This window comes from Bacillus sp. NPDC094064, assembly GCF_050279585.1.
Taxonomy (GTDB): Bacteria; Bacillota; Bacilli; order Bacillales; family Bacillaceae_G; genus Bacillus_A.
Genome location: NZ_JBNNUI010000007.1, coordinates 272,677 through 330,347 on the forward strand (window position 1 = coordinate 272,677; position 57,671 = coordinate 330,347).

General features: G+C 37.2%; 53 protein-coding genes and 3 pseudogenes (1 of these 56 running past the window's edge). 43 read left to right on the top strand and 13 right to left on the bottom strand.

The features are described 5' to 3' along the window. From ACQKNI_RS17910 to ACQKNI_RS17920, 3 genes and pseudogenes are all read right to left on the bottom strand, one after another. Positions 1-777: pseudogene (locus ACQKNI_RS17910) on the bottom strand (BclA C-terminal domain-containing protein); the annotation flags it as partial. Positions 778-1,443: 666 nt separating this feature from the next. Further along, entirely contained in the window at positions 1,444-2,304 is an 861-nt protein-coding gene (prsA, locus tag ACQKNI_RS17915) for a peptidylprolyl isomerase PrsA (protein WP_088232648.1), read from the bottom strand. A gap of 424 nt (positions 2,305-2,728) precedes the next feature. After that, positions 2,729-2,923 (bottom strand): hypothetical protein, encoded by a 195-nt coding sequence (locus ACQKNI_RS17920; RefSeq protein ID WP_048656387.1) that lies wholly within the window; start codon positions 2,921-2,923, stop codon positions 2,729-2,731. 113 nt (positions 2,924-3,036) lie between these two features. Here ACQKNI_RS17920 and ACQKNI_RS17925 point away from each other — a divergent pair, with 113 nt between their 5' ends. After that, complete coding sequence (locus tag ACQKNI_RS17925) at positions 3,037-3,372, top strand: DUF1878 family protein (RefSeq protein WP_088232647.1); 336 nt, start codon at positions 3,037-3,039, stop codon at positions 3,370-3,372. Positions 3,373-3,377: 5 nt separating this feature from the next. Here ACQKNI_RS17925 and ACQKNI_RS17930 read toward each other — a convergent pair whose 3' ends face one another. The 3 genes from ACQKNI_RS17930 to ACQKNI_RS17940 all read right to left on the bottom strand — a co-directional run bounded on the left by ACQKNI_RS17930 (position 3,378) and on the right by ACQKNI_RS17940 (position 5,212). Next, the gene (locus ACQKNI_RS17930) at positions 3,378-3,935 is read right to left on the bottom strand and encodes an HTH-type transcriptional regulator Hpr (RefSeq protein ID WP_088232646.1); all 558 of its coding nucleotides are present in this window, start codon (positions 3,933-3,935) and stop codon (positions 3,378-3,380) included. A gap of 298 nt (positions 3,936-4,233) precedes the next feature. Beyond that, positions 4,234-4,596, bottom strand: coding sequence for a YtxH domain-containing protein (locus ACQKNI_RS17935; protein ID WP_071711168.1), 363 nt, complete (start codon positions 4,594-4,596; stop codon positions 4,234-4,236). Between the two features lie 181 nt (positions 4,597-4,777). Further along, a complete protein-coding gene (locus ACQKNI_RS17940; RefSeq protein ID WP_088232645.1) occupies positions 4,778-5,212 on the bottom strand; it encodes an HIT family protein in 435 nt (144 codons plus the stop codon). A 558-nt stretch (positions 5,213-5,770) separates the two neighbouring features. Here ACQKNI_RS17940 and ecsA point away from each other — a divergent pair. The 17 genes from ecsA (at position 5,771) to ptsP (ending at position 29,297) form a co-directional block, all read left to right on the top strand. After that, a complete protein-coding gene (gene ecsA / locus ACQKNI_RS17945; protein WP_088232644.1) occupies positions 5,771-6,514 on the top strand; it encodes an ABC transporter ATP-binding protein EcsA in 744 nt (247 codons plus the stop codon). Continuing rightward, positions 6,507-7,718, top strand: coding sequence for an ABC transporter permease EcsB (gene ecsB, locus ACQKNI_RS17950; protein ID WP_088232643.1), 1,212 nt, complete (start codon positions 6,507-6,509; stop codon positions 7,716-7,718). Before ecsA ends, ecsB begins: the two co-directional genes overlap by 8 nt. A 13-nt stretch (positions 7,719-7,731) precedes the next feature. Continuing rightward, entirely contained in the window at positions 7,732-8,439 is a 708-nt protein-coding gene (gene ecsC / locus ACQKNI_RS17955; RefSeq protein ID WP_088232642.1) for an ecs operon protein EcsC, read from the top strand. Positions 8,440-8,830: 391 nt separating this feature from the next. Continuing rightward, positions 8,831-13,192 (top strand): discoidin domain-containing protein, encoded by a 4,362-nt coding sequence (locus ACQKNI_RS17960; protein ID WP_427282579.1) that lies wholly within the window; start codon positions 8,831-8,833, stop codon positions 13,190-13,192. A gap of 90 nt (positions 13,193-13,282) precedes the next feature. Further along, positions 13,283-17,620, top strand: a complete 4,338-nt coding sequence (locus tag ACQKNI_RS17965) for a discoidin domain-containing protein (RefSeq protein ID WP_427282568.1) — start codon at positions 13,283-13,285, stop codon at positions 17,618-17,620. 470 nt (positions 17,621-18,090) lie between these two features. Continuing rightward, a complete protein-coding gene (gene agaS, locus ACQKNI_RS17970) occupies positions 18,091-19,257 on the top strand; it encodes an SIS domain-containing protein (protein WP_427282569.1) in 1,167 nt (388 codons plus the stop codon). Continuing rightward, entirely contained in the window at positions 19,244-20,443 is a 1,200-nt protein-coding gene (gene nagA / locus ACQKNI_RS17975) for an N-acetylglucosamine-6-phosphate deacetylase (protein WP_427282570.1), read from the top strand. The genes agaS and nagA overlap by 14 nt, the downstream gene beginning before the upstream one ends. A gap of 201 nt (positions 20,444-20,644) precedes the next feature. Then, positions 20,645-21,118 (top strand): PTS N-acetylgalactosamine transporter subunit IIB, encoded by a 474-nt coding sequence (gene agaV, locus ACQKNI_RS17980; protein WP_088232639.1) that lies wholly within the window; start codon positions 20,645-20,647, stop codon positions 21,116-21,118. A 16-nt stretch (positions 21,119-21,134) separates the two neighbouring features. Further along, positions 21,135-21,908, top strand: a complete 774-nt coding sequence (agaW, locus tag ACQKNI_RS17985) for a PTS N-acetylgalactosamine transporter subunit IIC (protein WP_088232638.1) — start codon at positions 21,135-21,137, stop codon at positions 21,906-21,908. Beyond that, positions 21,898-22,764 carry a PTS system mannose/fructose/sorbose family transporter subunit IID gene (locus ACQKNI_RS17990; protein WP_427282571.1) on the top strand — a complete coding sequence of 289 codons (867 nt, stop codon included), beginning with the start codon at positions 21,898-21,900 and terminating at the stop codon, positions 22,762-22,764. Before agaW ends, ACQKNI_RS17990 begins: the two co-directional genes overlap by 11 nt. Before the next feature lie 28 nt (positions 22,765-22,792). Further along, positions 22,793-23,215: a PTS galactosamine/N-acetylgalactosamine transporter subunit IIA gene (agaF, locus tag ACQKNI_RS17995; protein ID WP_088232637.1), complete on the top strand. Its 423-nt coding sequence runs from the start codon at positions 22,793-22,795 to the stop codon at positions 23,213-23,215. Between the two features lie 319 nt (positions 23,216-23,534). Beyond that, positions 23,535-23,843 carry a hypothetical protein gene (locus ACQKNI_RS18000; protein WP_088232636.1) on the top strand — a complete coding sequence of 103 codons (309 nt, stop codon included), beginning with the start codon at positions 23,535-23,537 and terminating at the stop codon, positions 23,841-23,843. Then, positions 23,840-24,775 carry a tagatose-6-phosphate kinase gene (gene lacC / locus ACQKNI_RS18005; RefSeq protein ID WP_088232635.1) on the top strand — a complete coding sequence of 312 codons (936 nt, stop codon included), beginning with the start codon at positions 23,840-23,842 and terminating at the stop codon, positions 24,773-24,775. Before ACQKNI_RS18000 ends, lacC begins: the two co-directional genes overlap by 4 nt. 15 nt (positions 24,776-24,790) lie before the next feature. Beyond that, positions 24,791-25,780 carry a tagatose-bisphosphate aldolase gene (lacD, locus tag ACQKNI_RS18010; RefSeq protein WP_088232634.1) on the top strand — a complete coding sequence of 330 codons (990 nt, stop codon included), beginning with the start codon at positions 24,791-24,793 and terminating at the stop codon, positions 25,778-25,780. A 269-nt stretch (positions 25,781-26,049) separates the two neighbouring features. Further along, positions 26,050-26,781, top strand: coding sequence for a GntR family transcriptional regulator (locus ACQKNI_RS18015; protein ID WP_088232633.1), 732 nt, complete (start codon positions 26,050-26,052; stop codon positions 26,779-26,781). Between the two features lie 339 nt (positions 26,782-27,120). Then, the gene (locus ACQKNI_RS18020) at positions 27,121-27,387 is read left to right on the top strand and encodes a phosphocarrier protein HPr (RefSeq protein ID WP_088232632.1); all 267 of its coding nucleotides are present in this window, start codon (positions 27,121-27,123) and stop codon (positions 27,385-27,387) included. A 173-nt stretch (positions 27,388-27,560) separates the two neighbouring features. Further along, on the top strand, positions 27,561-29,297 hold the full coding sequence (ptsP, locus tag ACQKNI_RS18025; RefSeq protein ID WP_088232631.1) for a phosphoenolpyruvate--protein phosphotransferase: 1,737 nt from the start codon (positions 27,561-27,563) through the stop codon (positions 29,295-29,297). A gap of 125 nt (positions 29,298-29,422) precedes the next feature. On the opposite strand, the pseudogene ACQKNI_RS18030 reads toward ptsP, so the two are convergent. Then, positions 29,423-29,583 (bottom strand): annotated as a pseudogene (locus ACQKNI_RS18030) (hypothetical protein); the annotation flags it as partial. A gap of 225 nt (positions 29,584-29,808) precedes the next feature. Between ACQKNI_RS18030 and ACQKNI_RS18035 the strand changes: the two are divergent. From ACQKNI_RS18035 to ACQKNI_RS18045, 3 genes are read left to right on the top strand one after another with little or no spacing between them, the layout of a single operon-like run. Continuing rightward, positions 29,809-30,534, top strand: a complete 726-nt coding sequence (locus ACQKNI_RS18035) for a (Fe-S)-binding protein (RefSeq protein ID WP_088232630.1) — start codon at positions 29,809-29,811, stop codon at positions 30,532-30,534. 15 nt (positions 30,535-30,549) lie between these two features. Further along, positions 30,550-31,980 (top strand): LutB/LldF family L-lactate oxidation iron-sulfur protein, encoded by a 1,431-nt coding sequence (locus ACQKNI_RS18040; protein ID WP_098253345.1) that lies wholly within the window; start codon positions 30,550-30,552, stop codon positions 31,978-31,980. Then, positions 31,961-32,662: a LutC/YkgG family protein gene (locus ACQKNI_RS18045; protein ID WP_088232628.1), complete on the top strand. Its 702-nt coding sequence runs from the start codon at positions 31,961-31,963 to the stop codon at positions 32,660-32,662. Before ACQKNI_RS18040 ends, ACQKNI_RS18045 begins: the two co-directional genes overlap by 20 nt. Positions 32,663-32,755: 93 nt before the next feature. On the opposite strand, the gene ACQKNI_RS18050 is transcribed toward ACQKNI_RS18045, so the two are convergent. Next, positions 32,756-32,908, bottom strand: coding sequence for a sporulation protein YjcZ (locus ACQKNI_RS18050; RefSeq protein ID WP_088232627.1), 153 nt, complete (start codon positions 32,906-32,908; stop codon positions 32,756-32,758). A gap of 155 nt (positions 32,909-33,063) precedes the next feature. On the opposite strand from ACQKNI_RS18050, the gene ACQKNI_RS18055 reads away from it, so the two are divergent. From ACQKNI_RS18055 to ACQKNI_RS18080, 6 genes are all read left to right on the top strand, one after another. After that, positions 33,064-33,645, top strand: coding sequence for a TetR/AcrR family transcriptional regulator (locus ACQKNI_RS18055; protein WP_088232626.1), 582 nt, complete (start codon positions 33,064-33,066; stop codon positions 33,643-33,645). 304 nt (positions 33,646-33,949) lie between these two features. After that, on the top strand, positions 33,950-34,426 hold the full coding sequence (locus tag ACQKNI_RS18060) for a PH domain-containing protein (RefSeq protein WP_088232625.1): 477 nt from the start codon (positions 33,950-33,952) through the stop codon (positions 34,424-34,426). Next, complete coding sequence (locus ACQKNI_RS18065) at positions 34,419-35,861, top strand: PH domain-containing protein (protein ID WP_427282572.1); 1,443 nt, start codon at positions 34,419-34,421, stop codon at positions 35,859-35,861. Before ACQKNI_RS18060 ends, ACQKNI_RS18065 begins: the two co-directional genes overlap by 8 nt. Before the next feature lie 227 nt (positions 35,862-36,088). Further along, a complete protein-coding gene (locus tag ACQKNI_RS18070) occupies positions 36,089-36,742 on the top strand; it encodes a DUF975 family protein (RefSeq protein ID WP_088232623.1) in 654 nt (217 codons plus the stop codon). A gap of 166 nt (positions 36,743-36,908) precedes the next feature. Beyond that, entirely contained in the window at positions 36,909-37,346 is a 438-nt protein-coding gene (locus ACQKNI_RS18075) for a hypothetical protein (RefSeq protein ID WP_141552099.1), read from the top strand. Further along, the gene (locus tag ACQKNI_RS18080) at positions 37,343-37,606 is read left to right on the top strand and encodes a CPCC family cysteine-rich protein (RefSeq protein ID WP_088232621.1); all 264 of its coding nucleotides are present in this window, start codon (positions 37,343-37,345) and stop codon (positions 37,604-37,606) included. Before ACQKNI_RS18075 ends, ACQKNI_RS18080 begins: the two co-directional genes overlap by 4 nt. A gap of 61 nt (positions 37,607-37,667) precedes the next feature. On the opposite strand, the gene ACQKNI_RS18085 is transcribed toward ACQKNI_RS18080, so the two are convergent. After that, on the bottom strand, positions 37,668-38,051 hold the full coding sequence (locus ACQKNI_RS18085) for a hypothetical protein (RefSeq protein WP_088232620.1): 384 nt from the start codon (positions 38,049-38,051) through the stop codon (positions 37,668-37,670). Positions 38,052-38,761: 710 nt separating this feature from the next. On the opposite strand from ACQKNI_RS18085, the gene ACQKNI_RS18090 reads away from it, so the two are divergent. The 4 genes from ACQKNI_RS18090 (at position 38,762) to ACQKNI_RS18105 (ending at position 42,265) form a co-directional block, all read left to right on the top strand. Beyond that, complete coding sequence (locus tag ACQKNI_RS18090; RefSeq protein WP_427282574.1) at positions 38,762-39,757, top strand: hypothetical protein; 996 nt, start codon at positions 38,762-38,764, stop codon at positions 39,755-39,757. A 248-nt stretch (positions 39,758-40,005) separates the two neighbouring features. Continuing rightward, a complete protein-coding gene (locus tag ACQKNI_RS18095; RefSeq protein WP_088232617.1) occupies positions 40,006-40,302 on the top strand; it encodes a protoporphyrinogen oxidase in 297 nt (98 codons plus the stop codon). A gap of 75 nt (positions 40,303-40,377) precedes the next feature. Beyond that, a complete protein-coding gene (locus ACQKNI_RS18100; RefSeq protein WP_427282575.1) occupies positions 40,378-40,854 on the top strand; it encodes a PH domain-containing protein in 477 nt (158 codons plus the stop codon). Then, positions 40,847-42,265, top strand: a complete 1,419-nt coding sequence (locus tag ACQKNI_RS18105) for a PH domain-containing protein (protein ID WP_098253339.1) — start codon at positions 40,847-40,849, stop codon at positions 42,263-42,265. Before ACQKNI_RS18100 ends, ACQKNI_RS18105 begins: the two co-directional genes overlap by 8 nt. 158 nt (positions 42,266-42,423) lie before the next feature. Here ACQKNI_RS18105 and hmoB read toward each other — a convergent pair whose 3' ends face one another. Next, complete coding sequence (gene hmoB, locus ACQKNI_RS18110) at positions 42,424-42,921, bottom strand: heme-degrading monooxygenase HmoB (protein ID WP_098253338.1); 498 nt, start codon at positions 42,919-42,921, stop codon at positions 42,424-42,426. A gap of 127 nt (positions 42,922-43,048) precedes the next feature. Between hmoB and ACQKNI_RS18115 the strand changes: the two genes are divergently transcribed. The 4 genes from ACQKNI_RS18115 (at position 43,049) to hemY (ending at position 48,781) form a co-directional block, all read left to right on the top strand. Next, positions 43,049-45,166 carry a transglycosylase domain-containing protein gene (locus ACQKNI_RS18115; RefSeq protein WP_427282576.1) on the top strand — a complete coding sequence of 706 codons (2,118 nt, stop codon included), beginning with the start codon at positions 43,049-43,051 and terminating at the stop codon, positions 45,164-45,166. 177 nt (positions 45,167-45,343) lie between these two features. Next, a complete protein-coding gene (hemE, locus tag ACQKNI_RS18120; protein ID WP_098253336.1) occupies positions 45,344-46,390 on the top strand; it encodes a uroporphyrinogen decarboxylase in 1,047 nt (348 codons plus the stop codon). A gap of 14 nt (positions 46,391-46,404) precedes the next feature. Next, the gene (gene hemH / locus ACQKNI_RS18125) at positions 46,405-47,340 is read left to right on the top strand and encodes a ferrochelatase (RefSeq protein WP_098253335.1); all 936 of its coding nucleotides are present in this window, start codon (positions 46,405-46,407) and stop codon (positions 47,338-47,340) included. A gap of 19 nt (positions 47,341-47,359) precedes the next feature. Further along, positions 47,360-48,781, top strand: a complete 1,422-nt coding sequence (gene hemY / locus ACQKNI_RS18130; protein WP_427282577.1) for a protoporphyrinogen oxidase — start codon at positions 47,360-47,362, stop codon at positions 48,779-48,781. A 56-nt stretch (positions 48,782-48,837) separates the two neighbouring features. On the opposite strand, the gene ACQKNI_RS18135 is transcribed toward hemY, so the two are convergent. Further along, positions 48,838-50,190: a DUF4026 domain-containing protein gene (locus tag ACQKNI_RS18135; RefSeq protein ID WP_088232609.1), complete on the bottom strand. Its 1,353-nt coding sequence runs from the start codon at positions 50,188-50,190 to the stop codon at positions 48,838-48,840. Positions 50,191-50,432: 242 nt separating this feature from the next. Here ACQKNI_RS18135 and ACQKNI_RS18140 point away from each other — a divergent pair, with 242 nt between their 5' ends. The 3 genes from ACQKNI_RS18140 (at position 50,433) to ACQKNI_RS18150 (ending at position 54,085) form a co-directional block, all read left to right on the top strand. Beyond that, positions 50,433-52,799, top strand: a complete 2,367-nt coding sequence (locus ACQKNI_RS18140) for a DUF6359 domain-containing protein (RefSeq protein ID WP_427282578.1) — start codon at positions 50,433-50,435, stop codon at positions 52,797-52,799. A gap of 133 nt (positions 52,800-52,932) precedes the next feature. Then, positions 52,933-53,232 carry a hypothetical protein gene (locus ACQKNI_RS18145; RefSeq protein WP_098253331.1) on the top strand — a complete coding sequence of 100 codons (300 nt, stop codon included), beginning with the start codon at positions 52,933-52,935 and terminating at the stop codon, positions 53,230-53,232. Between the two features lie 16 nt (positions 53,233-53,248). Beyond that, positions 53,249-54,085 carry an alpha/beta fold hydrolase gene (locus tag ACQKNI_RS18150; protein ID WP_088232606.1) on the top strand — a complete coding sequence of 279 codons (837 nt, stop codon included), beginning with the start codon at positions 53,249-53,251 and terminating at the stop codon, positions 54,083-54,085. Between the two features lie 59 nt (positions 54,086-54,144). Here the strand turns inward: ACQKNI_RS18150 and ACQKNI_RS18155 are convergent, their stop codons facing one another. Then, a complete protein-coding gene (locus tag ACQKNI_RS18155) occupies positions 54,145-54,999 on the bottom strand; it encodes a hypothetical protein (protein WP_098253329.1) in 855 nt (284 codons plus the stop codon). 327 nt (positions 55,000-55,326) lie between these two features. Here ACQKNI_RS18155 and ACQKNI_RS18160 point away from each other — a divergent pair, with 327 nt between their 5' ends. From ACQKNI_RS18160 to ACQKNI_RS18180, 5 genes and pseudogenes are all read left to right on the top strand, one after another. Continuing rightward, on the top strand, positions 55,327-55,899 hold the full coding sequence (locus ACQKNI_RS18160; RefSeq protein ID WP_088232604.1) for a TetR/AcrR family transcriptional regulator: 573 nt from the start codon (positions 55,327-55,329) through the stop codon (positions 55,897-55,899). Between the two features lie 56 nt (positions 55,900-55,955). Then, positions 55,956-56,027 (top strand): annotated as a pseudogene (locus tag ACQKNI_RS18165) (YhgE/Pip family protein); the annotation flags it as partial. Positions 56,028-56,171: 144 nt separating this feature from the next. Continuing rightward, positions 56,172-56,405 carry a hypothetical protein gene (locus ACQKNI_RS18170; protein WP_098946003.1) on the top strand — a complete coding sequence of 78 codons (234 nt, stop codon included), beginning with the start codon at positions 56,172-56,174 and terminating at the stop codon, positions 56,403-56,405. A gap of 4 nt (positions 56,406-56,409) precedes the next feature. Continuing rightward, positions 56,410-56,715: a DUF2087 domain-containing protein gene (locus tag ACQKNI_RS18175; RefSeq protein ID WP_141555280.1), complete on the top strand. Its 306-nt coding sequence runs from the start codon at positions 56,410-56,412 to the stop codon at positions 56,713-56,715. A gap of 64 nt (positions 56,716-56,779) precedes the next feature. Beyond that, positions 56,780-57,289: a GNAT family N-acetyltransferase gene (locus ACQKNI_RS18180; RefSeq protein ID WP_088232601.1), complete on the top strand. Its 510-nt coding sequence runs from the start codon at positions 56,780-56,782 to the stop codon at positions 57,287-57,289. 135 nt (positions 57,290-57,424) lie between these two features. Here ACQKNI_RS18180 and ACQKNI_RS18185 read toward each other — a convergent pair whose 3' ends face one another. Continuing rightward, a protein-coding gene (locus ACQKNI_RS18185; protein ID WP_088232600.1) for a DinB family protein crosses the window boundary here: on the bottom strand, positions 57,425-57,671 show its end. 254 nt of this gene lie beyond the right edge of the window; only the last 247 of its 501 coding nucleotides appear in the window; the start codon falls outside the window, past its right edge; the stop codon is at positions 57,425-57,427.

The window sequence follows — 57,671 nt, forward strand, 5'->3', positions numbered from 1 at the left end:
ACCAGTAGCACCAGTAGGACCAGTAACTCCAGTAAGACCAGTAAGACCAGTAGCACCAGTAGCACCAGTAGGACCAGTAACTCCAGTAAGACCAGTAGGACCAGTAGGACCAGTAACTCCAGTAACTCCAGTAAGACCAGTAGCACCAGTAGCACCAGTAGGACCAGTAACTCCAGTAACTCCAGTAAGACCAGTAGCACCAGTAGGACCAGTAACTCCAGTAAGACCAGTAAGACCAGTAGCACCAGTAGCACCAGTAGGACCAGTAACTCCAGTAAGACCAGTAAGACCAGTAGGACCAGTAACTCCAGTAACTCCAGTAAGACCAGTAAGACCAGTAGGACCAGTAACTCCAGTAAGACCAGTAGCACCAGTAGGACCAGTAACTCCAGTAAGACCAGTAGCACCAGTAGGACCAGTAACTCCAGTAAGACCAGTAAGACCAGTAAGACCAGTAGGACCAGTAACTCCAGTAGGACTTGTAGCACCAGTAGGACCAGTAACTCCAGTAGCACCAGTAATTCCAGTAGGACCAGTAACTCCAGTAGCACCAGTAATTCCAGTAGGACCAGTAACTCCAGTAACTCCAGTAAGACCAGTAAGACCAGTAGGACCAGTAACTCCAGTAGCACCAGTAATTCCAGTAGGACCAGTAACTCCAGTATAACCAGTAACTCCAGTAGGACCAGTAACCCCAGCAGGACCTGGTTCTACTGGGGGAATAGGGAATGCACATGGAAGAGGAAAATGTTTAGAAAAAGAATTGAATTTATTCAAATTTTTCACCCGCTTTTCTTTTGAAAATATATATTTTTTATTCTGCAATTTATAAGGCACTTCATTATTTTATGAATTACAGAATAAACATGATTGTTATGGTGACCTATTTTATTGATATTCAAACAATTAGATAGGAGGAATGAATAATTAATTAACTATGTGGGGTACAGCCAACGTACTAACATATTTTGTACGCTAAGGGGCTTATAAATCTTGTATCCTTATAAACTCTATAAACCTTGATTTTATAAGGATACAAGTTATGTTCTTAAAGGTATGGATTTCAAGAAATCGTTGTTGAGTACCGTGAGTATTCTCAAGATACTGCAGAGTTCACAACAAAGTTCTCATTAGAAGGAACGGATCGTCGTTTCACAAATGTAAACACACCAAAGGTAACAATACCAGTAGAGTTAGGTTAAGTTTCTATAATGCTTTCAGAATGAAAACATTATGTTTTTTTATGGGAACCAAGTTTATTTTTATCGTTGTGGGGAGCATTATAATTTTTGGTTGATGGCCATGGGATACTAACCCTAATATAATTAGAGTTGCGGTTGATCTATTGGGAAATCAATCGTATAATTTCATTTGCTAAATCTGAACGTAATTTATCACGAGGAGAGGGTATACAAAAAGCTCGAGCTAAGCCCGAGCTTTTTATTATTTCTTTTCTTCTTTTTTATCGTCAGTTTTTTTCTCTTCGAAAAGATCTTTGAAATCTTTATCTTCAACTTTTACGTCAGCTTTTTTGATTTCTTTCATCATAAGATCGTTCATGAATTCGCCATCTTGCATTTTCTTTTGAACTAAATCTTTTTTGATGTCAGCTTTAGATTGATCGAATGATTTTTCTGGTTCTTTAATGTCTGTTACTTTAATGATGTGGTAACCGAATTGTGATTTTACAGGTTCGCTTACTTCATCTTTTTTCAGTTTGTAAGCAGCATCTTCGAATTCTTTAACCATTTTACCAGGTCCGAAGAATCCTAAGTCTCCACCTTTTTCTTTTGAACCAGTATCTTCAGAGTATTGTTTCGCTAACTCTTCGAAAGATTTACCTTGTCCAAGTTCTTCTTTAACCTTTTTCGCAGTTGCTTCATCTTTTACAAGAATGTGGCTTGCTTTAATTTCAGGCTTGTAGTTGTCTTTTAGTTCTTTATCAGTGATTGTTTTTTCAACTGCTTTTTCTTGAGCTAATTGAGCACGCACACCATCTTTTATAGTTTCTTCTTTAATACCTTGTTGTTTTAATAGTGTATCGAATTGATCACCGTATTGTTTTTTCATTTCATCGAACTTTTTGTCTACATCTTTGTCTTCAACTTTGTAGTTGTTAATAAGTACTTTTTCCATAACCATGTTATTTAGTACTTGTTTACCAGCTTGAGTTTTCATTTGATCGTAGAATTCTTCTTTTGTAATGTCACCAGCTTTAGAGGTAACGATTTTTTCTGATGATGTTCCACATGCTGATAAGGCAATCACACTTGTAGCGGCTAATGCAAGCATAGCTTTCTTCATTCGATAAACACTCCTACTATTATGTATTTTTAATTTATCCTACACCAATGAACTCAAGTTCATAAGAGCCCGATTAAGTCTCACTGATACTTTTGCTTTTTATACACTGGTAAAGCGCGCTTAACAGGGCTTACCGAGGCTGAGGATAAAGTTTTGATGGATGTTTTGTTCTATAGTATAAGCAATATGTACAGAATTTAATATATCATATTTCGACGTCTTTTCCTATTGATAAAGAAAAATTAACCATATCGTGTCAGATTTTGAAAGTGTTCCATAGTGGGCATATGCCGCATATACAGAAAAGAGGAGGGGATGGGGATGAATTCTCAACTTATTTTATTACTTGTACTGTTTATTTTATTGGTTATAGTAGGTATAATTTGCTTATAGAGGAAAAAAATGAGGAAGGGGCTTTCCTTCCTCACTTTCCATGAAATATAATTTCTATATAACTAGAAATTAATAAAATTGTTATACATACATTAATAACCCGAAAGACACCGGGTTGGCGGCTCGCAGTTATTTGTTTTCGTTCACACAGTGTATGTGTCATGAAATTCGTGTAAAATATAACAAGAAGTGCGAATGCGACAAAAACAACTGTTATAAGTGTCATGAGGCGAGACCTCCTTTTGGCTAAAATACATATATATATTGTATCACACGATATTTTGTTCGTGTTACAAAATTCAGAAATAGAAGACTTTGTGTTAGAAAGTGAGGGAGAAAATGGACGTTGTTAGAAGATTAGAACAAGCTGAATACTACGTAGACCTACTATTTAAAATGATTGATGAAGAAAAGTGTCCATTTTATTCTTTGATCATAAAGAAAAAAGCTCGTAAAAAAGATATTGAACGTATACTGCAACTTTGTGAAATGCTGAACGAACAATACGTAGTGGAGAAAGCAGAAGGGCTTTTATTGTTCGATGCGCTGTTAGATCAATTTGAAAAAGCGCTTCCACATCAGCTCGAAGTATACGAAACTGCGGAAGCGCTAGCAAAACAAGGTTTATTTAAACCACTTATGAATGAATTTTTAAGCATGATTGCGAAAAAATAAATAGATTACTTCTTAACTAACTTCTGGTCGGATTCCATAAAGTTCTCATCAATATCTTCTAATGATTTCTCAAAAATATCGATAAATTCTTGTCCGTAAATATTACGCAGGATGGCAATCAGTTCGATGTTTTCTGGGAACTTCCCATAAAAATTACGAAGTGCAAGAGCTCCATTAAACACGGAATTATTTTCGGGCTTATACTCCTCCATTAAACAAAGTAGTAATTCTTCCCCTTTGTCTGTAATTTCAATGTACGTATTTCGTTTATCATCTTCTTTTTTCGAGAATACAAGATAGCCGCGTTCTTCCAGCTTTTTCGAGAAGTTAAACGCCGTTGATACGTGCATAACTCCAAACTTAGCAATCTCAGAAATAGAAGCCCCTTTTAAATGATAAGCGATTGATAAAATGTGATGCTCATTAATGTTTAAATCGTAAGGTTTAATCCACTGTTGCCAATCTTTCTCTACGCATTTCCATAACGCTTTCGATAATTGAGCAATGCGTTGGCTGAAAATCATCGCTTCTTTTACCGAGTAATCTTTTTCTCCACTTTTCATATACTCACCCACTTTAACATTCTTTTTCATTACTATCTATTATGCCAGTAAAATAAAAATTAATAAAGTCTTTTTGTGAGAATTGTGAAAATTTTTTGGAAAAACGACATTCTATACAAATCATGCATAACTAGGGAAGCGGTTTATGAGTCGTGAATACATGTGTTGTCCATACATGTTAAGGGATAACATATATTGTAAATGCATAAAAACACGGCATATCTATGTGATATGCCGTGTTAAGGTCAATTTATCTAAAAAATATTTGTTATATGCAAAAAACTAAGCAGGAATCTGTTTACGCTTTTTCTGGAACAGCTTCTTGCAGTTTCTCAATTGACTTTTGGATATCTAAAATTTCTTTTTCGATATGGCGCTTGTTTTGAGAAATATCTTGTTTCCAGTTAGAAAGCGTGTCTTGCATATCGTCTTTTAATTCTTGAAACACTTCTTTACCTTCTGAAGCAGTTTCAACGATTTGACGCTTTAATAACTTTGTATCAGCTGTAATATCAGCTAAAGTCTTTTTAATATCAGTTCCTTTTTCTTTCAGTTTGCCGCGCATGTCTTTACCAGAAGAAGGAGTTGAGAAAAGAACGGCTAGTCCAGCAACTGCTCCGCCACAAATAACACCTGTAATAAAGGATTTAGCTTTTGACATAAAAGGAGACCTCCTTATTTTTTGTTCATATTCATGATGTGAAAAAGTATGCATATCTTTCTTATATGTGCTAGGCACAAACAATGATCCCCGCGCATGTTAAGTGAAGAAACAAGTCATGCGTATGTGTAATCATTTTTGGGAATCGAATTGTTATGTATTACGTCTTCTTATAGTGTCACTATTTCACACTATTTGCAATTGTGCTTGCGATGTTTTGTAAACTTTCCATAGTGTATTCATTTTGGTGTGATTTCCAAACAGCACCGAAACCATCGTTTTCACCGTAGCGTGGAATTAAATGAAGGTGGAAGTGGAACACAGTTTGTCCAGCTTTTTCACCGTTATTGTTAAGTAGGTTAAAGCCAACTGGATTAAACTCTGCTTTCATTGCATTTGCGATTTTCGGAACGACAGCAAAAATGTGTGATGCGATTTCTGGCGTTAACGCAAAAATGTCTTGTTTGTGAACTTTTGGAATAACAAGTGTATGTCCTTTTGTTACTTGACTAATATCTAAAAATGCAAGTACATGTTCATCTTCGTATACTTTTGAGCAAGGGATTTGCCCGTCAATAATTTTACAAAAAATACAATTATCCGCTGTATGATTCATCGATCTCATCCTTTCAAATAGCCTTAGCCGTATTTTACCATAATTACATAATAGAACAAACACGAAAAACAGGAAGCTGACTCAGCTTCCTGCTTTCTGAAGATGGATTGAAAAAGCATTATCGTAATTTACGTTTCGCAGACACCCCATTTATTTAAGAAATGCATGGTAAATCGGCTAAAGTTTCTGCCGTAGACACCCCATTTTCAAGTGAAATGAATTGCAATCTTTTTTTAAGGAAATTGTTTATTTATAAAACAGTATATGCTCTTTCGGAGACACCCCGTTTCTAAAATGAAACAAATAATCTGGTTATGTGTAAATTTCTTTGTCCAACATGGACACCCCATTTCATGATGACTTACTATGTTGTTGTACTCATCAATTGGTGGTTGCTTTTTCAATGTGTTCCTTCTTCCTTAATTATGATGTCCGCTTTCGTAAAAATATATGCGAAGAAATTTAAATTTTTTTTTGAGGACATCGAAACTATGTAGGATCGTGCAATTTTTGGTAAGATGAATGTAGAATGAATACTAATGAAGAAAGTGGTGTCGTATGAGCGAGTTATTGCGTGTAGAAAAGGTTACAGGAGGATATACGAAACGCCCTGTACTAAAAGATGTTTCGTTCTCTGTTAATAAAGGCGAACTTGTCGGCTTAATCGGTTTAAATGGAGCTGGTAAAAGTACGACGATTAAACATATTATCGGTTTAATGGAACCGAAAAAAGGAACTGTTACAATTAATGGGAAAACACTTCGTGATGATATGACAGCGTATCGTTCTAGTTTCTCCTTCATTCCGGAAACACCGGTATTATATGATGAGTTAACGTTAGAAGAGCATTTGAAGTTAACAGCGATGGCGTATGGCGTTGATGAAAAGCAATATGAAGAACGTGTAGGACAACTACTACAAGAGTTTCGCATGAAAAATCGTTTGAAATGGTTTCCGTCTCATTTCTCAAAAGGGATGAAGCAAAAAGTAATGATTATGAGTGCATTTTTAGTGGAGCCATCTCTTTACATCGTAGACGAACCGTTCGTTGGGCTCGATCCGTTAGCGATTCAATCACTGCTTCAAATGATGGATCAAATGAAAAAGAGCGGCGCAGGTATTTTAATGAGCACACACATTTTAGCGACGGCAGAGCGTTATTGTGATTCGTTCATTATTCTGCATCAAGGTGAAGTAAGAGCGAAGGGAACATTATCGGAACTGCAATCCGAATTTCATATGCCAGGTGCAACGTTAGATGATATTTACATTGCGTTAACGAAGGAAGAAGATTATGAATAGCACAGCATTATGGAAAGAACGATTTCGACACTTTTTAAAAGAAGTTCGTACATATAGTAAATACGTATTTAATGATCACTTGAAATTTATTTTCGTGTTCATCATCGGTGCGGGAGCGTATTATTACCAGCAATGGTTACAAACGTTAACACCTTCGTTTCAGGCTGCACTCGTGATGGCCATATTAATTGGACTCGTTTTAACAGCTGGATCCATTCAAACGTTATTAAAAGAAGCAGACCTCGTTTATTTACTGCCAGTTGAAGAAAAGTTAAAGCCTTACTTCACAAAGGCATTTCTCTTTACGTTTATGATTCAGTTATACATAATCGCAATTGTAGCGGCAGCGCTTGCCCCGTTATATTTCCAACAAATGAAACAAACAGGTGCAGCATACATATGGCTCGTACTTGCGTTTGTCATTGTAAAAGCGTGGAATTTATTCGTAGCGTGGGAAAAGTCATTTTTAACAGATCAAAATATACAGAGAGCCGATTGGTTCATTCGATTTCTTTTAAACGGATTATTTGTTTATTTCCTTGTAGAACGTACTTCCGTTATGTTTATTGGTGGAATCGTTCTGCTCATGGCGTTATACCTTGCGATCCTGCATCAAATGGTGAAGGGAAAGCCGCTGAACTGGGAATATTTAATTTCTGAAGAAGGTAAGAAGATGATGCTGCTGTACCGCATTGCGAATATGTTCGTTGATGTACCAGCATTAAAAGAAAGAGTATCCCGCCGCAAATGGCTTGATTTCATTCTTTCGATAATCGGAGAAAAGCGTACGTATTTATACTTATATACGAGAACGTTCTTACGATCGGGCAACTATTTTGGATTATATGTACGCTTGCTCGCTCTTGGAGGAATTATTCTTTACTTCATTCCGTTTTTATATGGACGATTTATCGTAAGCCTTATTTTTCTATACTTAATCGGTTATCAGCTATTAACTTTATGGAAACATCACCGCATGAAGGTTTGGCTTGATTTGTATCCAGTAGGGGGGGAAGAGAAGAAGAAAGATTTCCTTACTTTATTAAATGCAATCCTCATTACTGGTAGCATTATCTTTACAATTGTATTTCTACTAGCGACGAAAGATTTCATGATGACGGGAATTTTATTAGTCGTAAGCATAGTATTTAGTATCGGTTTCGTTTATCAATACGGTGCAAAACGCATTGAGCGCTTAAATTGAAAGGAATGAACCTATGATTACATATGAAGAAAAGGTTATAAAAGAATTGGAGCGGTGGAAAGCTACATTCATGAAAGATTCTTCTATGATGACACGGTTCTCTAAAAAAGTGCAGGTGAAAGTGCAACAACTAGTGCCCGCGAAAGTGCAAAAGGTACTAACAGAAACGATTCGGATGATGGTGCAAACAATTAGTGCTGGATCAAACTTCATAAAACCGAAGCTAAAAGAAACGAACTGGTCACTGCAAAGACGTGACGATGAAGTACGTAAAAAAATAGATGAGTACAAAAAAATAGCTGCAGCAGAAGGAGCAGGGACGGGCGCTGGTGGTATTCTTCTTGGCCTTGCTGACTTTCCGCTTCTACTTACAATTAAAATTAAATTTTTATTCGATGCAGCGACATTATATGGATTTGATACGAGTAACAAAGAAGAGAGGCTCTTTATCCTTCACGTATTCCAGCTTGCCTTTTCAAGTGATGATCACCGAAAAGAAATATGGAAAGCGATTGAAACGTGGGATACAGTAGAAGAAAATCATATGGACTGGGAAAAGTTCCAAACAGAGTACCGAGACTATATCGATTTAGCGAAGATGTTGCAGCTCGTCCCGGTAATCGGCGCCCCGGTCGGTGCGTATGCGAACTATCAATTACTGCAACGACTTGGAGAAGTGACGATGAATTGTTATCGTATGCGGTTATTGAGTAGGAATTGAGTTGCTTTACAAAAAGAAGGCATTCTAAATTACACATTTAGGATGCCTTTTTTTATTTCACTTTATTGTATTCATAGAAAATCAATAGGAACGTACCACCATAGCAACTTTTAAACATCTAAGCTTGCTAGTGATGTGACGTTATCCCTATCAGAATATTTTTGTTAAAGGGTTGACCCATCAACCCGATTTATTATATGTTATAAAAGTAAGAAAATTCAATCAATTATAAGTGGAAGAAAGGAGAGCATGGATATGCCAATTATCCATATGAAGGGTTAAAAACTATTGGAATTCATTTTTAGTAAACCATTATTACATGCGGAGGTAGAATATGTTAAGACGTCGAGCTGGGTTGAAAAAACTGGTAACCGTGTCCTTATCAGCGGGTATGCTGTTTTCTATGCTTCCAACAGCATCTGCTACTACAATTAAAAAGAATTACTCCATTAATAACGTTTCTGATAATCAAAGCTATAAGACTATAGGCAAAATTACTAAGGTTTCGAAAGAAGGAAATAACGTATACTTTGACTTGAACACAGGTGAAAAAATAAAAATTAACTTTCTAAAAAATAATGTTTTTCGATTAAATTTGGACCCAAAGGGTGTTTTTGAAGAATATCCAACTCCAAATAAATCTGAGCATGAGACGAAAATTATCGATAAGAATGTTAGCGATTACAAAAAGGAATATGGATCGATTGACATTAGGGTCGATGAAAGAGATAACAAGGTCTATAAAATATCTACTAATGCTTTGGAGTTAAGAATAGATAAAGATACCTCAAAGATGAGCCTGTACGATAAAAAAAGAGCGAAGATTCTTTGGAGTGAAAGTGAACCGCTAAAGCATTCGAACGGAAGTACAGTTCAAACCCTCGATACAAAAGAAAGTGAATATTTCTACGGTGGAGGTCAACAGAATGGGTTTTATGCCCATAAGAATAATTCTATAAATATTGCAGTCGGGGGAGGTTGGGATGCAGGAGCTGCATCAAGTCCAGTTCCTTTCTATTTAAGCACTGAGGGCTACGGAGTCATGCGAAATACTTTTAAGCCGGGCGTTTATGATTTTACCAAAACATCTACCTTTGCACACAATGAAGACAGATTTGATGCTTATTATTTTGTAGATGATTCCATTCCAAACATCATTAACGAATATACAGAATTAACTGGGAAACCAGCCCTTATGCCAAAATCTGGTTTCTATTTAGGGCATGCTGACTGTTTTAATGGAACTCATAATGGTCATAAGGATCAACGAACACTCCTAGATAATGGATTAAATACAGTAAATCAATATGCAGAGAATGATATGCCTTTAGGATGGATATTACCAAATGACGGCTATGGATGTGGGTATGGCGGATTAAATAATTTGGAACAATTTGTTGATAAAGCAAATGACCAGAAAGTAGAGGTAGGTTTATGGACACAAAGCAGTCTTTATCCAGATCCGAATTTACCTGGAGATAGTCCGTTACGCAGAGACCTGGATGGGGAAGTAAAAGCAGGTGTAAGAGCAATAAAGACAGATGTTGCATGGGTTTGGGAAGGATATTCCATGGCCTTAAATGCCACACGACAAGCAGCAGAAGGAATTCAAAAAGCAGAGAATTCGGGTGGCGCACGTCCATTTGTTATTTCGCTAGATGGATGGGCTGGTACTCAGCGTTATGCTACATTATGGTCAGGCGACCAATATGGCGGTAATTGGGAGTACATAAGAATGCACATCCCTACTTACATTGGCGCAGGTTTATCAGGAAATCCAAACGTTGGTTCAGATATGGATGGTATATTTGGCGGAGATCCAAAAGTACAGACACGTGATTTCCAATGGAAAGCATTCACTCCTATTCAAATTGATATGGACGGCTGGGCATCGGGAGGTAATGATTACAGTAAGTCTAAAAATCCATGGAATTATGGTGAACCTTATGCATCGATTAATCGGATGTATTTAAAATTAAAGTCACAAATGATGCCTTATATATACACGATTGCTGAGGAATCTACATCAAAATCCATGCCGATGGTTCGAGGGATGATGTTAGAAGCTCCGAATGATCCGTATGCGTACGGGACACAAACACAGTATCAATATATGTGGGGGCCAAATCTATTAGTAGCACCAATATATGATGGAAACTCTAACGATGCTGAAGTAAGGAACGATATTTATCTTCCAGATAAAAATCAAGTTTGGATCGATTATTTTACAGGTGAGCAATATCAGGGAGGTTCGGTCCTTCATAATTTTAAAGCTCCACTATGGAAGACCCCTGTATTTGTTAAGGCTGGTGCAATTATTCCAATGGCACCAGAAAATAATTCTATTAATGAATTAAATGGTTCGGAAAATAGAATATTTGATGTTTATCCATCGGGAGAATCAGAGTTTACCCTATATGAAGATGATGGTAAAACTGTTGAGTATAAGGAAAAGAAAAATACAACAACGAAGGTCACTTCAAAGGTAAGCAAGGAAAAAGCTGTTATCACTGTCGATACTGCAAAAGGAAAAGGCTATAAAGGGATGGTTAAAGACAGGGGCACAGAAGCGATTGTCAATACGCGTGTAAATCCAAAGAATGTAAAGGTTAAGGTTGGAAATAAAGATGTTAAATTAAGGCAAGTTACAAGTGAAGAGGAATATAACAAATCAGAAAACGTGTATTTCTATAATGAAAGTCCAAACCTGAACAAATATGCTACAAAAGGCTCAGCGTTTGAACAGACTGAAATTATTACATCACCAAAGCTTTATATTAAAGTAGGAAAAACAGATATCACGAAAAATAAAATAACTTTTACAGTAGATGGCTTTGATAATACTCAAAAGAAGGATGTAGTAGATAAAGAAGTACCGACTATTCCATCAGGGCTTAAAGCTGATGAGGCAAACATAACAGATAGAGAGATTAAATTAGATTGGAACAAGGTTGACGGTTCGAATCCAACATATGATTTAATGATTGATGGTGTGGTTCATACAAATGTGTTTAAGTCAAGTGACAGTGGGCAAGCGCCATTCTATCTCCATACAGGTCTAACATCTGATACAGAACATTCTTATAAAATAAGAGCAACAAATACAAAAGGATCATCAGGCTGGAGTGATGAAATCAAAATAAGAACAAAGCTTGACCGATACAGAAATGTCCCTAAGGATATGACTGCAAAAGCAGATAGTGAGCAGCCGGGAGAAGAAGCATCTCTAGCTGTAGATGGGAAGGATGAAACAAAGTGGCATACTGCATGGGGAGATTCGGGCAATAAACTGCCACATACATTTGAGATTGATATGAAATTAGCTTATGAATTAGATAAGCTTGAGTATATGCCAAGACCAGGTGCGGGGAATGGTACGATATTAAAATACAATTTAGACGTAAGTCTAGATGGAAAAACTTATAAAAACATCATTACTGATGGAACATTTGAGAGAAATGACGAAACGAAAGTCATTGATTTTCAAGGGAATACTACTGCAAGGTATATTAAGTTGACCATTACAAACTCTGTAGGCGGCTTTGGAAGTGCAATGGAATTTAGACCGTACAAAAAGGATAAAACCGTGGGAACGGTTGTTGGTGAAAATATACCAAATGGAAAAATTGATGAAGATGACCTTCTCTTCTTTGCAAGCTATATGGGTGTCGATCAAACTGAAGCTTGGGAACAGGTTTCAAAGGTGGATATTAATTTCAATGGTGTAATAGACGCATACGATTTAATGTATGTAGCATCACAATTGGGTCAAAAACCACTTCAAGCAACAGGCAAACCGATTGCCGGATTATTGGATATTAGACCTAGTAAGAAGGAGTTAAAAGCAGGAGAGGAATTTTCAGTAGAAATAATAGGTGCAGGATTAAAGGATATTAATGCATTCAACTTAGAACTAAAACTAGATCCTAACAAATATGAATTAGTGAAAGAGTGTAAGCCTGACGGGACTTGCGGTGCAAATATTGTTTCGGCTTCCAATGAAACTGCTAATATGTTGAACTATTCTTTACTTGCGGGGATCGGAAAGCCTGAACAACGAATTATGGCTGCATTTTCTAACAAGGGAACACAAAATACATTAGAAGGTACAAAGACATTAGCCACGATTAAGTTAAAGGCTAAGAAAGATATTAGTTTTGATATGCCGATAACAAGATCATTACTGATTAATACAGCCTTTGATACTATTGATAAAATAGGAGAGGTTTTAAATCCTGGCCAAGAACCTGGAGAGGTGGAACAACCACAAGAGCCTAAGGAACTACAATTATCAAATAAAGATATGACGGTTACTGGTGAAGGGGAAAAGATGCAGGACGGTGCACTAGCTTTTGCCAACCTTATTGACGGTGAGATAAGCGAAAGTTCATTGGCGGAATTGAAATGGAGTCTCACTGGAAATGAAGGGATTTCACTACCGTTACCCGTAGATTTCAACTTTACTAAACCACAAGAATTGACTAAATTTATTGTTTATAATCGTCCGCAATATACGAATGGCAAAATTAAAACATTAAGTGCCAAAGTATATACTGAATCTGGAAAAGAGTATGATCTAGGTGCAAAAAGTGTTACCTTCGACGATAAATCAGTAACTTTCGATTTAACAGCGGCTGCTATACCTGCTGGAACTAAAGTTACAAAGTTATCGATTAACTTTGAGGAATCGCACAGTGGGCCTCTTATGTTGTCTGTTGCAGAGGTAGAAGTCTTTGTAAAGAATCCTGCTTAGGTAGAGAAAATAAATATCTCTTATTATCTTAATGGTGTTAGGGTTAACCCTAACACCATAATCTTTATTATGATTGGGGAGAAAATTAAGATGTATATGAAAAAGATGCTGTCGCTGTTCGTATCTACTGTCATTGTGGTGAGCGTTATACTCCCGATTGGCAGCAACTCAAGTTCAACAAAAGTTTCAGCTGCCGGGTCAAGCTTTGTAAACATAGCAAAGGACAAAGTAGAAATTGGAAATGATGCAATCACAAGAGTTATTGATGTATCCGATTCCAAGTTGAAGACAAAAATAGTCTCTAACAAAAGAATTGGAAAGGACTTGGTTCCTGAAGGAGGTTCGGAGGATTTTGCCATCCATTTGGTCTCCGAGAAGCAAACATCTGAAGAGCCGCCAAAAGAGAAAAATGTACAAATTCCTGATGCGAACAAACCGAAAATACAGCTTGACAGAACAAATTGGACGGCAACAGTCTATGATTCTGTGGGAAAAGCCAAAGATGGTGCAACCATGCTGGATGGCGATAACAACACTTACGTAGATTTTTCGGATGGAAACAAGACATGGCCATATGAAGTTGTGATTGACTTAAAGGAAGACAAAACAATTGGATCGTTTGGCTATCAAAAAAGGCCAGGATTCCAAGGCCAGGCATATGGAATCAATGGAACAATAGGAAAATATGAAATCAAGGTTAGTAGCGACGGGGAAAATTGGGTAGATGCAGGAACGGGAGAATTTTCGTCAAAAGACTTTAACCTACACAAAGTAGATAATCTCTACAATGTGGGAGATATGGTCTATGGAAATTTAACAGGGGCGAAAACAGCAAGATACGTAAAGATTGTTCAATTAAGTGGTGCATTAACAAATGATATTTCATTTACTGGTGCTGAACTTTACCTGTTTGAAGATACCGTTCGACAAGATAACAACAATCCTGGAGACACTAATAAAGGAATGATTAAGTCAAGTGAATTAACGATTAAACAAGTAAATGAAGAAAAATACAAAACGGGGAAACGAATTCAATTCGTGTTTGAAGAGTATGAAAAGTATAACTCGGTATGGACCATTAAGTACAACGTATTTGTAGAGGACAATGCCCCTTATTTAAGAAGTAATCTTGAAATTGCATCTTCAAATAAAGATATCACCTTCGACTATATCGATGTGGATCAATTCGCACTGCCCAAAAATGTGGAAGGACTATTCCATCACCCGCCGCTAAAGGATATTTCCTCCATGTGGATTGGAAAATATGAATTAGTTTTGGGGCAGCCAATTTATGCAAATGGTATGTTCTTTGGATCAGAATTTCCTGCCTCAGACACAGATGTAGTAAATAACACGATGCAGGTTCGATATTACTCAGGCAAGAATTTTAAAAAGCTAGCAGAAGACAAGCAGCTCAATACGGATGGAAGCTTTACGACTTGGAATAGCGTCATGGGCGCTGCAGCTGGAGCGGATAAAGACGTTGTTCAAACTGACTTTTTTGCCTATATCAATGATATTGCTACAAAGACGGAATTCCGAAAGCAATATAATTCCTGGTATGACAATATGATGGATATTACAGATGAGAGTATCGCTAATTCATTCTATGGTACGGAAAAAGAGTTGAGCAAAAATGGCGTAGAGCCTTTGGATTCTTATGTTGTAGATGATGGCTGGAATGCCTATGAAACTGTTAATTCCACTGGACAGGAAACGAAAGCGCCATATGATAACCAAACTGGGTTCTGGGAATTCAACAACAAATTTCCTAATGAATTATATCCGGCAAGTGATATGGCAAAGAAATTTGGCTCAACGTTTGGACTGTGGCTTGGCCCTCAAGGCGGCTACAATTACTTTGGCGGGTTTGCCGAATTTCTTGAAAAGAATGGCACAGGACATGTGACCAATGATTATTGGAAAAGCGTAGACGTAGGCTCCAAAACATATGTAAACAATCTGACGAAGATCTTTTTAGATTATCAAAACAGATTTGATATTGAATATTGGAAGCTAGATGGATTTGCTGTGAGACCTTCAGCCGATAAAGACAATCAGCACATGGTTGGCGGCGACCACAATATGTATTATACATCAGATCTTTGGGAAACATGGATTGATACCTTTAAATCCATGAGACAAGAAAGGGAAGAAAAAGGCAGGGGTCTATTTTTAAACCTTACCTGCTATGTAAACCCAAGTCCGTGGTTGCTGCAGTGGGCAAATACGATTTGGATTCAAGACTCCGGTGACAATGGATTTTTGAGCACCTACGGTGGAACCCAGGCAGAACAAATGATGTCATACAGAGACAATGTTTACTTTAACATTTTTAAGAAAAATGATCTGCAGTTCCCGTTGAAAAATGTATATAATCATGACCCGATTTACGGAGTTTCTGCAGGGATAAACTTTACCGATGATGATTTTAGAAATTATTTGATGATCAATGCCACAAGAGGAACGGCATTCTGGGAATTATATTTTTCACCGAGTATGATGAATGATGCTAAATGGAGAATAACAGCTGATGTATTGGGGTGGGCCGAAAGTCATTCAAAGACGCTTGAAAAAGCAAAACTATTTGGGAAGCGGCCAGATCAAGGTGGAGTTTACGGCTATTCGGCTTGGAACAGTGGCGAAGGAATTGTTTCATTTAGAAATGCCAGCAATAAAGAACAAAGCTATACGTTGACATTAGATAATACTGTAGGTGTTCCAACGGATTTAGATAATGCAAAAATGGTACAGACTCTGCCAAGAGTTGATGAAACCAAAGTGGAGAAGATGAGCTATGGCGATACGTTAACAGTAACCCTAGCCCCTCATGAGTCAAGAATCTATCAAGTTACCAGCAAAGATCAGACACCTGCCAAGGTTATCTCTGTAAAGAATACAAAAGAGAATACTGTGCGAGTAAAATTTGATCAGAGGATTCAGAATCCAACTATCACTGTTAATGGGAAGCATGCAGATGCCACTATTTTGGAAGATTATCGATCCATTGAGGTTAGCAATGCTAAACAGATTGGTAAGGAAAACAAAGTAGACATTAACGTCGAAAACATCTGGGGTACTCCTACTGTTACCAAGAAGGATTTCCACGGGTACGAAAATGGCTATGCGGCAAAGCTGTTGGAGAAAACGGATGTTGAGAATGGAGAAAGCTTGGAGACTTTCCATTTTGAAAAAGCAAATATTGATTTGTACAGCATCAATCATAAAGAATATAAATTTAAGAAACAAATTCCATTGGTAGGAACAGACGACTTTTCTATCTCATTTAAGTTTAGATCTTCAGGTAATAACCAAGTCATTTTAAACCAGGAAGGTGCCTATTCTATTGCGGTTGACGAAAACGGATATCTCAACTTTACTGTAGGAGACGATGTTGTCAATTCAAAGACGAATGTAACGACTGTTGCTGAAAAGGCGAATGGAACTTTTGGAACGACAGAATACAAACCAACGACAACAAATGAAACGGTTAAGGGGAAAGTTAACGATGGAACCCTGCATGATGTAAAGGCAGTTAGAGAAGCAAATGGGATGATTAAGCTTTATTTAGATGGAGAACTCTTGTCATCAAAATACGTTAAAGAAAGATTCTCATTGCCAAAAGGAAAAATCACCCTCGGCAGTAAAAAAACAAATCTGCAGATTGCAGATGTAGAAATTAGAAATGAAGCGGTAGCGTATGATGAGGCAAAAAAATCTTATGAAGATCTTAATTTAACGCCTGGACGTAAGGAATTGGACAGAACTGGATTTAAGGCATCTGCCGATTCAGAGGAGCAAAAAGCCGGGGGAAATGAAGGAGCGGCAACTAATGTATTAGACGGGAAAACCTCTACATGGTGGCACACGCAGTACAATGGAGCAAGCCCTATAGCACCTCATTGGTTAACCATTGAAATGCCGGAAGTTAAACCTGTTGACGCTTATGAGTATGTAAGCAGAGACGGAAACGGTAACGTGAAAAAGTATGAATTGCAAGTTTCGGATACGAATGACGATGGCAGCTGGAAAACTGTGAAATCTGGAGAAATGCAGGATGGCGGAAGTACTTTAATTAAGTTCGATCAACCAGTTGAAGCCAAATTCTACAGATTATACATCACGGAAACATATGGAAGTCCGGCTAATACATTTGCATCGGCTGCCGAAATAAAGTTGTATAAGTACAATGAAGGAGCTGCGGATTTTTCAAAATTAGCCGCTGCTTACAAAGAAATGATTCTTTTCGATGATAAGCCTTATTCAAAGAAAAGTTTAGATAGCTCAGGATTTAATGCTTTAAAGGATAGAGTTGTAAATGTATATAAAAATCCTAATTCAGCACAACCGGAAATAGATGCAGCGTCTTCTGATTTCACACAAAACTTTGCGGCTATTTTATCCAGGTTGAAGCAAAAAGGCCAATAAAAACTTTAGCAGCTCTAGTAGCGAAAGGTTCATTGAGAGAAGAGAAATCTATAAGATGATGATTTCTTTTCTCCTTTTAAAATGTAAGCTTTATTCATCAATCCGTTTATTGTGCATTTGAATTATATTAATGATTTGTATTTTGTGAAAAAACAGAAGAATTAAATGGATTGATAAGGGGGAGGCTGTCGAATTCTTTTCCTTGAAAATTAAAAGTTTTTTAACTTGTTGGGTTGACCCTACATTGTGGCGTGATATAATGAAATTACTTACAATATTCAGACTATTCTCGCAACCTAATTGTTATGAGTTTTTCTTCCGTTTAACTTATACCATCAACCCGATGTTGCAAAGAGCGTGGAATGGATTTTTTAAAGAAAAATCGTCCTCCTATATACTGGAACATAATAATGGTGTTGTTGGTGCAAGATTGCGAGTATTCGAAAGAGTTTAAAGAGGAGTGGTCGTATATGTTTACATTCAGTCAAGAAAAATTAGTACCACTAGGTGCACAAATCACAACCGCAGAAATAAAACAGCAGCCTGATCTATGGGCTGAAACCTTTGCATTGTATACGGATAGAAGCAGTGAGATTGAAAAGTTTTTACTAAAAATATCAATGAAACACGACCGGATTCGCGTTATTTTTACTGGTGCCGGAACATCTGCCTATGTTGGTGATCTCGTTACCCCATACCTAAAGGAAAAAGTGGATGAAAAACAGTGGGAATTGCTGAGTATTCCGACAACTACCTTGGTATCCAATCCTTATCAATTTCTAAAAGCGGATTTTCCAACCTTACTCGTTTCGTTTGCAAGAAGCGGTAACAGCCCAGAAAGTGTTGCTGCCGTCAAATTAACGGAGCAAATTGTGACTGATTTGTACCAGCTCACAATTACTTGTAATAAGGACGGTCAATTGGCCAAGCGAGCAGCAGGTGATGAAAAAAATTTATTGCTTTTGATGCCTGAAAAATCGAATGATCAAGGATTTGCGATGACGGGAAGTTATACGTGCATGGCACTATCGACTTTGCTCGTTTTTGATTCTAAGTCCCTGGAAGAAAAATCGTCCATTGTAAAAATAATTCAGCAAATGGGTGAAAGTGTCATTCAAAGAGAAGGCGTCATTGAAGCGATTATCAATCGTGATTTTGACCGCATCATTTATTTAGGATCTGGCAGTTTAGAAGGTTTAACGAGAGAAGCACAATTAAAATTATTAGAACTGACAGCTGGAAAAATTGTCACGGCTTTTGATTCGCCGTTAGGCTTCCGGCATGGTCCTAAATCATTTGTGAATGAAAAGTCCGTTGCTTTTGTGTTTGTTTCCAACCAACCGTATACACGCCAATACGATTTAGATATGTTAAAAGAAATGAAGCAGGAAAACATTGCAAGCTATATATGTGCCATCGAGGTCGATGGAGAAACCAATTATGATGGGAACACATTTAGTTTCAGCAGAGAGGCCCAATATATACCAGATGCTTACTTAGCCTTACCTTTTGTCATGGTTGGTCAGACGGTTTCGTTGCTGGCTTCGATAAAGGTCGGCAATACACCGGATAACCCATCTCCCACAGGAACAGTGAATCGTGTCGTTAAAGGTGTAACCATCTATGAATACCAGTAATTTGGGTAGGGAGAGCAGTAAGCCAAGGTTTATTTTTGCCGATCGGTTTTTTCTTGAGGGGAAGGTCGTAGGGCCTGGTTTTTTGGAAATAATAGATGGGAAATTTGGTTTTTTTTCTGAAAACCAGTCTGATGAAGCGGCAGAAATCATTGATTACGCGGGGCATTGGATTGCACCTGGTTTAGTAGATACACATATTCATGGATTTCAAAATCACGACATTATGGACAATGATTTTCAAGGATTGAATGAGATATCTGAAGGACTTCTTTCTTGCGGAGTTACTTCGTTTTTGCCGACAACCTTAACCTCTTCAACAGAAGCGTTGAATCAAGTAACTGAAATGATTGGTACCAATTATACGAAAGTCAGGGGAGCCAAAATTAAAGGTATTTTTTTAGAAGGGCCATTTTTTACCGAAAAACATAAGGGGGCACAAAATACGAAATATTTTTGTGACCCATCCATTGAAAAGTTGAAAGATTGGCAGAAATTATCCAATGATTCTATTAAAAAAATTGCGATTGCACCTGAAAGAAAAGGTGCAGCGGAATTTATTGAATATGCTGTCGGTGAAGACATAGCTGTAGCGTTAGCTCACAGTGATGCAACTTATGAAGAAGCAAAGCAAGCGGTTGAGAGAGGAGCTTCGATTTTTGTTCATGCGTTCAATGGAATGAGCCCGCTGCACCATCGTGAGCCAGGGATGGCCGGCGCTGCTATGAATCTAAAAGATGTTTTTGCGGAAATCATTTGTGACGGACACCATGTTCATCCTGCTGCCGCCAATATTTTAATGAATGCACGCGGCAGAGATCAAACCGTTTTGGTCACTGATTGTATGATGGCTGGAGGAATGCCGGAAGGAACCTATCAGCTTGGAGAATATGCTGTAGAGGTGATAGGTGGTGCCGCTCGTATCGAGAGTGGCAGTTTAGCAGGCAGTGTTTTACAGCTGAAAGATGCAGTGAAAAATGTCGTTGATTGGGGGATTGCCACCCCAGAAGAAGCGATCTATATGGCAAGTACCGCACCTGCTCAAAGTATTGGGATGGATGGGGAATGCGGGAAAATTGCTCAGGGTTATGCCGCTGACTTTATTGTGTTGAATCCTGAACTGGAATTGATGGCGACGTACCTTGATGGTGCTTGTCGTTACCATTTACGGAAAGAGGGAGTGCGATAATTTGAGCTGTCACGATGAATCTATGCATTGATATTTTCTTTCCTTGAACTATTTGCTTTATGATTTGCTTTTTACATTTTTCCATTCGATTTATTTGGGAATAACTCTAGATAGCCCATCACCATCTGGTATGGTAAACCGGGTTGTTAAAGGAGTAAAAATATATCTATTCCAGCCATCATATTTATAGGGGGTAACATCATGCCGAATATTTTGCTAACAAGAATCGATAACCGATTGGTTCATGGTCAAGTAGGAGTTACATGGGTTAATCATTTAGGAGCTAATTTAATTGTCGTCGCAAATGATGAAGTGTCTGAAGATGAGGTACAACAGGATTTAATGGAAATGGTTGTCCCGGGGTCAATCGGAATTCGCTTTTTCTCAATCCAGACTACTATCGATGTGATTCACAATGCAGCAGATGAACAGCATATCTTTTTAGTTGTAAAAACACCACAAGATGTGTTGCGACTTGTAGAGGGCGGTGTGCCAATTGACAAGGTGAATATTGGAAATATGCATTTTTCTCAAGGGAAAACACAATTATTCTCTACCGTGTCTGTTGATGCAGATGATAAAGAGTCGTTTAGGAAGCTGCGTGACTTGGGAGCAAAACTTGAGGTACGCCGTGTTCCAGATGAAAGACCAGATGATATTTATAAACACTTATAGAAAGAAGTGAGAATGAATGGATAATCACATGCTGCTTCAAGCTTTATTAGTTGCTATATGGGCTGGAATTGCAGGGATAGACCTGTTTAACGGATTGTTTCATATTCACCGGCCAATTGTAACCGGTGTCATTATTGGTTTGATTTTTGGGGATGTAACAACAGGGGTTATGACAGGTGCTGCTATGGAGTTAGTGTGGGCCGGTATGGTGCCGCTTGCTGGGGCACAGCCACCAAATGTTGTTATTGGAGGAATAATCGGAACATCGTTTGCGATTTTGACAGGACAAGAGCCAACGGTGGCAATCGGTATTGCTGTTCCGTTTGCAGTTGCAGTTCAGGCATGTATAACTCTCATGTTTACTGCTTTTTCTCCGGTCATGCACAAGGCTGACCAATATGCACAAGAGGCTAACACAAAGGGAATTGAACGGATTAATTATTTTGGAATTCTTACATTATTTATATTCTATTTTGTTATTGCTTTTTTACCAATTTATTTTGGCGCAGAAAGTGCTAAAGCGGTCGTAGAGATTTTACCAAAATGGCTTATTAGTGGCCTTGGTGTTGCTGGGGGAATGATGGCTGCAATTGGTTTTGCGATGCTATTAAAAATTATGTTAAAAAAACAATACGTTGCCTTTTTAATCGTCGGATTTATTTTAGTCACATATATGAAAATGCCGGTTATTGCTGTTGCTTTAATTGGGATTGCCATCGCGCTATACGATTATTTCAAAGTAAATTCTGGTGATGGATCAGTAAGAGGGGGGACAAAACGTGGAATCTAAACAAGTAGAAACGATAATGGATCATACGAGCAGTCCGGAATATTATCAAGACGTTGCCACAGAAAAGGTTTTAACTAAAAAAGATTTAAACAAGATGGTATGGCGCTCTCTTTTACTTCAAGCGTCATTTAACTATGAAAGAATGCAGGCCGCAGGATGGTTATATTCGCTTTTACCAGGATTGAAAAAGATTCACAAAAATAAGCATGATTTAAGTGAATCTATGAAAAGTCATATGGAATTCTTCAACACGCATCCATTCCTTGTAAACATTATTATGGGGATTATCCTTGCGATGGAGGAAAAGAAACAAAATCGAAATATGATTAGATCTATTCGAGTAGCCATGATGGGACCGCTTGGTGGAATTGGTGATGCTCTATTCTGGCTAACCCTCCTGCCCATTTGTGTTGGTATAGGTGCTTCACTTGGGCAAGATGGAAACCCTATGGGGGCAGTGGTCTTTCTATTAATTTTTAACACAGTTCATTTTGCTCTTAGATTTGGGTTAATGCACTACGGTTATAGTGCCGGAACAAATGCTATCAGTTCTTTAAAGGAAAATACTAAAAAAGTAGCACATGCAGCATCTATTGTTGGGGTAACAGTTGTTGGCGCATTGATTGCCTCATTCGTAAAGTTAGAATCAAGTTTAGTGATCCATGCTGGTAAGGCAAAAATTGCTCTACAAAAGGATTTACTCGATAAACTCGTACCAAACTTATTGCCTTTGGCATACACTTTATTAATGTACTATCTATTAAAAAAGGGATTTTCTCCAGTTAAGCTAATTATCATTACTGTTATCATCGGTATTATTGGTAAAATTCCATTTCCATTTGGAACCATTTTATAATATTTAGCATGTTAGGAGGATTTTTAATATGAATGGTTTGATTATTAGCGGTCATGGATCGTTTGCAACTGGTCTTCAATCTTCGGTAAAACTAATCGTTGGAGATCAACCCAATGTGGAATACGTGGATTTTCTTGAATGCGATTCAACATGCGATCTTGAGAAAAAGCTGCTTGAGGCTTTTTCAAGATTACAAAAATGTGAGTCTATCTTAGTCTTATGTGATTTAGTTGGCGGTTCTCCGTTTAAAACGGCCGTTTCACTTACGCATGGGAAGGAAGGTTCTGCTGTAGTTGGCGGAACAAATCTTGCGATGGTCCTCGAAACCGTTTTACTAAAGGACGGACTTCAAATCGATGGATTAAGAGATTTAGCAATCAATACTGGTAAAGAAGCGATTAAAGGTTTTCAAAAGTCGGAGCGTCCAAGATTCAAAGAGTCTAGTATTTAATGAAAGCGATGAAGGATAGAGCAATCTATCAATCTAATAATTGTGACTGTCCCGATAAGGAATAGGATAGAACAGAACTACAACTGAATATTGTAGAGTGGATAGTTTTTTGAGAGTATTTATCTGAAGATTAAAACATTTAATGCGTTGCATTAAATGTTTTAGTCTTAATGTGTTAGCCTTATAAGTTATGGTTACATAATAGAATTACTTAAAACAATCTAACTATTATTTTCATAATAAAGTTTATATGAGTGTTTCTTTCGTTGTAACTTGTACCAACAACCCGATATTACAATCGTTTTTGGGGGAGAAGAAATTGAGGTACAGGAACATGAAAATGGCAATAGGCATTGATATTGAAGGGACAAAAATTATCGCGGGCAGTATTTTGCAAGTCAAAGAGGCTGTCAAAAATGTCGTTGATTGGAGAATTGCGACCAGTGAGGAATCCCTCTATATGGAAAAAACAGCATCCGCGGAAAGCAGTGGCATCGATGGGGAAGACGATAAGATTACGAACTGTTATGATGCTGGTTTTATCACATTAACACCGGAGCTCGAGTTAACTGGCACGGTTTGCTGGCTTCAATCTGAGAACTTGCTAGGGAAAGAGGGAGTAAGATGATTTTAGCTGTCACTATGAATCCATCCGTTGATATTTCCTATCCAATTCAAGATTTTAAGTTAGATGATGTAAATCGTGTGGGAAATGTTCGAAAAACCGCCGGCGGAAAAGGGTTAAATGTCGCCCGGGTTGTCAAACAGATGGGCGAAGACGTTTTGGCCACAGGTGTCATTGGCGGGACTATTGGCGATTACATTATTCAAGAATTGACGAAAAGTGATATCAGGAATCATTTTTATAAAATTAATCAAGAATCAAGAAACTGTATCGCGATTCTGCATGAAGGCAAGCAAACTGAAATCCTCGAAACCGGGCCAAGTGTATCCGCGGAAGAAGGAAATGCTTTTTTAGAAACATATCGGGAACTGCTGTCTGAAGTTTCTATTGTCACGATTTCGGGTAGTTTACCAAAAGGTCTTGAGTCTGGATTTTACCGTCAGATGGTCGAAATGGGCCGGGAGAAGGGAATTCCCGTAATTGTTGATACATCAGGAGAGCCGCTCCGACAGGTTTTGAACCATCATGTAAAACCCTTTGCAATCAAACCGAATATCTCAGAGCTGTTCCAGCTTTTTGGCATGGAAGTGGAGGAGAGCATAAGCAGCTTGAAGCAACTGTTAAACAATAATTTATTTCATGGGATTGAATGGATTGTCGTTTCGATGGGAGCGGCGGGTTCTTTTCTCAAGCATGGTGCAGATTATTACCGGGTTACTATTCCTGCTATTGAGGTCATGAACCCTGTTGGATCAGGTGATGCAACTGTTGCAGGATTAGCGGTTGCCCTGAGACGAAAGCAAGCCGTTTCGGACATCCTGAAAACTGCGATGACGACAGGCATGCTCAATACGATGGAAGAGGGAACAGGTTATATTGATCCAGAGAAGTTCGGTCAATTTTTTGAAATGGTAGAGGTTATTAAAATAGATTAATAGAGGTGATTGTTGATGTTAACATTAACAAATAATAAATTAGCAGCTCTTAAGCGTTTATCAGATGAGAATGGAATTATCGGAGCTTTGGCAATTGATCAACGTGGTTCATTAAAGAAAATGATTGTAGCTGGAAGTGAGAATAATGTCGGAGATGAGGGCATCATTCGCTTCAAAGAGTTGGTTTCTGAAGAGTTAACACCATATGCAACGTCTATTCTATTGGATCCGGAATATGGTCTGCCAGCTGCGAAAGTTCGTCATTCGGATGCGGGGTTATTAGTGGCGTATGAAAAAACAGGTTATGATGCAACAACCGAGGGGCGATTGCCTGATTTATTGCCAGAGTGGTCCGTTAGACGTCTGAAGGAAGCTGGAGCAGATGCAGTTAAGTTTTTATTGTATTATGATGTAGATGAAGATGAAAAAATTAATGACTATAAGCACGTTTATATGGAACGAGTTGGATCTGAGTGTGCGGTAGAAGACATTCCGTTCTTCCTTGAAATAGTGACTTACGATGCCAAAAATGATGATGTGAAAAGCATGGAGTATGCCAAAGTGAAGCCTCATAAGGTTATCGAGGCCATGAGGGAATTCTCTAAACCACAATACAAGGTGGACGTATTAAAGGTAGAAGTTCCAGTAGATATGCAGTTTGTAGAGGGTTACGCAGATGGTGAGACAGCCTACAGCAAGGAAAAAGCGGCTGCGTATTTCAAAGAGCAAAGTGAGGCAACAAATCTGCCGTTTATCTTCTTAAGTGCCGGCGTCAGTGCAGAATTGTTTCAAGAAACCCTGACATTTGCGAAAAAATCCGGCTCAACTTTCAATGGTGTTCTCTGTGGCCGAGCAACATGGAAAAATGGTGTCGCTCAATTTGCCGAAAATGGTGAACAAGCCGGACGTGCTTGGTTACAAGAAAACGGCAGGAAAAATATCCAAAGACTAAATATTGTCTTGAAAGAGACAGCATGCCCCTGGTTTGCAAAAATTTCAGGGTAAGAAAGTGTGGGGTAAGGTTCTCACTCTTCCTTATATTTGATTTATTTTTAAACGTTGTTTTGACTGGAACGTGGAAAATAGTCCAATTAAGAGTGGTGTGAATTTTTTACGAATCTAGTAATAACGATTTTGATAAGCTATCATTATTATAGTTTGGTAGAAACTATTTCGTTATAGAACCTGGTTGTTAGATTGACGCATTAAGTGTTAATGGTATAATTTAGGTTATTAAAAGAACGTTAGTATAGTTTGGAGGCTGGTTTAGTAAAATGAAACCATTGCAGCATGAAAGTCTAATTCCGCTTTATCATCAATTAATGGAAAGATTAAAGGATTCAATTGAAAAAGGTCATTGGGCACTTGGTGATAAAATCCCATCAGAAAACCAGCTAATGGATCAATTTGGAGTGAGTCGCAACACGGCAAAAAAAGCGATTGAGGAGCTTGTACAGGAAGGAATTCTATACCGAATCCAAGGAAAAGGTACCTTCGTGGCAAAACCAAAATTGCAGCAGTCATTGATGGGGTTTTATAGTTTTAGTAAAGTATTGAAAGAAAAAGGCTTGAACCCTAAGGATATCATTCTGAACATAGAGGAAATCAAGCCGAATGTCAAAATCAAAGAAGCGCTACAGCTAAGCGAAGATGTGAATGTCATTGAAATGAAACGCCTTCGCTGTGCTGAAGATGAGCCGTTTATATTGGAATCATCTTTTATTCCGAAACATGTTGTTACAGATATAGAGCAGCTAAAAAGGGTAGGCGAAATTTCTTTATATGATTTATTTTCACAACATTTTAATACCATAGTAACAAGAGCAAACGAGGCATTTGAACCTGTTCTCATCCGTGCTGACGAAAGTAAGTATCTGCAAACGGAGGAAGGTCGTCCGGCACTTCTGCTTGAAAGAACTGCCTATGATATCAATGGTGTGCCAGTTGAATTTTGTATATCTATTGTGCGGGGCGATCGCTGCCGCTTTTACACTGAATTAACCTAATCGTTGAATCACTCATAACATTTGTTTATGAGTGATTCAATTAATCTATTTTTACAATACGCCAATTCCTTTTCTAAAACCTGGATAAGGAATTGGCGGTGGTAAGATGTTTTATCCCGCTATTTGCTGGGAGCAAGGAAGCTAGGTAGGAGCCTTACTGCACAAACGTCCGGTTGGTGAAGGCTAATAATTAGTGGGGGATGAACAAAATCCCCACTGATTAAAGTTTTACTTTATGGTAAGGGAAGGATTGTTTGATGTCGTAGACGTAGCATTAAAATGGCATCTTGGAATATAGAATGAGTATGAAAATTTAGTACAGAAAGAGTGAAATATAAAATGGAAGAAAAAACGTTTAAAATTGTCGAAAAATTAGGAATTCACGCAAGGCCAGCAACACGTCTGGTCAATAAAGTAGGTCAGTATGGAGCAGAAATAACTCTCCAGTACAATGGGAAGTCTGTAAATTTAAAATCAATTATGGGTGTCATGTCACTTGGGATTCCAAGTGGGGCTGAAGTCACAATCGTAGCTGAAGGTAATGATGCAAAAGAAGCATTAGAAGCGCTCGAAGAGTTAATGAAGAGTGAGGGGATTGGCGAATAACGTCAGCATGAATGTTACAGGAATTGAAGTTTTTTAGGAATTTTGATGAGGAGGGCTTTTAGCCCTCCTCTGTCAAATAGAGAGTATTAACATTTAATCAGATGAAGTGTATATTGGCTTGATGGAAATCCGCTTGAACTAAAAATTAATATGAGAAAAGGGTTGTTAAAACAATGTCCATCATAATTAAAGGGATTGCAGCTTCTCCAGGCATTGCTATTGCCAAAGCTTTTCGCTTAGAAAATCCAGAGTTAATTGTAGAAAAAATAGCAGTAACGAATACAAATCAGGAAGTAGAACGCTTTGAACAAGCAATTGAAACATCAAAATTAGAGCTTGAAGGAATAAAAGAGCATGCTCGTAAAGAACTTGGCGAAGATAAAGCAGAAATCTTTGCTGCCCACCTTCTCGTGTTGACCGATCCGGAACTAATAAACCCAATTAAGGAAAAAATCAAAAACGAGCAAGTCAATGCGGAGTTTGCCTTAAATGAAGTGACCACTATGTTTGTGAACTTGTTTGAGGCAATGGACAACGAATATATGAGAGAGCGCGTTACGGATATTCGTGATGTGACAAAGCGTGTGTTATCGCATCTTTTAGGTGTGAACATTGCCAATCCAAGCATGATTTCAGAAGAAGTGGTGATTGTGGCAGAAGACTTAACACCATCTGATACCGCCCAATTAAACCGCAAGTATGTAAAAGGTTTTACAACGGATATAGGTGGGCGTACATCACATTCAGCGATTATGGCGTGTTCTATGGAAATTCCAGCGATCGTAGGTACGAAGGTGGTAACAAATGATATCGAAAACGGAGTATTAGTCATAGTCGACGGTTTAGATGGCAAAGTAATCGTCAATCCAACAGAAGATGTTGTGAAGATATACGAAGATAAAAAAGCTGTTTACGAAGCCCAAAAAGCAAAGTGGGCCAAGCTTGTGAATGAGCCTACATTATCATCTGATGGACATAAAGTGGAGATTTTTTCTAACATTGGTACTCCTGAAGATGTAAAAGGTGTCCTTGATAATGGTGGTGAAGGAGTAGGTTTATATCGTACTGAATTTTTATATATGGGGCGCGATACACTTCCGACAGAAGAAGAACAATTTGATGCTTACAAAACGGTATTAAAGCGAATGGAAGGTAAGCCAGTTGTTGTTCGGACGCTGGATATCGGGGGTGACAAAGAACTTCCCTATTTAAATCTTCCAAAAGAAATGAATCCATTCTTAGGGTTTCGTGCGATTCGTTTATGTTTGGAAATGCAGGACATGTTCCGCGCACAACTTCGTGCGCTATTGCGTGCAAGTGTATACGGTAATTTGAAAATTATGTTCCCGATGATTGCTACACTGGATGAATTTCGTCAAGCAAAAGCGATTTTAATAGAGGAAAAAGAAAAACTTCAAGCTGAAGGTACAATCATTGCTGAAAGTATTGAGGTAGGGATGATGGTGGAAATTCCATCTTCCGCTGTGATGGCTCACCAGTTTGCAAAAGAAGTGGACTTCTTTTCAATCGGAACAAATGATTTAATTCAATATACGCTGGCAGCAGACCGCATGAATGAGCGTGTTTCTTATTTGTACCAGCCATATAACCCGGCGATCCTTCGCTTAATCAAAAATGTCATTGATGCAGCACATAATGAAGGGAAATGGGCAGGTATATGTGGTGAAATGGCTGGGGATGAAATCGCGATTCCTATTCTTCTCGGTTTAGGATTAGACGAATTTTCTATGAGTGCCACTTCTATTTTACGAGCAAGAAACCAAATTCTTAAGTTATCAAAAACAGAAATAAACTTAGTTATTGAACAAATTTTAAATATGACAACATCTGAGGAAGTGGAGAGATTTGTGAAAGATATATTTATAAAACCCAAAAATGTTTCTGTTTGATGAAATCAATTTAGCCAATCGCTTTCCCTCCTATGCACTGGGATATACTCTGAGGAGGGAGTCTTCTTGACAAACAATGATAAAGAGGGCATATCTCCTTATGGTTTACATTGCTTATTTAAATTTCATCTGTAAAGGTGCCAAGTATCTCCTATATTCATTTCCCATACAAAAAGCCCCAAAAGCAAAGTACTTAATATAGAAACAGCCATTCTACTAACAAGAAGTTTCCAAACATTCTTCCCGATAATTGATGATTTTTCTCCCAAAATAAAGAATTATAAGTTCAATGATTACATTTGTTTTAGGATTTGCGATTGTATCGTATTTTAATAAGAAAAAGTGATTGAGATAGTTCTTAATCACTTTTTTGTTATTTCTATTCATATTTTTTATTTTATCCCGCTATTTGTGCGCGGTAAAACACTAATGATTAAAGTCTTACTTTATTACCAATAATATACAAATAAAGTTACTTGAGCTTACTTTACTGTATTTAGGGGTGCAAAATATGAAAGTATCAATTTTTATCACTTGTGTTGCAGATGTTTTTTATCCAGAAGTAGGAAGAGATGTTGTGGAAATTCTTGAAGATTTAGGTTGTGAAGTTGATTTTCCGAAAACGCAAACTTGCTGCGGACAACCTGCTTATAATAGCGGGTATGTGCAAGAAACAAAAACAGCTGCAAAACATATGATTGAAGCCTTTGCTAATTCAGAATATGTTGTGGCACCATCGGGATCTTGCGCTATGATGGTTCACGAGTTTTCTAGCTTATTTTCTGAAAGTGAAGCAGAGTGGAAGAAAAAAGCGACTGAACTTGCAAATAAAACATATGAATTCACGCAATTTCTCGTTGAAGTATTAGGGAAAGAAGATTTAGGTGCGGAGCTTCATAAAAAAGCAACGGTGCATACGTCTTGTCATATGAGCCGATTAATGGGAATTAAAGAACCACCGCAAAAGTTATTAAAATGTGTAAAGGGACTGGAAGTTGTTTCACTACCGCATAATTATGATTGCTGTGGATTTGGAGGGACGTTCTCGGTGAAGATGCCAGAGATCTCTGAAGAAATGGTTGAGGAAAAAGTAAAGCATATTATGGAAACCGGTGCGGAAGTGTTAATTGGAATGGATTGCAGTTGCTTAATGAATATAAAAGGACGTTTAACACGTAATGGTTATCCAATTGATGTAAAACATATTGCTCAAGTATTAAATGAAGATCGAAAATAAGAGGGGGATATAGAGATGGGAATGAAAATTGGGAATGATCCCTTTCATAAGCGTACGAAAACAGGTATTGGCGATCCATTTATGCGGCGAGCTGTTCGGAAAGCGCAAGATGGTCTTAGAGGTAAGAAGTTAAAAGCTACGGAGAGTCTTGGTAATTGGGAAGAGTGGCGAGCTTTAGGAGAAGAAATTCGAAAGCATACGTTAGAAAACCTAGACTATTATTTACATCAATTGAGTGAAAATATTGAGAAAAACGGTGGTTCTGTTTATTTTGCAAAGACTGCAGAAGATGCAAGGGAATATGTAAAAGAGATTGTAAAAAAGAAAAATGCGAAAAAAATTGTGAAATCAAAATCTATGGTAACGGAAGAGATTAGTTTAAATGAAGCGATTGAAGAAGCTGGAGCGGAAGTGTTAGAAACAGATCTAGCGGAATTTATTCTACAAGTAAACGACCACGATCCTCCGTCACACATTGTTGTTCCATGTCTTCATAAAGATAAAGAACACATTTGTGAAATATTTAAAACAAAGTTAAATTATAAGGGAACATCTGACCCTACGGAAATGGCGAGATTTGTAAGAGCATATTTACGTGATGATTTTTTTGCAGCGGATATAGGGGTGACGGGATGTAACTTTGCGGTTGCAGAGTCTGGTTCCATTTCTATCGTAGCAAACGAAGGAAATGCAAGACTTACGACGACACTTCCGAAAACGTTAATTACAGTTATGGGGATGGAACGTATTGTTCCGACATGGGAAGAGCTTGATGTGTTAGTAACACTTCTATGCCGAAGTTCTGTAGGACAAAAGTTAACAAGTTATATTACAGGGTTAACGGAGCCGGGCGGGACAGATGGACCGGAGGAATTTCATTTAGTCATTGTTGATAATGGACGTTCTGATATTGTAGGAACAGAATTCCAAAGTGTCCTTCAGTGCATTCGTTGCGCCGCATGTATTAATGTGTGTCCTGTATACCGGCATATTGGTGGACATGCATACGGCTCTATTTATCCAGGGCCAATTGGAGCTGTGTTGACACCACTTTTAGGGGGATACGATGAATATAAGGATTTACCTTATGCGTCTAGCCTTTGTGGTGCTTGTACAGAAGCATGCCCAGTGAAAATCCCGTTACACGACTTGTTAATTAAACATCGCAGCCGCATTGTACAAGAAAAATACTCACCTGTAGCTTGGAACGTTGCTATGAAAGGTTTTGAAAAAACGGTGAAGAGTCCTAGATTATTTTCTTTTGCAGCGAAGAGCGCTCCGTATGCATTAAAACCTCTTGCAAAAGGAGATAAAATCGAGCGCGGCATTGGGCCGTTAAAAGATTGGACGGATGCGAGAGATTTTCCAGTTCCGAAAAAACAACCGTTTCGAGAGTGGTTTAAAAAACACGAAAAGGAGAACAATGATGGCCATCCAAAATCGTGAGGAATTTTTACTCCAATTATCAGAAAAGCTTGGCAGGAAACGTCCAGAAGCAGTGGGAAAACCGAAATGGTCTGTTTCCCCGCAGTGGAATGTGTTTGACGGACTTTCGCAAGATGAACTTGTAGTACAGTTAATGGAGCACTGCGAAGTGATTCATACAGAAGTAAAGCGAACAACAAAGGAAAATCTTGTTGAAACATTGGAGTCTTTTATACAAGAATGGAATATCAAATCTGCGATGTGCGCGAATGATGAGCGCTTTAATGAATATGGTCTTACTCCATTTTTCAAAAATGAAGGCACAACACAATTTCGCACATGGGGATTAGACCATAAAGAAGAGGACATAGCATTTGCGAAAGCTGCTGATCTAGGCATTACGTTCAGTGATATGACTTTAGCAGAATCAGGAACCGTTGTACTATTTAATGACGGGTTAAAAGGAAGGCATGTTAGTCTTCTTCCAGAGTCATATATTGCAATCGTTCCTAAAAGTACAATCGTACCAAGATTAACCCAAGCTACAAAACTGATTCATGATCAAAATACATCAGGAAAAACCCTGCCAGCTTGTGTGAATTTCGTTTCTGGTCCTTCAAATAGCGCGGACATTGAAATGAATCTTGTCGTAGGTGTACACGGACCAATTAGAACAGCGTACATTATTGTGGATGATCAATAATGAAATACACATGATGTATAAGAATGCTGAAAATAGAAAGCACTGGCCATTCATACAGCCAGTGCTTTCTATTTTGCATACTACTGGTGAAAGTTAAAGGCCAAGTCCACTATAGCTGACTCCAGCTACGATTAATATGATAAAGAGCACAATGAGTAATATGTAGCCGCTACTAACGCTCTTACCATCTTGTCCAACTTCACCGCCGCCAGCGCCACCACTACCGCCTTTACCGCCAAGTCCCATATGAACATCCTCCTTATTGTTATATGTTGCTTTTACTTTATGTTTTCTGTATTTACCAATAAATCCCTTCTGAGGCGCGAACTAACTTGCAAATCATTCCGTTTCATTTTACAATTTATTTACCGACTGGTAAGTAAAAATAAGTGAGGTACAGTATGACAAAGAATTTACAAACATCGCAGCACATTGTAGAGGCGTCATTTAAACTGATGGCAGAGCACGGTATTGAGAAAATGAGCCTTTCCATGATTGCGAAAGAGGTAGGGATTTCAAAACCGGCTATTTATTATCATTTTCCTTCTAAAGAAGCGTTAGTAGACTTTTTATTTGAGGAGATTTTTTCTGGGTATCAATTTGTGAGTTACTTCGATAAAGACCAATATACGAAAGAAAACTTTGAAGAAAAGTTGATTGCAGATGGCTTACAAATGTTGTCTGAGTATAAAGGCCAAGAAGGTATATTACGCGTTATAAATGAATTTATCGTAAGTGCGACGCGAAACGAAAAGTATCAGAAACGCCTATTTGAAATACAAGAGGAGTTTTTAAATGGATTCCACGATTTATTGAAGAAAGGTGCGACACTTGACGTTGTGTCACAACATGCAACAGAAGAAAATGCTCATACGTTAGCGCTCGTTATTGATAACATGAGTAATTACATATTAATAGGATTCGATTTAAAATATAAAGAAATTTGGATTCAAAATGTGAAAAACGTAATGAAGGGGGAATAAAGTTGAAAATGAAGAAAAACTGGTGGCTCGGTTTTCTTGGGTTTGTCCCGCATTAACGGGCAGTAAGACTCCCACCTTAAAATTTGGCGAATGTGAGGAAGTTAGGTGGGAGATAACTGCCCGTAAAAGCCCGATTGGTGAGGGCTGATAATCAGTGGGAAATGGACAAAACCCCACTGATTAAAGTTTCACTGTATTCCTGAGAAAAAAGATAAAGAAGAATAAATATGAATTTTTTGTAAAGTTATGTAAAATATAACTTGAGAGTATTCATATATTAGATTACTAGATTTGGAGTGGTTACATGGATCCATTGAAAAATGAAATTCACCCTGACATGGTTAAGGTGTGGAAAGTTCGTGCTGTCATTGAAGAAGGAATTGGTATTCTCGTTATTTTAGCTTACCTTTTCCTCATGATAAAGTTTGATTGGTGGGCGTGGATTTTGTATGTAATGATTGGGCTAACAGTTGTGTTCGCACCATTTTCGTACTTCGTATTCCCGAAACTACGTCAGCGTTATTATAGCTACCAACTGAACGAAGAAGAACTTGAAATTCAGCACGGTCTATTCGTTGTAAAACGTGTATTAGTACCGATGATTCGTGTACAGCACGTAACGATTGCACAAGGACCAATTATGAGAAAACATGGATTAGCAGAATTACATATTTCAACAGCAGCAACGTCTCATAGCATTCCAGGGTTAACGATGTATGAAGCTGAAATGCTGAAAACGAAAATCGCAGAATTAGCGAAAGTGAGTGATGAGGATGTATAAGAGGCAGCATCCAATCACGATGTTATTAGAATTAAAAATAACAGATTTTATACCACTCATTATTTTCATGTTTAGCTTAAACGGAAAATTCCCGTTTTGGTATTTAATTCCCGCTGGATTTGGTTTACTTACCATTTTTTCAGCGTTTGAAAAATGGTATTACACAACATATTGGGTTGAAAATAACGTATTGCATGTGAAACAAGGGCTTTTTGTGAAGAAGGAGAGCTACTTAAATAAAGAGCGTGTTCAAACAATTCATACAAGTTCTAACGTACTATATCAAATGCTCGGTTTAAAGAAAATACAAATCGAAACAGCTGGCGGAGGCGATGATGCAGAAGTGAGCTTAGCTGGTATTACGGAAGATGAAGCGAAGGAGCTTATTTTCTTACTAAATGAGCCGACTCCAGAAGTGAAAGCAGAAGGAGCGTTAGACGAATCTACAGAACATGCAGTAGAAAAAGAAAGCATGACAGAGGAAAAACAAGCGACAGAATACAAGTTAACTTGGAAAGAAATTTTATTAGCGTCTATTACATCTGGTCAGTTTGGATTATTATTCTCTTTAATCTTTTTCGTTTATAACCAAGTAGATGAGTACATTCCGAAATGGATCAAAAATAGCGTAGAATCTTATGTAATGGAACACGATATATACGGCTGGATTTACATGGTAGCTATTTTACTAGTCGTTTCTTGGATTATATCCACAATCGGTTATGCGTTAAAACATGGGGATTTCACAGTGAATCGAAGACATGATGAAGTCCGCATTTCGCAAGGATTACTCGAAAAAAAAGAACTCGTACTAAAGTTACATCGTATGCAAGGTATTACGATAAAAGAAAGTATTTTACGCCAACCATTCGGTTATTGTGCTGTGCAAGTAGAAGTCATTCAAAGTGAGGGGAAAGAGGAAAAAGTTACACTGCATCCGATCCTTCGAAAAGATCGCGTGCAACAGTTACTCGCCCATTTACAATTACCATATGAACTGCATGCCAACATGATTCCATTACCAAAAGCAGCACTACGCCGTTACTTAATTGATAGTTTCATCTTTTTCGCCATGCTAGCAATCCCGCTTACGGGAATAAGCATATACTTTGAAAAGTATTTTATCATGTGGGCATTACTACCGCTCGCGATCCTCATCTTTACACTTGGATACGCAACGTTTAAAACAAATGGTTACAGTGTAAACGGAGAACAAATTACAATTGTACATCGTAGTATTGGAAAACATACAGGACTTGTAAGAAGAAGGCACGTCCAATCAATTGAAAAAACACAATCATATTTCCAGCGCCGCGCAAATTTATGTACGTATAAGTTTTCTAGTGCGTCATCGGAGTATAAATTAGAGCATACGAGAGTAGAAGATGCGGAGAGAATGCAGGATTGGTATAAGAAGAGAATAAGTGAGGAGTAATTTGAGAAGGCTTGCCTATTATAAAAGGCAGGCTTTTTTGTTATAGAAAAATCAGTGGTTTACATTTGAACTAGTTTTTTCTTGGTTTCATCTATATGTTAGTACAAATACAGCACACATGTATCAATACGTATTAAAAAGGTAGTCTGTTTCTATTCAAGGGAATTTTGTGGAATTTTTGATATAAATGGTATAATGATATAGAGCTATTTTTTAGGAGGTTATATATGATAAGTCAATTGAAAAGAGAAGCGCTGGATGCATTAAAAGGAAAATGGGGATTAGCGGTAGGGGCAACCTTATTACTTGGAATCCTCATTGGAGCTGCTAATATGCTATTCACAGGTATTTTCTCGATATTTTGGGGTTGGGAAGAAGCAAGGGAGTCGTTTACAGTAAGTATTATTGCAATGCTTATTATCGGTCCATTAACAGTAGGTGCCTATTATCTCGTTTTACATGTAATCCGTAGAGATAATGCTCGTATTGGTCATTTATTTAGATGGTTTAGCGATGGCAGTAAATTTATGAAGGCATTTTTAACATATTTACTAATGTACGTATACTTGATTTTATGGACATTACTTCTTATTATTCCGGGAATTATTAAATCATTTTCTTATGCTATGACGTACTTTATTTTGAATGATCATCCAGAATACACAGCGAATCAAGCAATTACTGAAAGTCGCCGTATGATGAATGGACATAAAATGGATTACTTTTTACTATGCTTAAGCTTCATTGGCTGGTTCATTTTAAGTATTCTTACTATAGGAATCGGTTTCTTATGGTTAGTACCTTATTTCTACTCGACATCGGCAGCATTTTATGAAGAGATTTCAAAAGAATATTATAAAAAAGAAGATACTACTTTCTAATAAAAACCTAAACCATCTACCCTAAAAAATATAGGGAGCAGATGGTTTAGGTTTTTTTATATAGAAATTCTTCCATCTATATTTTAGTATAGGTAGTTATTTTCTTATATGAAAATGATAGGAAATAATGAATAATATAGGTAAAAAAAAGGTGAGGTGAATGAGAGTGAGCAAATTTTTAATTCCGTACTCATTTTCTATATTAAGTTTCTTTATTTTAGCAATGGCACTTGATTTATATGATAGGATGGGAAAAAGTGATGAGATGACTTCGCCGAACATAATTGGAAAGGTAATTCAATCTACTTCGCAAATGGGAGTCCTTACATTGTATTTCGGAGTACCTATTATTTTAGGTGGATGTCTTCTTGGTGAGCTATTGTTTAGAGGTATCATTTTACGATTTAAATTAAGCTATATTATATCTTTATTATTATATCTACTTTTAGCTTTTAGTATTGTTTCCGTAACGGTAGGGCTTCCAACTATATATGAAGTTTCTAATATCTTTTTCATGGCGATAACTATGATTTGCGCTGTTACATTCTTTGTGGGCCGGAATATATGGGAGAAAAAAGAAGTTAACAAGGCGTTGGCAAAATGAAATACACTTGTTCATGCTGCGGGTATAGAACATTAGAAGAAGAACCAGGTACATATGAAATTTGCAGTATATGTTATTGGGAAGATGATGAGGTACAGTTTAACGATCCTGACTTCGAAGGCGGGGCAAATGAAGCTTCGTTAAGACAAGCGCAGAAAAATTTCATTGCGTTCGGTGCTTGCGAGGAATGTTGTGTTGGATCAGTTAGAAAACCGACTAGTGAAGATGTGAAGGATGCGAGTTGGAAGCAAATTTGTTAAGTAAAATGTTATTCCTCAGTTCAACAGGAGGAATAACATTTTTTATGCAATGATGAAAGAATTAGCGCCGTCTTATAAAGTAAAATAATAAAGATGATAACGTAATAGGAAGGCCGGTTTCCAAAAAGGCTTTTAAATGAAAGGATAGAAAATCTCTGTCGTTAAACCACATAAAGAATAAATGATTGTAGGAAATACCTAACAGTATAAATACAGGAATTCCGATTTTTAATTCGTGACTTCTTTTTATTTTTCTATAACAAAATTCACCTAATAAACAACCGATAAGAACAGGAATGCTTCCAAGAATTGAAAACATAATAATAGATACCCAAATGGGTCCCCATGAATCTGCATAATTTGGATCTCGTGCATACTGTAAAATATTTATAACAATAGAGAAAACTAGTAAACATGCTATATAGCTAACAGTAAATTTCTTCAATAGAATCCCCCGCACCTATGTAAAATAATATAAAAAAGACAGTTAGCAATCGTACTAGATACAAATTATAAGGAAAGATGAAGATATTCCTGTATGTGATTATATCAAAGGAATGATGAAATTTAGAAGATATATAGTGTGATTTTAAGTTTACTTTAATTAGTAGACTTTTTTATTTGCTTTTGTTTCGTGTACGATTGGGATACTTGTCAACTTGATGGAAATGAGACTGGATTCCCTACACGTTTTTTAATAAGGGTGCTTATTGATGCTAAAGATCGGACCTTATCGTACCTAAAAATGTAGATAGAGGAAAAATAATGTAAAAAAACTATTGTATGTTTAAAAACCTTATGTTACATTTGTGTTACAGAAAAGTTACGGACTGTGACTTATGTTACGGTTTGTTTTCTGTTGTTTTTCGGTATGTTACGAATTGTAGTTCGTATTCCAACTAAAAATGATTTTTTATGTGTATAAAAGTGTGTGTAGTAACGAGCCTGAGTGAGAGCTTTACGCGCATTATTAAAATTCCTTTCTGTCTGAAAAGAAGAAGACTGCCAACTATTTAGGAGTTTTACATAATGATAGCAAATGAAGTGTACTTCCTTTCCCACACACAAAGTACATATTTCCTTTCAGTCTAATTGCTACACAGACTTTTATACATATGAAGCTACCGTTTTAGGGGTATATAGGAGGAGAAAAAAATGAAAAAATTATTAGCAGTAATGGGACTTACATTTTTAATGTTAGCTGGATGTAGTAATGGGAATTATGAAAAAGCGATGGATGAGGGGAATACTGCACTAACGAATAAAGAATATAAAACAGCCTTATCATCATTTGAAAAGGCACTAGATGAGAAAAAAGATGATTCAGATGTAAAAGTGCTTGTAGAACAAACGAAAGCAATGATTGAAGCAGTGAAGCTAAAAGAAGAAAAAAAGGTAGAAGAATCTGTTAAATCATTTGAAAAAGTAGAAAGCGTGAAGAATGGAAGTACTACGCTTGTAAAACAAGCGAAGGAAGAACGTACGGCTTTACTAGCTATTGTAGAAACAAAAAAGAAATATAGTGAACAACTGGTGAAAAGCGAAGAGTTAATAAGTAAGAAAAATTATGCAGAAGCGAAAGAGTTATTAACGAAGCTAGTTTCAGAAACGAAAGATAACAAGAGCCTTGAAGAATATAATAAAAAAGCCGCAGGATTAATCACGAAAATTGGTGAAGAAGAAAAAAATGCAAAGAATGAAACAGTAGCAACGAAAACAGAAAAAACGAATACAGTACCGGCTCAAAAGGTAGCGACAGAAAAGCCACAAAAAGTAGCAACAGAGAATAATCAAAAGGCAGGGACAGACAAAAATCAAAAAGCAACGACAGAGAATAATCAAAAGGTAGAAGCAGATACGACTCAAAAAGTAACGACAGAAAATAATCAAAAGGTAGAAACAGATACGACTCAAAAAGTAGAGACAGGAAAAACGCAAGATGACTTTACTTTTGAGAAAGCGAAAGCATATATCAAAAATGAGTATAATGAAGAATATAATTACACGTTAGAGGATACGAAAGTAGAGAATGGAAAGAAATATTATCAAATTAGAGTGCGTACGACATATAAAATAGAAGGCGCAGCTGGATCAGGATTTACTGGCGTATTCAAAGTATTCGAAGACGGTACAATTATTGAAATGCACTAAATGGATGAAAAGGTATCCTCAAAGTATGTGAGGATACCTTTTTTGCATAAAAAAAAGCATCTAGCAAAAGAACTAGATGCAAATAAAAACACAAAGGAAGACAAAATTCTTCCCTTTTCCCGTAAGTAATTATATCAAAAAAATTATAAAAAACTAGCTTTATTTTTAATATAATTGATGTGTGAGGCTATGAAAGTATAAGATTACACTGTTTTCGTAGTGTTTTGTTAGAAAAAGGAGTTGTATAAATGATTAATTTCAAACCAGAAAATTTGAACCAACTATTCAAAGTGATGCTGATTAATGCAAATAAATCGTATGATACGATTAAAGATTATGAATGCACAGGAGAAGCGGTAGTATTCTGTGTAGGCTTTGAGCATGTTGATGTTTCTCTTATGATTATAGATATGTTAGGAAGATCGGCTTCTAGATTTAACATTTTGCCATATGCTCGTCCTAATACGAATGAGATAGATTATATTCAGTTTCAAGTGTATTCGATTAATGAAGGGAATTTCAAAGAAATGCTCGATACGATGTGAAGAAACTATAATTTTACAAAAATGTATATAACAACTAATATATAATTAATAAATTCATATAATTGGAGTGATGAGATGCAGCCGTTAGAAAGGGAGATTCATGCTAATATGCTGAAAGTGTGGAGGGTTCACGCTTTAATTGGGGCAGCAGTTATACTAGCAGTTGTAATTGCGTATTTCTTTTTTATGATCAACTTTAATTGGTGGGGATGGTTGTTTGGATTGTTAGTAACAGGTGCTATTACATTTATCCCACTTGATTATTTCGTATTTCCAAATTTACGTCAGTGCTATTATAGTTATAGATTAAATGAAGAAGAGATTGAGATTCAAAAGGGAATGTTTGTGGTTAAGCGTGTGCTCATTCCGATGATTCGTGTACAGCACGTAACGATTGAACAAGGACCGATTATGAGAAAGTATAATTTAGCAGAATTACACATTTCAACAGCGGCAACTTCTCATAGTATTCCAGGTTTAACGAAAGAAGAAGCAGAGCAGCTGAAAAGACAAATTGGAGAACTTGCGAAAGTGAGTGATGAGGGTGTATAAGAGGCAACATCCGATCACAATATTGTTAGGTATTCGAATTGCAGGTTTACTGCCTTTTATTTTTCTTGTTCTATTTCGTTCAGATGGTGAAGTAGAACCTGGGTATTTCTTACATCTTGTTCTTTTGGCGCTATTATGTATTATGGCTATTTTTTCAGCTGTAAAATGGTATTTTAAAGTGTACTGGGTTAAAGATAATGTTGTACATATAAAACATGGTGTGTTCGTGAAGAAAGAAAGCTATTTAAATAAAGATCGTGTGCAAAATATTAGTACGTCTTCTAATGTTATTTATCAAATACTTGGACTTACGAAGTTAAACATAGAAGTAGCTGGCGGTGGTACTGAGCCAGAAGTGATGTTAGCGGGTATTAAAGAGGATGAAGCGAAGGAACTAATTGCCTTATTACATAAAGAAAGAAGTGTTGTGACTGAAGAAGTGCCCGCAGCAGGAGAAAGTAAGACGGTGTATCAGTTAACAACGAAAGAAATTTTATTCGCAGCCATTACATCTGGTAAATTCGGATTAGTATTTTCTGGACTACTTCTTATTTACTCAGAGTTTAATCAATTTCTTCCAAAATGGCTCATCAGTAAAGTGGAAGCGTATGTGATGGATAACGGTGTATATGAATTAATCATTATGGCCGCGATTTTAATGGCAATTTCGTGGGTCATTTCTACAGCCGGCTATGCGTTAAAATATGCGAATTTTAAAATTGAGCGAAACAGAAAAGAAATTCGTATCGTTCAAGGTTTATTTGATAAGAAAGAGTTTGTGTTAAAACTACACCGCATTCAAGCAATTACTGTGAAAGAAGGAATTCTTCGGCAGCCTTTCGGTTATTGCTCTGTCGAAGTAGAAGTCATTCAAAGTATAGAATCCGCTGGGAATGAAGTGATGTTACATCCTTTTATGAAGAAAAAAGATGTACAGCAGTTACTTACGTATTTGCAGTTGCCGTATGAAATGGAGGAAGAAATCGTTCATTTACCAAAAGCAGCATTACGTCGTTACGTAATAATGGGCTGGATTACAAGTGCGGTGCTCGCACTGCCGATTACCGGTGCGAGTATATATTTTAAACAACATACCGCGTTGTTCACTTTAATACCACTATGTATCATATTTACGTTACTTGCGTACGCTCGGTATACAAGTAGTGGTTATATGATACGAGAAAATCAGTTAGTAATGGTATACCGAGGTCTTGCGAAATATACAGGAATCATGAGAAGAAGACATATTCAAGCAGTTGGATACAGTCAGTCGTATTTTCAAAAGAAAGACGAGTTATGTACAGCTGTCGTATCGGTAGCGGGGCATCCTTACAAAGTGAAGCATATGCAAAAAGAAGATGCACTTCGTATATATAATTGGTACAAAGAAAAAGGAAACACCAGTGTGTAATGGTGTTTCCTTTTTTATGTCGTGATTTGTCGATAAGTCGATATATTGGAAAAATCGCTGATATAATTTGAGTTGCGCTGATATATCCAGGAAATCGCCGATATATTCGAAGAATCGCCGATATAATTTCACATGCCGGGGTCTCCGAACTCCGAAACCTAAACTAACACATCAAAAGTAGTCACAAACGATGGACGAGAGAAAATGCTTTTTTGTCCTTCCGCATGTGGATGCGCTGGAGCTTGTCCTTCTGCTTGTGCAGGACGTTTTTTATGAGCATTTTCGAATGAACGTGATTCTGTCCAGTCTTTAAAGTTTTGCTCTGTTTCCCACATCGTTAAGATGACATATGTATCGTTACTTAATGGGCGAAGAACGCGGATTGCTTGGAAGCCTGGTTCGTTTTCGATAAGGCCTGCACGGTTTTTAAAGCGGTTTTCAAATACTGGACGCCCTTCGTCTGTTACAGAAATGTTGTTACAAACGATATAGCCAGGTTGTCCGTTAAATTCGCCAACAGCGTCTAGTACGTCATACTGAAGTGATCCTTCTACAGATTCTTCAGTATTTTCTTTATAAAACATGTTTTTCTCATCATTTTTTGCAGTGAAATGTGCTTGTTCTAGAGGTGTTTCGTATGAAATAATAGCCTTCATTTTAATGCCCCCTTAATAGTTTGTTTCTATTATATCAATTCTCTTGAAAAACTTCGAAGATTATATACATAAAGATACTTCTTTTTCAAATAATAAATGTACCATCATTTGGAAAGAAGGACGATGTATGAAGAAAGTAAAGTGGACTTTATTAGGCGGCGTCGCAACGGTGGTAGTAGCGATTGTACTGTATAAACTTATCGTGTTAGCTGGTGGCTATATGATGGATGAAAAGCAGCTCGTTTTCCACTCTTCATCACGTATCGTTGACCAGAAAGGAAAAGAAATTACGAAATTATACGTAGAAAATAGAGAACTCGTACCAGTCGAGCAAATTCCGAAATATGTGCAGCAGGCGTTTGTTGCGGTGGAAGATTCTCGTTTTTATGAGCATCAAGGAATTGATTATCCGTCTATATTTCGAGCTCTTTATAAAGATACGTTAGCTGGAGAAAAGGTAGAGGGCGGTAGTACCATTACGCAGCAACTTGCTAAAAACGTCTTTTTAAATCGTGAAAAAACAGTTACGCGCAAGTTGAAAGAAGTCGCAATTTCTCTTCAACTAGAGCAAAAATATACGAAGCAGCAAATTCTTGAAATGTATATGAATCATATTTATTTTGGACATGGAGCTTACGGTATTCAAGCTGCAGCAAAGTTGTATTTTAATAAAAATGTAGAAGATTTAACAGTAGAAGAAGGTGCAATGCTTGCAGGTCTTCCGAAATCACCGAATGGATATTCACCGTACTTATCTCCGGAGAAGAGTAAGAAGCGCCGTGATCTCGTATTGTCACTTATGCATAAACAAGGCTATTTAACTGCAGAAGAAAGCGTACGTTATCAAGGAAAGACAATCGCCCTTTATAAAAACTTAGATGAGAATGAACTCGCATATATGCCATATATTGATATGGTCATAGATGAAGCAGCTCGTTTGTACGGGTTGTCTCACCAAGAAGTGCTGCGCGGTGGATATACGTTTGTCGTACCGATGGATGAAAAAATTCAAAAGGTAGCGTATAACCAGTTTCAAGATGAGCGAAATTTCCCTGGTAAAGAAAATGGGGCGCAAGGTGCATTTTTATTAATGGATAATCGTACGGGCGGGATTAAAGCGGCGATTGGCGGAAGAAAGTATGTGCCGAGAGGGTTTAATCGCATCTTTGCAAAAAGGCAGCCCGGTTCTGTTTTAAAACCACTGATCGTCTATGCGCCAGCATTAGAAACGAAAAAGTATAATCCGTATTCTTTATTAACGAATGAGAGAAGTTCTTTCGAAGGCTATGAACCTCGAAATTATAATCATGAGTATTCAAAAGAAATGACGATGTACGATGCGATTTTAGAGTCAGCAAACGTACCGGCAGTTTCTTTATTAAATGAGTTAGGGGTGGAAGAAGGAAAGCAATATTTAGAGAAAGGAAATGTTCATATTGCGGACGCTGGTTTAAGTACAGCGCTTGGCGGATTGAAAAACGGTGTTTCACCATTTGATCTTGTGAAAATGTATCGTGCATTTTTAGCAAATGGCGATATTATTGAGCCACACGTGATTGATAAAGTGTTAAATAGACACGGTGCAGTCATTGGGGAATCGCCAAAAGTAGAAACAAATATATTCTCAAAACAAACGGCATGGTATATGACAAAAATGCTGGAAGGCGTCGTGAAAGAAGGGACGGCGAAAGCGGGTGTATATAACGGAGCGTTAGCTGGAAAAACGGGTACTACTTCTTTGCCAAATGACGACAATGGAGCGAGAGATATGTGGTTCGTTGGATATACACCAAATTTAGTCGGCGCTGTTTGGATTGGTTATGACCGCACAGATAAAGAGCATCAGTTGCAAGGGGAGAGTGCAACTGCGACGAAATTGTTTAAGAAAATTTTAACGAAGGCAAATGTAGAGCATAAAGAGAAGTTTATGAAACCAGAAGGTGTGGAAACAATCGGTGCTCCGATTCGGTTACATCGGATTGAAGATGTAAAAATGAAGCTATCGTTTAGTCCGTTCGGTTTATTTAAAACAAAATTAAGTTGGACACCTCTTCCAGATGAAAGAATTATGTATCGCATTTACAGAGTGGAAAAAGGAATTCATACGCATGTAGCCACTGTAACAGGTGCTGGAGAATATGAGGAAAAGTTTGTTAACATATTTTCAAAACCGAGCTTTTACGTTGTACCATATAACACACAAACGAATCGTGAAGGAGAAAAGTCAAAAGTAGCTAAACCATAGTTTTTCTCTGTGCTATAATAAGAATGTTGTGAAAATAGTAAGCGTTTTTAAGAATGTTTGTGTCAATTTCATGAACAACGTACATAATATTATGCATTTTGTTTTTACAAGTTGTATAGTAAAAAAAGATAAATATCGAACGTATTCGAAGCATTGGCAAGGAAGGGAGCAAGGGTCTTGGTAAGAACTATAAATGAGACATTTTTAAAAGCATGTAGGGGGGAACGTACAGAGTATGTACCAGCATGGTATATGCGTCAAGCAGGTCGTTCGCAGCCGGAATATAGAAAGATAAAAGAAAAATATTCTCTATTTGAAATTACACACAATCCAGAGTTATGTGCATACGTTACAAAACTACCAGTTGATCAATATAACGTAGACGCAGCAATTCTTTATAAAGATATTATGTCACCACTACCTGCAATTGGTGTGGATGTTGAAATTAAATCAGGTATTGGTCCAGTTATCGATAATCCAATCCGTTCTTTACAAGACGTAGAAAAACTAGGGGAAATCAATCCAGAAGATGACGTACCGTACATATTAGATACGATTCGTTTATTAACGACGGAAATGTTAGACGTACCGTTAATCGGTTTTTCAGGAGCACCCTTTACACTAGCGAGCTATATGATTGAAGGCGGTCCATCTCGTAATTACCATAATACGAAAGCGTTCATGTATGCAGAGCCGAAAGCTTGGTTCGCTTTAATGGATAAGCTAGCAGATATGGTTATTACATATTTAAAAGCGCAAATTAACGCAGGAGCAAAAGCAGTTCAAATTTTCGATTCTTGGGTTGGAACAGTAAATGTAGCAGATTACCGCGTATTTATTAAACCAGCAATGGAGCGTATTTTCGCAGAAGTTCGCACGATGGGTGTTCCTATGATTATGCACGGTGTTGGCGCTGCACACTTAGTAAATGAGTGGCACGACTTACCGCTTGATGTAGTCGGTTTAGACTGGCGCTTACCGATCGAAGAGGCACGCGCACGCGGCGTTCATAAGGCGGTCCAAGGAAATATGGATCCTTCATTCTTACTTGCGCCATGGTCTGTTATTGAAGAACATGTAAAAGGTATTTTAGATCAAGGAATGAAACAACCAGGTTATATCTTTAACTTAGGTCACGGTGTATTCCCAGAAGTAAATCCAGATACATTAAAACAATTAACTACATTTATTCATGAATACTCTAAAGGGCAGTTAGCGAAGTAAAGGAGAATTGCTGTATGAAAAAGAAAATTGGTTTGCTTGTAATGGCATACGGAACGCCATATAAAGAAGAAGATATTGAACGTTACTATACACATATTCGCAGAGGAAGAAAGCCAAGTCCTGAAATGCTAGAAGATTTAACAGAGCGCTACCGTGCAATTGGTGGTATTTCTCCTTTAGCTACTATTACATTAGAGCAAGCTAAAAAGTTAGAGACGCGTTTAAATGAAGTACAAGATGAAGTAGAGTACCATATGTATCTTGGCTTAAAACATATCGAACCGTTTATTGAAGATGCGGTGAAAGATATGTATAACGACGGCATACAAGATGCAATTGCACTTGTTCTTGCGCCTCACTATTCTACGTTTAGCGTGAAATCATACGTTGGACGAGCACAAGAAGAAGCTGAGAAACTTGGAAACTTAACAATTCATGGCATCGATAGCTGGTATAAAGAACCGAAATTCATCCAGTACTGGGTTGATGCAGTGAAAGGTATATATAACGGTATGTCAGAAGCAGAGCGTGAAAAAGCAGTATTAATCGTATCTGCACACAGCTTACCAGAAAAAATTATCGCAATGGGCGATCCATATCCAGATCAATTAAATGAAACAGCTGATTATATTGCACGCGGTGCAGAAGTAGCAAACTACGCAGTTGGTTGGCAAAGTGCCGGAAATACACCAGATCCTTGGATTGGTCCAGATGTACAAGATTTAACGAGAGAACTAAATGAAAAGTACGGATACAGTTCATTCGTATATGCACCAGTTGGATTTGTTGCGGAACATTTAGAAGTTTTATATGACAACGACTTTGAGTGTAAAGTTGTAACGGATGAAATTGGCGCGAAATATTATCGTCCAGAAATGCCAAATGCATCGGACGCATTCATTGACTGTTTAGCTGATGTTGTATTAAAGAAAAAAGAATCTGTAATGTAAGAAGAAAGGGGGAGCATGCTTGAGGAAAAAAGTTGTAATCATCGGCGGTGGTATCACTGGATTAACAACAATGTATCACTTACAAAAAGAAATTCATGACAAGAACTTGCCGATCGATACAGTACTTATAGAAGCATCGGGTAGACTTGGCGGGAAAATTCAAACCGTTCGAAAAGATGGATTTACAATTGAACGCGGACCAGATTCTTTCTTAGCGAGAAAAGAAAGCGCAGCTAAATTAGCGAGAGAATTAGGCCTTGGTGATGAAATTGTAGAGAATACGACCGGTCAATCATTCGTTCTTGTAAACAATCGGTTACATAAAATGCCGAGCGGATCAATGATGGGAATTCCAACGCAAATTACTCCGTTTCTATTTTCCGGCTTGTTCTCCCCAATTGGTAAATTAAGAGCTGGTTTTGATCTGTTAATGCCTAGATCAAAACCAGTATCTGATCAATCACTCGGGCAGTTTTTCAGACATCGCCTCGGAAACGAAGTAGTTGAAAATTTAATAGAACCATTATTATCTGGTGTGTATGCTGGGGATATTGATGAAATGAGTCTTATGTCTACATTCCCGCAGTTATATCAAATGGAGCAAAAACATCGTAGTATTTCACTTGGCATGCGTACGCTCGCTCCGAAAGAAGAGAAGGCTGCACCGAAAAAGGGAATCTTCCAAACGGTGAAAACAGGTTTAGAATCTATAGTAGAATCTCTTGAAGTGAAGATTCATGAAGGTACGGTAATGAAGGGAACACGTATTGAAAAAATCGCGAAGCTTGCTGACGTTTATACGATTACACTTAGTAACGGAAAAGAAATCGAAGCAGATGCGATTGTTATGGCAGCCTCGCATAAAGTATTGCCGTCTATGTTTGCCCAGTACAAGCAGTTCCGTTTCTTCCGCAACATTCCTTCTACATCCGTTGCAAATGTGGCACTTGCATTCCCGAAATCAGCTATTCAGCGTGATATTGCTGGTACGGGATTTGTCGTATCTCGAAATAGCGATTACACAATTACAGCATGTACGTGGACACATAAAAAATGGCCGCACACAACGCCAGAAGAGAAGGCGCTTCTTCGTTGCTACGTTGGACGCCCTGGTGATGAAGCGGTTGTAGAACAAACCGATGAGGAAATTGTACAGCTCGTCTTAGAGGACTTACAAAAGACGATGGACATTACAATGGATCCAGACTTCACAATGGTGAGTCGCTGGAAAGAAGCGATGCCTCAATATACAGTAGGTCATAACGAGCGAATGAAGAAACTCACAACATTTATGGAGAAAGAGTTGCCAGGTATATACTTGGCAGGTAGTTCTTACGCTGGTTCTGGTCTTCCGGACTGTATTGAGCAAGGTGAGAAAGCCGCAAAGCGTGCACTATCTCATTTGGGAAAAGTAATGGAGACTGAATTAATCGTACAATAAAATATAAGAAACGCCTTCAATTATATTGAAGGCGTTTCGTTTGTTATATAAAATATTTATTCGCCAATAAACATATATAAGTTATTTGGTTTTATCACAGCATCTCCTGCATAAATAATCCACTCTGTTAAGTTATCAAAATCTAAATGATAACTATTTCCTTCACTCATCTCTTCTATAAAATACGGTTCATTAATGAGTATTCCTTGAATGAGATCTTCCGTAAGGTCTTGCATTTCAAACCACATATGTTCACTTTTTCCTTCTTCGTAAGAGACACCAAACTTAGCGAGGAAACGGAAATCTTCATTTGATTGTTCAATTTGAAAAATGTTGCTGAAATACCCGAAAGTATTTTTTGCATTATAAGCCATACGAGCCGTTTCACTATTTGTTTTATAGAACATGAGCCCTGTAGCTTCTTCGTGTTCTTTGAAAAAGCTTTCTATATATTCTCCTGAAGTATTATATTGGAACAAGAGAACAGAGGGAGATTGATGGTATTCATCTCGGGCATCCATCCCGCCAAGAAATATGTTTTGTGCATCTATTGGTTGTAATTTCACTTCTTCATCTTCAATTGAAGATAATTGATCCATACTCGTTTTACGTCCGATATAAGATAAACCTTTTTCCCACGGAACAGCTACTGTATGTATGGAACCTTGCTGACTATGTGCAATAACGATAGGCTCATTCATTGGAACTTGGCCATTCTCAACGGCATTATTAGCAAATGTTTGAAAAAGATCGCCAATGCCGTAGTAGGAAGAAATGCGATTTGGAATAATTAATTCTATTTCAGTTACGCCTGCTCTTAAAAGGCCGTGTGTATGAAACCAATATTGCGTAGGCTCGCCTTCTTTATCGTCTTCATATACGGAATGAATAACGTATAAGTCAGGAATGTCAGGTAACAATTCATTTTCAACGTGATATTCAATATAGCTTCTAGATATCACTTTCATTGCTGCGCTTGAATCGATTACAAATAACAAATCTGGGGCAAGGTTCCATAAAAATTGTAACTGCTGGAAAAAGCAGTCCAGTACATCGCCTACAAATAGCGTACGAGTGAAAATTTCAGTGCCGAAAGCCGCATTTTCAAAAGTACGATCTACTATTGTGGAATCTTGTCTATTGTACATTTTATATTCTTCTGGATCATTCGTTTCATCAATATGCAGTTCATACGGTATGACTTTTTCATCCATATGTAACTCAACAATAAGGCTTGTCTCATCACTATAAACAATTTTTAATTCATCAACTTTAGTAGAGATAGTTTCTAGCCTCTGTTTTAGCTGATCAATTGTAATTCTAGTTGGTATAACAGCAATCATATCTGAAAAATGACGTTCTAATGTTCCATTCATAGCCGCGCGGTATGTTTCTGTTTGCATTTCCATCCAATCACTCCTATTCAAATGAATCCATTTTACATGCCAATGAAATTTCGGTATTTTCTGTTTTTTCATTCTTTCATATTATAAAATACATTCGTAGAAGGTGTAAAATTATTATTTTGTATTATAATTTGAAAACGAGTAAATTAGATTAATTTTTTGTAAAAGTTGTCGAAATATTGTTCTATATAACGAATCATTTGATATGATAGACATGTTGAGAAAATATGAAATAGGGAGAGGAAATGGCTGTGAAGAAATTGTTAAGTGTCTTTTTATCACTTTTGCTATTGCTTTCATTTACTGGAACTTTAGCGCAAGCAGAAGAAACTACTTCTATGTCAGTAGAAAAAGCAATTCAAGTATTTAAGCAGCAAGGGAAAACGAAGGGGATAGTGGAAGGATATATCGTTGGATATACGCAAGGTCCTTCTAAGTACACGAAGGATCCGGCTAAGTTTGACGACACAAACGTAGCAATTGCCGATTCGCCAAATGAAACGAATCCAGACAAAATCATGCCTGTTCAGTTGCCAAAAGGCGATGTAAGATCGGCAGTAAATGTGAAAGATCACCCTGAAAATATAGGGAAGAAAGTACAGTTAACAGGGACACTTGAATTATATTTTAGTAGCCCAGGTTTAAAATCAACAACAGCTTACAAGTTTCAAGGAGAAGGACAAAACCGTGTTAGCGATGTAGTAGCTTCACCGGGCGGCGGGGAAGTTGCGAAAGGAACAGCGGTAACATTAACAACAAACACAGAAGGAGCAACAATCTACTATACGCTAGATGGCTCTACTCCTACTAACAAGAGTGTTCTTTATAACGGACAAATTATAGTAAATGAAAATAGCGTAATTAAAGCAATCGCAGAAAAAGAAGGGCTTACTTCTTCGGCGGTTTCGACATTTTCATTTATTATCGTAAACAATGAACCAGTTCGTATTCATGATATTCAAGGGAAATCACATATTTCTCCTTACAAAGGTAAGAAAGTATACGGTGTGGAAGGCGTTGTAACAGCGCTCGATAAAAATGGTTTTTATATAGAAGATAATCAACCGGATAATGATCCAGCTACGTCAGAAGGTATGTACGTATACAAAAAAGATGCGAATGTAGCAGTAGGAGATCTTATTCAAGTTGATGGAGAAGTAGAAGAATATGTTGGACCTGGATATGCAGAAAGGTTTGAAACAGACTTAACAACGACTGAAATTAAGGCGAGCCGCGTTGCTGTAATCGCAAAGGATCAACCGTTACCAGCACCGATCGTACTTGGAGAAAATGGTGTAAAAATCCCGGATCAAATTATTGATAATGATGCATTCGGTTTATTTGATCCAAATGAAGATGGAATTGACTTTTATGAAAGTGTAGAAGGTATGCGCGTTACGATGCCAACGCCAAAAATTATTGCACCTCAGAAAAACGGGAATTTATATGTAACAGTAAAAAATGGCGGGGATAAAGTAGTAACGAAATATGGCACACCTCTTTTAGATGAAAATCAATTAAACCCAGAGCGTCTTTCTGTAAAAGTACCTCGTGATTATGTAGCAAAAGTAGGAGATACTTTCACAGGAGATATAACAGGCGTAGTCGGATATGATTACGGTGCGTTCCGTATTTCACCCGTAACGGAATTACCAGCTGTAGTAGACGGTGGATTTAAGCAAGTAGGGGCAAATATTCAGCCGCGTCTTGATAAATTAACAGTTGCTACATATAACATTGAAAACTTCTCGGCAAATAAAAAAGAAACAACAGATGAAAAAGTAAAAGCGTTAGCGTATTCTATTAAATACAATTTAAAAATGCCAGATATTATCGGTGTAGAGGAAATGCAAGATAATAACGGAACGATTAATGACGGTACAACAGATGCTTCGTTAAGTGCAAAACGTATCATTGATGCAGTGCTAGAAATTCGTGGTCCGAAGTATGAGTATGTAGAAATTGCTCCAAACAACAATCAAGACGGAGGAGCACCAGGAGCTAACATTCGCGTCGGTTTCTTCTACAACCCATCACGCGTGAAATTAGCGACAGTACCGAAGTTACTTGATAAAAACGTTGTCCGCATTGGAGACGAAAATCCATTATTTGGAAGTACGCGTAAACCGTTAGCGGCAGAATTTACGTTCCAAGGACAAAACGTTGTTGTCGTTGCAAATCACTTAAACTCAAAAATAGGAGATGCAACGCCATTTGGAAAAGTACAACCTCTTGTATTAGAAAGTGAAGAAAAACGAATTCAGTTAGCACAAGAAGTAAATCATTTCGTACAAGATATTCAGAAGAAGAATGCAAATGCACCAGTTGTTGTGGTAGGTGATATGAACGATTTCGAGTTCGCTAAACCACTAAAAACATTAGAAGGAACAAACTTAAAAAATATGTTAAACACAGTGCCGAAGGAGAACCGCTACACGTACATTCATGAAGGAAATGCACAAGTGTTAGATCATATTTTAGTAACAAACAACATCGCACCGCACACAATTGTAGACCCAGTACACTTAAACTCAAACATTATGAAAGAGCACGGACGTGTAAGTGACCACGACCCAGTACTTGCTCAAATTGATTTGAAGAAAGCTTCTTAAAGGAGGGAACGCTTAGGTGACTAAGCGTTCTTTTTTGTTTTTTCATCGGCATATAATTATGAAGAGGGAATTCCTTTTTTTGTAATATGATGATAAAATTAATTAAATATTCAGTTTTATAAGGAGGTTAACGATGCAAGCACAAATACATGGAAAATTAATGAACCAGCTAGCGATTTTTTTTAGTAGTATTGTCTTGCTTCAATTTGTTGCCGAGATAACAGGGCTTACACAGAATTTAGATATTACGTATAACTTAATCAATACAGCAGCGTCCTATATAACATTTAGTTTGGCTGTTATCTTCACTTTAATAGGAGCAAGAAGAGAATTAAGTAAATATGCAATTATTTCATTATGTTTAGTTGTAGGTATTAAAGCGATTTACTTTGCGGCGGTTGTTATTTTATGGGGATTGGCTGGTACGCCGTAAAAGAGGGGATGGTTATATGAGTAGTGAAAGTGTACGATTCGTAAATGTAAACGACAATAATCTTTATGTAAAAATGTTAGGGGTAGGTGAACCAATCATATTTCTTCATGGAGGACCTGGAAGTGAACACCGCTTTTTTCTTCCCTATATGGCTCCGCTAGCAGAAAAATTTCAACTAGTTTTTTATGATCAAACAGGTTGTGGGGAATCGGAAGAGCCAAAGGATAAACAATATTCTATGAGGAATGAGGTTGAAAACTTAGAAGCATTGCGTGTGCAATTGGGGTTTGAGAAAATAAATATATTTGGGGAATCATGGGGATCAATGCTTGCGTTACTGTATGCAACTACATATCCCGAACGAGTGAATAAATTACTTTTAACAGCTGCGATAGGAGTTAATGTGAAAGGGTTAGAAAGATTTGGAGAAGAACTGCAAAAGAGATTAACGGAAGAGGACAAAGTAATTATTTCTGAAATAAACAAGAAGATTAAAGTAGGAGAGGCTTCTATATACGAGATGTTACAAGTGTTAGATCCTTATTATGTGTTTGCTATAGAAACTTTAACTTATAAAAAGAAAACAACCTTTAGTAATGAAGTTAACACGATACTAGGTGCAGATATGGTGGGAAATTATGATGTGACTAAACATGTAGAAAGGCTCTCGAAAATTCCGATTCTAATTGCACAAGGGAGTCATGATATATTAACTCTTACTACTATAAAAGAACATTTTATAGAGTACATACCTCATATAGAGTTTTTAGAAATTACAAATTGTGGACATTGGACGGTAGTGGAGCAGCCAAAGCAAATGTGTAATATCGCGTATAACTTTTTTGAAAACTGATAATAAGAGCGTAATTCCGAATCGAACTTAGGGAATTACGCTCTTATTCGTTCAATCGTTTAGTCTGAAATGGCTTGAAACGCTTTTCTACACCGATCTCTTCTTTGCAGTCTTCTTTTGTACCTTTTTTTATCACGCTGTACGCCTTTTATGTACATGCATAGGCTAACGAAGAGGAAGAAAGCACATTGCAACATTAAAATATATGGTGACATGCCTTGCAATGGTTGTTTCGGATCATATAAATGAATAGGTGCCCCGCCGATTGTAGGGAATATTGTATTTAACAGGACGTAAGGAATGGAGGTAACTGCAAATGGAAATAGAATCGCCATATAGTCCTTTTGTGACCATACAGATGCAGCAAGTCCTAAAAGAGCCATTAAACCTGCAAATAAAAAATTAATGCCGATATATACAATAATGTAAGTGAGGGGAGAATCGTAATATAAGTTTGCGAACATCCCATTGTCGTTTATTATGCCAGTACCGAAGGCAGGTGCTCCGTTTGGAATGGTTAAAATGCAAAATAATAACGATAAGATGAATGGAAACGTATAAAGAATTCCTCCGCAAAAAAATGTAACGATATATTTCGTAACTGAATAAGGGAATAAAGAAATCCTTTTACTAATAAACGGTTTAAAATCATCTGATTTATCCGAGTTGTAACTCGTACTAAAGGGGAGACTGGCAATAACGGGCATTAATAATAAATAAACATCCATTTCATTATCCCGAAATCCAATCCATTTAAAAGCTGTTGTTACAAACACATCCGTTCCGTCTCCAATATAACGAATTACATAATAATAATGATAAATAGAAATAAGAGCTAATCCACTAAACATAATAATTAAAGAAACACGATTACAAAAAGCTTGCTTTATATTTAAACGAAGCGCACGCATCATGAATGAAAAAGCCTCCACTATTTTGATAAACTTGTCTATTTTCTATATTACTATTAATTGTAAAGATTTTCTTGTTTTTTCATTTGATTATTTAAAAAAGAGGAATTTTGTTGTTGATAAGTAAGGTTTATCTTTATTCTTAAGAACACCTTTTCCTTTTCTCTTTTCTTCTGATACACTATGGACAGTATCATATACACTGACTGGAATTTTTTTATACTGGGAATAATTAAAAAAGAGAACTTGTATAGAATGTAAGCGTGTGGTAATATCGAAAGTGTACTAATTGACTACATTATCCAATTGGTCATTTTTGGAGGTGACGATGTGGCGATAGATCGAAAACGTTCTATTATTGAAGCTGCAACAAAGTCTTTTTCAGCGTTCGGTTATAAAGCAACAACGATGGATCAAGTAGCGAAATTAGCGAATGTAGGAAAAGGAACAATTTATACTTTTTTCAAAAATAAAGAAGAGCTATTTGGCGAAATTATTTCTAATTTAATTACAGAAATGAGGCAAGTTGCAAAAGATGCAATTCGTCCAGATATTTCATTTTTTGAAAATGTACATAGAGCATTATATAGCATATTAGAATTTAGAAAAGAACATCAGCTCATGATTAAATTAATTCAAGAAGAGCGCGATATGGGAACGAAAGAAGTACAAGAAGTGATGCAACAAGTTGATGTGGAAATCGTTTCTGTTATTCAATCGTATTTAGAAATGGCGATTGAAAAAGGTGAAATTAGCAAATGCGATCCAGAAATTACAGCATTTATTATGCTTCGCCTATACGTATCGCTTATTTTTGATTGGGAAAAAAATCATGAACCGTTAGAAAAAGAAAAAATTGCAGAGTTATTTGAACTGTATTTATTAAAAGGATTGTCAAATTAAGATAATCCTTTTCTTCTGATGAAAAATGGGCATATGAACAAAGTGGTCATAGAGCAATTGCTTCATTAACTTGGATACACAAACGACAATTTAAAAATATTGCTGAAAATCAATCGGTTGAAGCGTAGAGAAAAGCACCTTTTTGGTGCTTTTTTTATTGCAGTGCAGGACATCTTTTCTGTAGTTCGTATACAAATACTTCCCAAATCTCTAGAAATAAAAGTAAAGGAATTACAACAATTTACAGAGAAACATAGAAGAGAGGAGTTGATATGATGAAAGAAAATCTTACTTACTATTTTTTCTTGTATCCACTCATTTTCTTCCTCATTTTTGCCCTTTCACCTATCTTGTTTCATAAAGAAGAATATACAAGTATGAAAGATACACTGGGAATCCTTTTATTCTACTATGTGTTAATTAGTGGATATTACGTTATTGATGTTGTAAGTGAAAGAATGAAGAAAAAAGTGGAATTTTATTATAGAAAAACCGATGGAGGGTAACAAAATGACCGAAAGTGAAATGAAATTCAGAGATACGACCATTCGTAACTTTTTCGATAAAGAAGACCGCCTAAAATCGATTCCAGGTCAAAAAAAGAAAAAACTAGTATTGCTAGAGCATTTAGTTAGCAAATTAAACGCTGAAAATCAGTATACGGAAAAAGAAATGAATACATTTATAAAACAATATCATGAGGATTTTTGTACAATTAGACGCGAATTTATTGTACATGGGTTTATGGACAGAGAGGATAATATGTACTACATAAACGGGAGAGAAGTTTGGACGAAGTGGGAGGAGTTAAAATAATGAATCAGTGGGGAGACCTTATGTTATCTATTCATCTTTGTAGTAAAAGGTACGAGGTGATTCAGTGATACGATTAGCAAAAGAGGTTGATGCGGAGTCCATTATGGATATTAGAAAAGAAATTATATTATCGGAGGCTACTACAAAGTTTTTCATAGTGTCTCCAAATCAATTACAAAATGATATTGATGCAGAAAGAGAAAAGATACGGAAAAGCAATGAAAAAGGTAATCTTTACATAGTTTATGAAGTAGATAGTAAAGTAGTTGGCTTTTTACTTTTCAATCGATATGAACTAGAACGTTTACGACATGCAGGCACAATGGGAATGGGGATTAGAGAGGTGTACTGTAATCAGGGCATTGGTACGAAGCTAATTGAATTTCTTATTAGTTGGGCTAAAGGGCAGAAAGGTTTAGAGAAAATTTGTTTAGGCGTAGTTTCTATTAATGACCGCGCGATTAAGGTGTATAAACGTATGGGATTTGTAGAAGAAGGAAGACAAAGAAAGCAAATTAAATATGAAGATGGATCGTATGGAGATGACGTATTGATGGGGTTTTATATTCAATAAAAAAGAGAGGTCTTCGGTTAGTAGCAAGGTAACATGCTTGGATACGGGATTTTATGAGTAGTCATATAGTAAGTGAATATTTTAGTGAAGAAACTGCCAATAGTGGCAGTTTCTTTTTAGTGGAAATGTTAACTCTTAGCAAACCTTCAGTTCCAGTCGATCTTTCTGACGAAGATGATGCGCAAAATGCATAGAAATAAGCTGGAACCATTCTGCAGCATTTAAGTAACCAAGCCCAGGATGCTCGACCTTACAGTCACTTGCAATAGAAGGGAGTGTTGGTTCTGTATGTTTTACAACTGTAATTAATTCTAGAAATTGTTTTTGTACGCCTTCTTTGTTAGCTGGGTTTTCGGGTGTATATCCAGGATGACCGGGTACT

Excerpts from the sequence above, each read along its gene's own strand:
- prsA (WP_088232648.1), bottom strand. The coding sequence starts at position 2,304 with ATGAAGAAAGCTATGCTTGCATTAGCCGCTACAAGTGTGATTGCCTTA.
- ACQKNI_RS17920 (WP_048656387.1), bottom strand. The coding sequence starts at position 2,923 with ATGACACTTATAACAGTTGTTTTTGTCGCATTCGCACTTCTTGTTATA.
- ACQKNI_RS17925 (WP_088232647.1), top strand. The coding sequence starts at position 3,037 with ATGGACGTTGTTAGAAGATTAGAACAAGCTGAATACTACGTAGACCTA.
- ACQKNI_RS17930 (WP_088232646.1), bottom strand. The coding sequence starts at position 3,935 with ATGAAAAGTGGAGAAAAAGATTACTCGGTAAAAGAAGCGATGATTTTC.
- ACQKNI_RS17935 (WP_071711168.1), bottom strand. The coding sequence starts at position 4,596 with ATGTCAAAAGCTAAATCCTTTATTACAGGTGTTATTTGTGGCGGAGCA.
- ACQKNI_RS17940 (WP_088232645.1), bottom strand. The coding sequence starts at position 5,212 with ATGAATCATACAGCGGATAATTGTATTTTTTGTAAAATTATTGACGGG.
- ecsA (WP_088232644.1), top strand. The coding sequence starts at position 5,771 with ATGAGCGAGTTATTGCGTGTAGAAAAGGTTACAGGAGGATATACGAAA.
- ecsB (WP_088232643.1), top strand. The coding sequence starts at position 6,507 with ATGAATAGCACAGCATTATGGAAAGAACGATTTCGACACTTTTTAAAA.
- ecsC (WP_088232642.1), top strand. The coding sequence starts at position 7,732 with ATGATTACATATGAAGAAAAGGTTATAAAAGAATTGGAGCGGTGGAAA.
- ACQKNI_RS17960 (WP_427282579.1), top strand. The coding sequence starts at position 8,831 with ATGCTGTTTTCTATGCTTCCAACAGCATCTGCTACTACAATTAAAAAG.
- ACQKNI_RS17965 (WP_427282568.1), top strand. The coding sequence starts at position 13,283 with ATGTATATGAAAAAGATGCTGTCGCTGTTCGTATCTACTGTCATTGTG.
- agaS (WP_427282569.1), top strand. The coding sequence starts at position 18,091 with ATGTTTACATTCAGTCAAGAAAAATTAGTACCACTAGGTGCACAAATC.
- nagA (WP_427282570.1), top strand. The coding sequence starts at position 19,244 with ATGAATACCAGTAATTTGGGTAGGGAGAGCAGTAAGCCAAGGTTTATT.
- agaV (WP_088232639.1), top strand. The coding sequence starts at position 20,645 with ATGCCGAATATTTTGCTAACAAGAATCGATAACCGATTGGTTCATGGT.
- agaW (WP_088232638.1), top strand. The coding sequence starts at position 21,135 with ATGGATAATCACATGCTGCTTCAAGCTTTATTAGTTGCTATATGGGCT.
- agaF (WP_088232637.1), top strand. The coding sequence starts at position 22,793 with ATGAATGGTTTGATTATTAGCGGTCATGGATCGTTTGCAACTGGTCTT.
- lacC (WP_088232635.1), top strand. The coding sequence starts at position 23,840 with ATGATTTTAGCTGTCACTATGAATCCATCCGTTGATATTTCCTATCCA.
- lacD (WP_088232634.1), top strand. The coding sequence starts at position 24,791 with ATGTTAACATTAACAAATAATAAATTAGCAGCTCTTAAGCGTTTATCA.
- ACQKNI_RS18015 (WP_088232633.1), top strand. The coding sequence starts at position 26,050 with ATGAAACCATTGCAGCATGAAAGTCTAATTCCGCTTTATCATCAATTA.
- ACQKNI_RS18020 (WP_088232632.1), top strand. The coding sequence starts at position 27,121 with ATGGAAGAAAAAACGTTTAAAATTGTCGAAAAATTAGGAATTCACGCA.
- ptsP (WP_088232631.1), top strand. The coding sequence starts at position 27,561 with ATGTCCATCATAATTAAAGGGATTGCAGCTTCTCCAGGCATTGCTATT.
- ACQKNI_RS18035 (WP_088232630.1), top strand. The coding sequence starts at position 29,809 with ATGAAAGTATCAATTTTTATCACTTGTGTTGCAGATGTTTTTTATCCA.
- ACQKNI_RS18040 (WP_098253345.1), top strand. The coding sequence starts at position 30,550 with ATGGGAATGAAAATTGGGAATGATCCCTTTCATAAGCGTACGAAAACA.
- ACQKNI_RS18045 (WP_088232628.1), top strand. The coding sequence starts at position 31,961 with ATGGCCATCCAAAATCGTGAGGAATTTTTACTCCAATTATCAGAAAAG.
- ACQKNI_RS18050 (WP_088232627.1), bottom strand. The coding sequence starts at position 32,908 with ATGGGACTTGGCGGTAAAGGCGGTAGTGGTGGCGCTGGCGGCGGTGAA.
- ACQKNI_RS18055 (WP_088232626.1), top strand. The coding sequence starts at position 33,064 with ATGACAAAGAATTTACAAACATCGCAGCACATTGTAGAGGCGTCATTT.
- ACQKNI_RS18060 (WP_088232625.1), top strand. The coding sequence starts at position 33,950 with ATGGATCCATTGAAAAATGAAATTCACCCTGACATGGTTAAGGTGTGG.
- ACQKNI_RS18065 (WP_427282572.1), top strand. The coding sequence starts at position 34,419 with ATGTATAAGAGGCAGCATCCAATCACGATGTTATTAGAATTAAAAATA.
- ACQKNI_RS18070 (WP_088232623.1), top strand. The coding sequence starts at position 36,089 with ATGATAAGTCAATTGAAAAGAGAAGCGCTGGATGCATTAAAAGGAAAA.
- ACQKNI_RS18080 (WP_088232621.1), top strand. The coding sequence starts at position 37,343 with ATGAAATACACTTGTTCATGCTGCGGGTATAGAACATTAGAAGAAGAA.
- ACQKNI_RS18090 (WP_427282574.1), top strand. The coding sequence starts at position 38,762 with ATGAAAAAATTATTAGCAGTAATGGGACTTACATTTTTAATGTTAGCT.
- ACQKNI_RS18095 (WP_088232617.1), top strand. The coding sequence starts at position 40,006 with ATGATTAATTTCAAACCAGAAAATTTGAACCAACTATTCAAAGTGATG.
- ACQKNI_RS18100 (WP_427282575.1), top strand. The coding sequence starts at position 40,378 with ATGCAGCCGTTAGAAAGGGAGATTCATGCTAATATGCTGAAAGTGTGG.
- hmoB (WP_098253338.1), bottom strand. The coding sequence starts at position 42,921 with ATGAAGGCTATTATTTCATACGAAACACCTCTAGAACAAGCACATTTC.
- ACQKNI_RS18115 (WP_427282576.1), top strand. The coding sequence starts at position 43,049 with ATGAAGAAAGTAAAGTGGACTTTATTAGGCGGCGTCGCAACGGTGGTA.
- hemH (WP_098253335.1), top strand. The coding sequence starts at position 46,405 with ATGAAAAAGAAAATTGGTTTGCTTGTAATGGCATACGGAACGCCATAT.
- ACQKNI_RS18135 (WP_088232609.1), bottom strand. The coding sequence starts at position 50,190 with ATGGAAATGCAAACAGAAACATACCGCGCGGCTATGAATGGAACATTA.
- ACQKNI_RS18140 (WP_427282578.1), top strand. The coding sequence starts at position 50,433 with ATGGCTGTGAAGAAATTGTTAAGTGTCTTTTTATCACTTTTGCTATTG.
- ACQKNI_RS18145 (WP_098253331.1), top strand. The coding sequence starts at position 52,933 with ATGCAAGCACAAATACATGGAAAATTAATGAACCAGCTAGCGATTTTT.
- ACQKNI_RS18150 (WP_088232606.1), top strand. The coding sequence starts at position 53,249 with ATGAGTAGTGAAAGTGTACGATTCGTAAATGTAAACGACAATAATCTT.
- ACQKNI_RS18155 (WP_098253329.1), bottom strand. The coding sequence starts at position 54,999 with ATGATGCGTGCGCTTCGTTTAAATATAAAGCAAGCTTTTTGTAATCGT.
- ACQKNI_RS18170 (WP_098946003.1), top strand. The coding sequence starts at position 56,172 with ATGATGAAAGAAAATCTTACTTACTATTTTTTCTTGTATCCACTCATT.
- ACQKNI_RS18175 (WP_141555280.1), top strand. The coding sequence starts at position 56,410 with ATGACCGAAAGTGAAATGAAATTCAGAGATACGACCATTCGTAACTTT.